Here is a 54,209-nt window from a genome sequence, read left to right on the forward strand (position 1 = left end):
AGGAGGACGTCGATGTCCTGCCACCGCTTCTCGTTGGAGGACCCGGGCGCGTTCGTGTGGGCGAGCTCGTCCACCAGCGCCACCTGCGGCCGCCGGCCGATCACGGCGTCGAGGTCGACCTCCTCCAGCACGATCCCGCCGTGCTGCACCACCCGCGCCGGGACCGCCTCGATCCCCGCCGTCAACGCCGCCGTCGCCGACCGGCCGTGATCCAACACCACCGCCGACACGACGTCCCGGCCCTGCCCCAGGAGGCGGTGGGCCTCCTCGAGCATCGCGTACGTCTTCCCCACCCCGGGCGCGGCACCGAGGAACACCAGCAACCGCCCGCGGCGCGCGGTGCTCACGCCCGTGCTCCGCGGGCGGCCGCCCGGCTCACGCGCGGAGCCCCGCCAGCGCGATGTTCAGCTGCAGCACGTTCACCGTGGGCTGCCCGAGGTAGCCGAGGTCCGGCGCCTGCACCGTGCGCTCGACGAGCGCGCGCACCGTCGCGGCCGACAGGTTCCGCGCCCGCGCGACGCGGTCGACCTGCAGCAGGGCGTACGCCTCGGAGATGTGCGGGTCGAGGCCGGAGCCGGAGGCGGTGACGGCGTCGGCCGGGATGGCACCCGGGCCGTCCGACTCCCGGATCGCGGCCTTGCGCTCGTCGATCGCCTTCAGCAGGTCGGCGCTGTTCGGCCCGAGGTTGCTGCCCGAGGAGGCGCCGCCGTCGTAGCCGTCGCCGGCCGCGGAGGGCCGCGACTGGAACCACTGGGGCAGCGCGTTCCCCTTCGCGTCGGTGAACGACTGCCCGATGAGGGCCGAGCCGACGACCTTTCCGCCCACCGAGACGGTGGAGCCGTGGGCCTGGCCGGGCAGGACGACCTGCCCGATCAGCGTCACGACGAGCGTGTAGACGACCGTCGCGAGCGTGGTCAGGAGGAGCAGCCGCAACGCGACGGTCCAGGTGCGGACCGGCCCACGGGTGAGGACGGAGGACATGCGTTTCCTTTCGAGGAGCGGTGTTCACGGATACGGAGATCCGGCGGCTTCGCCGGTGCGGATCTCCGTATCCGTGAACTCGGGTCAGAAGCCGGGGATCAGGCTGATCAGGAGGTCGATGAGCTTGATCCCGATGAAGGGGGCGATCACGCCGCCGAGGCCGTAGACGAGCAGGTTGCGCGTCAGCAGCGAGGAGGCGGAGGAGGGGCGGTACCGCACGCCGCGGAGGGCGAGCGGGATCAGCGCGACGATCACGAGCGCGTTGAAGATCACCGCCGAGAGGATCGCGGAGCTCGACGAGTGCAGCTGCATGATGTTCAGCGCCTGCAGCCCCGGGAACACGCCCACGAACATCGCGGGGATGATCGCGAAGTACTTCGCGACGTCGTTCGCGATGGAGAACGTGGTGAGGGCGCCGCGGGTGATGAGCAGCTGTTTGCCGATCGTCACGATGTCGATGAGCTTCGTCGGGTCGCTGTCGAGGTCGACCATGTTGCCGGCCTCCTTCGCCGCCGACGTGCCCGTGTTCATCGCGACGCCGACGTCCGCCTGCGCGAGCGCGGGTGCGTCGTTGGTGCCGTCGCCCGTCATCGCGACGAGGTGGCCGCCCTCCTGCTCCCGGCGGATCAGCGCGAGCTTCTCCTCCGGCGTCGCCTCGGCGAGCACGTCGTCGACGCCGGCCTCCCGCGCGATGGCGGCGGCCGTGACGGGGTTGTCGCCCGTCACCATGACGGTCCGGATGCCCATCGCGCGCAGCGCGGCGAACCGCTCCACGAGGCCGGTCTTCACGACGTCCTTGAGGTGGATGACGCCGAGCAGGTGCGCCGTGCCGTCCGCGGTGCGCTCGGCGACCGCGAGGGGCGTGCCGCCCTGCTCGGAGATGCCGACGACCCGCTCCTCGAGCTGCTCCGCGACCGCCGGTGCGACGGGGCCGTGCTCCTGGACCCAGGCGAGGACGCTCGCGGCGGCACCCTTGCGCAGCGCGCTGCCGTCGGCCTCGTCGATGCCGCTCATGCGGGTCTGCGCGGTGAACGGCACGATCGTGCGGCCCGGGCGCTCGGTCGGGACGAAGTCCCGCTCCGCGGCGAGCTCGACCACGCTCGCGCCCTCCGGCGTGGGGTCGGCGATGGAGGACAGCGCGGCCGCCTCCGTGAGCCGCCGCTCCGAGATGCCGGGCAGCGCCAGGAACGCGACCGCCCGGCGGTTGCCGTAGGTGATCGTGCCGGTCTTGTCGAGCAGCAGCGTCGTCACGTCGCCGGCGGCCTCGACCGCGCGGCCGGAGGTGGCGAGCACGTTCCGCTGCACGAGCCGGTCCATGCCGGCGATGCCGATCGCGGAGAGCAGCGCGCCGATCGTCGTGGGGATGAGGCAGACGAGCAGCGCGACGAGGACGGTCACGCCGGGCGTCGCGCCCTGCAACCCGGCGACCGGGCCGAGGGCGAGCACGACCACCACGAAGATGATCGTCAGCACGGACAGCAGGATCGACAGCGCGATCTCGTTCGGCGTCTTCTGCCGCACCGCGCCCTCGACGAGCGCGATCATCCGGTCGACGAACGTCTCGCCCGGCTTCGAGGTGATCTGCACGACGATCCGGTCGGACAGCACGCGGGTGCCGCCGGTGACGGCGCTGCGGTCACCGCCCGCCTCGCGGACGACCGGGGCGGACTCGCCCGTGATCGCGGACTCGTCGACGGAGGCGATGCCCGCGACGATGTCGCCGTCGCCCGGGATCACCTCGCCGGCGACCACCACGACGACGTCGCCCTGCTTCAGCTCGGCGGACGCGACGGACTCCGTCTCGGCCCGCTCGACGGCGGGGTCGCCGGTCCGGTCGTAGCCGCGGACGCGCAGCGCGGACGTCGTGGTCCGCGTCGCGCGGAGGGAGGCGGCCTGCGCGCGGCCGCGGCCCTCGGCGACGGCCTCCGCGAGCGTCGCGAACAGCACGGTCAGCCACAGCCAGACGGTGATGAGCCAGGTGAAGCCGATCGTCGTCCCGTCGCCGCCGAGGAACGGCAGCGCGACGGCGAGCACGGTCGTGAGCGCGGCACCGACCTCGACGATGAACATGACGGGGTTGCGGAACAGGTACCGCGGCGACATCTTGCGGACGGCGTCCGGCAGGTTGCGCACGAGCTGCGACGGGCTGAACGCGCCCGAGGGCGGCCGGACGTCCTGGTGGTCGTCCGCAGCGGCGGTCGCCGGGGCGTCCGCCCGGTCGGCGGTGGATTCGGAGGTGGTGCTCATGCGAGTCCTTCGGCGAGGGGTCCGAGAGCGAGGACCGGGAGGTACGTGAGTGCGGTGACGATGAGCACGGTGCCCACCGTGAGGACGACGAACTGCGGCCGGTGCGTGTCGAGCCCGCCGGCCTCCGCGGTCCCGCGGGTCTCCTGGCTCGCGAACGAGCCGGCGAGCGCGAGGACGAAGACGATCGGCAGGTAGCGGCCGAGCCACATCACGGCGCCGAGCGCGGGGTTCAGCCAGGCGGTGTTCGCGGTGAGGCCGCCGAACGCGGAGCCGTTGTTGTTCGCCGCCGACGTGAAGGCGTACAGGACCTCCGAGAAGCCGTGCGGCCCCGTGTTGAAGATCGACGTCTTCGCGACGTCCGCGGCGACCGCGGGGATCGCGAACGTCAGCCCGAGGCCGGCGAGGATCAGGGTCGGCGTCGTGAGCAGGTAGAGGCTCGCGAACGTGATCTCCCGTGCGGCGATCCGCTTGCCGAGGTAGGTCGGCGTGCGGCCGATCATGAGGCCCGCGAGGAAGACCGCGAGGATCGCGATCACCAGGAAGCCGTACAGCCCGGTCCCGACGCCGCCCGGCGCGATCTCGCCGAGCATCATGTTCAGCATCGCCATCATCCCGCCGAGCGGGGTGAACGAGTCGTGCATCGCGTTCACCGCGCCGGTCGAGGTGATGGTGCTCGTCGAGCCGAACAGGGCCGACCAGAGCACGCCGAAGCGCTGCTCCTTGCCCTCCATCGCCGCTCCGGCGGCCGCGGTGGCCGATCCGGCGCCGGCCGCCTCGAACGCGACGAGCGCGCTTGTGAAGAGGACGTAGAGCACGACCATCGAGGCGAGGACCGCGCGGCCCTGCCGCTTGTCGCCGACCATGATCCCGAACGTGCGCGTCAGCGAGAACGGGATGAGCAGCATCAGGACGATCTCGAACAGGTTCGAGAAGCCGGTCGGGTTCTCGAACGGGTGCGCGGAGTTCGCGTTGAAGAACCCGCCGCCGTTCGTGCCGAGCTCCTTGATCGCCTCCTGCGAGGCCACCGGCCCGCCGGGGATCGTCGCCGTGCCTCCGGTGATCGTGTGCACCGTCCGGAAGCCGTCGAAGTTCTGGATCACGCCGGTCGCGAGCAGCACGATCGCGGCCACGAACGCCATGGGCAGGAGGATCCGGGTCACGGTCCGGATCAGGTCGACCCAGACGTTGCCGAGCCCGGCGGCGCCGGTCCGGGACGCGAGCCCGCGGATCAGCGCGACGGCGACCACGATGCCGATCGCGGCGGAGAGGAAGTTCTGCACCGCGAGCCCGGCGAGCTGCACGGTGTAGCCCATCGTCGTCTCCGGCGAGTACGACTGCCAGTTCGTGTTCGTCACGAAGGAGATCGCGGTGTTGAACGCGATGCCCTCCGGGACGGCGGGCAGCCCGAGCGAGTAGGGCAGGAACTGCTGCAGCCGCTGCAGCCCGTAGAGCAGCAGCACGCCGAGCACGGAGATCGCGAGGATGCCGCGGAGGTAGTTCGGCCACCGCTGCTCGGACCGGGCGTCGATGCCGAGGAGGCGGTGCACGCCCCGCTCGACCAGCCAGTCGCGGTCGGTGGTGTAGGTGCGCGCCATCCAGGTCGACAGCGGCCACCCGAGGGCGACGAGCGCGACCACCAGGGTGAGCACGGTGAGGGCGAAGAGCAGGCCGTTCATCTCAGAAGCGCTCCGGCTTCACGAGGGCGACCAGCAGGTAGGCGATGGCGGCCACGGCGAGGAGGGCGGCGACGAGGTCGAAGACGATCATCGCTTGGCCGCCGCCCGCGCCGTGAGGGCGGTGATGCCGGCGAGCACGAGCACGCCGGCGAGGTACAGGACATCGAGCACGGCGAGGACTCAACCGCTCCCCGCGGGGCCGGGCGGCGGTCTTGACGACATCCATACGGCCCCGGCGCGCATGTTTACGTGGTCTTTACGGGACGGGTGTCACCGGGCTCGCGGACGGCCCGCGCCGGGACTGCGCGCCGCCGCTGCGGCGCGACGAGCACGAGCACCGGGTAGGTGACCACGGCGACCGCGACGTGCATCACGGCGAGCGCGAGGACGCCGAGCGCCGGTTGGCCCTGGCGCAGGATCCACAGGTCGGGCACGAAGCTCGCGACGGTGACGACGATCGTGAGGACGAGGAACGGCAGGCGCGCCCGCGACCAGATCGCCGCGGCGAACGGCCAGCCGAAGCAGGCGAGCACGACCCCGATGACCGTCAGCTTCGCCCAGTCCCCCACGTGCAGGTGGTCGTACCCGGCGAGCGACGGGACCAGCGCGACCGCCGCCGCCGCGACGACGGCGCAGGCGGCGAGCGAACCGAGGACGGCGACCACCAGTGCGACGGCGAACCGCCCGACGGTCGGCACGGTCGCGAGACCGGGCAGGTCGGCGCGCACCGTCCGGGCTGCGCGACGGACGGCGGGAGGCATCGCGGTCGTCATGGCGCGACCGTAGGGGTCGGGGGGGCAAGAGACCTCGAAGAATCCGCTCGACCTCCGGCGCCCCCGATCCGTCAGGGCTCGGCGAACAGCGCCCGGCGCATCGCGCGCCGCATCTCCATCTCGTGCATCACGAGGTCGGCGAGGTCGGCGAGGCAGTCGAGCTGACTCGGGGTGAAGTCGCGGGGCTGCTTGTCGAACGCGCAGAGCGCGCCGAGGAAGTGGCCGTCCCTCGTGGTGAGCGGCGCGCCGGCGTAGGCGCGGACGAGCGGGCCGTCGACGACCAGCGGGTTGCTGCGGGTGCGGTCGTCCTGCAGGGCGTCGGCGATGGTCCACGGACGCCCGGTGCCCGGGCTGGTGGTGGAGCAGAAGGCGACGTCGCGGCCGACCTCCTTCTCGTCCCAGCCGATCGACGACTTGAACCACACCCGGTTCATGTCGATCAGCGTGACGAGCGCGATCGGGACGTTGAGCATGCGGCTCGCCAGGCGCGTGATCGCGTCGAAGGCCTCGTCGGGCTCGGTGTCGAGCACCTCGTAGCGGTGGAGCGCGCCGACCCGGGCGGCCTCGTCGTCCTCGACGAGGGCGGGGGCGAGCCGACGGCTGCGGATGAGCTCGTCGACGAGGAACTGCTGGAACCGCCGCGCGGCCTCGACGAGCGGCAACCGGTCCGCCGGGCGCAGCGCGGTCATGCCGGCGAGGATCTCGGCGACCTGCTCGGGCACGTGGTCAGGGATCACCGGCTGCCGGTCGAGCCGGGCGAAGGCGGACTCGACCACCCCGCCCGGGAACTCGACCCGGCCGGTGATCGCCTCGAGCAGCACCAGGCCCAGGGAGTAGACGTCCGACTCCGGCCCGACGTCGTGCCCCTCGACCTGCTCGGGGCTGAGGTACGCGGCGGTCCCCACGGTGAACTCGCTCATGTCGGGCTGACCGATCATCGTCGCGATGCCGAAGTCGGCGAGCTTGGCGACGATCGGCTTGTGGCTGCGGAGGTTCGACAGCAGCACGTTCGCCGGCTTCACGTCCCGATGCACGAACCCGGACCGGTGCACGTAGTCGAGCGCCTCGGCGAGGTCGAACCCCATCCAGCACGCCTCCGCGACCGAGAGCGGTCCGCTCTTCAGCCGCGTCCGCAGATCGGTGCCGTCGACGAGCTCCATCACCAGGTAGATCCGCACCGTGTCGTCGGGACCGGCCTCGACGCCCGCGTCGAACAGCGACGTGAGCGCGAAGTGGTTCAGCGCGGCGATGACCCGCGCCTCCGACTCCTGCACGTGCAGCTCGGCCCCGCTGAGCACGCGCGCGTTGAAGATCTTGACCGCGACGTCCCGGCGGAGCAGCAGGTCGTGGGCGATGCGGACGCTCGCGGTCCCGCCCGCACCGATCACCTTCCCGAGGCGGTACCGCTCGTCGAGCACCGTGCCCTCGTCCAGCGCCTCGATGCTGCGGGGCACTTCCGCCCGCTGCGGCTCGATCACCTGCGGCGCGACCGGGACCCGGCGCACCTCCGGCGCCCGCGTCTCGGTGATGCGAAGCGGCGCCGCTGCACGACGAGGTCGGGTGAAGAAGGACGCCACAGGCGGGAAGGTAGCGCGGAATCCGAGCGCGCCGGACCGCGCCCGCGCGGAAGCGCGTCGCCGGGGCTCAGCCGGACGTCGACAGCTGCAGCGCCCGGTCGGCCCAGATCGTCGCGCGCGGGTCGGTCGCCGAGCTGACCGAGAGCCGGAACGCGGTCCCGTCGCTGGAGACCTGGTAGGTGACCCGGTCGCTCTCCGGCACGGCACCGAGTGCCGTGCCCTGGAACACCCCGTCGCGCTCGACGAGGGCGCCGTTCGAGACGGCCAACGCGGTGGGGAGCGGCGCCCACGACCCGTGCATCGTCTGCAGCTGCAGCACGGTCGCGGACAGGAAGTCCCGCATCGCGACCTGACGCTCGCCGGCCAGCGTCGTGAACCCGGGCGTCGGGACGAGGGCGTTCGAGTCGGGCTGGAGGGTCGCGCGCTGCACCGTCGAGCTGGTCACCGTCGCGGGCGCCTGCGCCGCCTGCACGGCGACTGCGGCGACGGCGATCGCCGGGGCCAGGACGCCGACGATCGCGAGGAGCAGGCCCCGCCGCGTCTGCCGCCGCCGCAGGGCGGCGACGCCGACGAGCACGGCCACGAGGCCGAGCGCGACGACCAGGAACCAGCGCGTCTCCGGAGCCGCCGGGAGGACCGTGGCGGAGCCGAGCGCTGCGAGACCGAATCCCGCCGCGGCCGGCGCGGTCCGGCTCGGGCGCACTCGCGGCGTGTATCGACGCTGCGACACCGTGCTCAGATCCCACACCGGCGTGGCGCCCGAGAGCGTGGACTGCGGCCGCGGCGTCATCGTCCCCTGCACGAGCACAACTGTGGCCGGTGCCGCGGCGGACGCGCGCCCCCCGGTTCAGGTGGTCGGTGCTCCGTGCAGGGTCCGGCGGATTCCGTGCAGCGGGGCGGTCAGGCCGCCCACGCGACGACGCCGGCGGACGTCAGCACGAGCGCGCTGCCGAGCAGCAGGACGGCGACGGCGCCGGGACGGCGCTGCTCGAACCGGATCATCGCGAGCACCAGCGCCATCAGCCCGACGACCGCGACGACGACGCAGCCGAGCTGCACGACGGTGACGGGAGTGATGTCCATGGCCCGCGAACGGTATCGCCGTGCACCATTCGAGCGGCACCACCCGGAGGGGTGGAAAACCGTCGACGAGCGCTCCACACGGACGTCACCTTCGCGGCCCTCCTGCGCGTCCCGAGCGATCGACCGCCATGCCGACTGCCAGACATGCCGCGACGAGCAGGATCGCCGTCGCCGCACCGACCGCGATCGCCGCGAGGACGTCGGTCAGCCAGTGCGCGTGGAGCTCGGTCCGGCTCCACGCCATCGCGACGATCCACGCGATCGCCGCGCTGCGGACGACGAGGTGCCGGATGAGCAGGACGACGGCGGTGCCGAGCAGGGCGGCGTTCGCGGTGTGACCCGACGGGAACGCGTTGAGCACCCCGAACGCGGCGTCCGGCCGGGCGCGGAGCGCGAGCGCCTTCATGCCCGACACGTCCAGCTCGCCGACGATGCTCGCGGCGGGCACGAAGACGCCCCAGGCCCAGCCTCGGACCGCGCCGATCAGCACACCGACCGCCACGGCGAGCGCACTGGCGGGTAGCCCGGTCCCCACCACGCCCAGGGCGGCCGCCACCGCGTGGGCGGTGGGACCGTCCACGGCGGTCATCAGCGCGTCCCACCACCGGTCGACCGCCCCGGGCTGCGCGTGCGTGACGCGGATGAGGGCCGCGAGGCCCCAGACGCCCGCGAGGGCGACCGCCGCTCCGAGCACGGTCCATCGACCGGGAGCGGCGGACGGGTCCCGGCGCGGTGGGCGGTCCGCTCCCCGGACCGAGCGGGTCGTCAGGATCCGCTGGACTTCGTCTGCGACGTGCTCGTGCCCGAGGACACCCCCTTCGACGCCGACGCGGCCGCAGCGGCCGCGGCCTTCGCCCTCGCCTCGGCCTTCCTGCGCGCCGCCGCGTCACCCGCCCGTTTCGCCGCCGCGGCGGCGAGCGCGGCGCGGCGAGCCGCCTGCGCCGCCTGCTCCTTGCGCTGCGCCGCCTGATGAGCCAGTGCGGTGGCGTGCGCCGCGGCGCGCGCGGCGGACTCCGCCTTCGCCTCGCGGATGCTGCCGAGGGCGCCCAGGCCGAGCACGGCGGTGGCGGCGATCCCGACCGCGCCGATGCTCGCGGTCACGCCGCGGACGAGCCGCAGCCCGGCGAGCCGCGTGCTCATCGCCCCGCCCCCGTGCCGGCGGACGGACGGAGGCTCAGCGCGGCGACCGGGCACAGCGCGACCGCGTCGGCGGCGTCCACCTCGAGCTGCGGAGGGACCGGCAGGTCGGATCCGCTCGATCCGAGGATCGGGTAGCCCCACGGATCGCGGCTCAGGCCGGGGACCAGGTCGATGCAGGCGCCGCGTCCACGGCACCGCGTCCAGTCGATGTGCAGCGTCGTGGCGGTCATCGGTGCGCTCCGCAGTGGCCGGCCCGGTGGGCGCGGACCTCGTCGGCGAAGACGGTCAGGGCGCTCCGGATCAGCCGGGCGGTGCCGTCGGGGTGGTGGCAGGCGCCGCGGCCGTCGACGAGCCGGAGCGTGCGCTCGAGCTGCGCCACGAGCGACGGGTCACGATCGCCGTCCGCGATGCGGGCGAGCAGCTCCCCCGCCACGGGCAGGCCGTTGACGCAGGGGCCGCACTGTCCTGCGGTCTCGCCGGCCAGGTAGGTCGCGATCTCCGCGGAGGCCTGCAGGCCGCAGGTGCCGGGTCCGATCACGAGCAGGATCCCGGCGCCGACGGGGATGGCGCCCTCCGCCGCAGCGGCCGCGAGCGGCCGGTCGAGCGCCTCCGGCCCGACCCACGCGCCGTGGTACCCGCCGACCAGCGCGCCCGAGATGCGACCCGGCTCGGCCGCGGCGAGCACGTCGCGCAGCGAGGCCCCGCTGGGCGCTTCGAGCACGCCCGGGTGCGCGACGTCCCCGGCGATCGTGAGCAGGCGGGTGCCCGGGTCCGCCGGGTGACCGACGGCGCGGAACGCGTCCGCTCCGGACCGGGCGATGACCGCGATGTGCGCGAGCGTCTCGACGTTCTGCACGAGTGTCGGACGACGACGCAGCCCCCTGGTCGTGAGGCGGACGGGGTGATCGACCGGGACGGCGTCGCCGCCGGTGAGCAGGTGCACGACGGCCGAGGCCTCGCCGCCGACGAAGCGGTCCTGCGTCTCCGTCAGGACGATGTGCCGCGCGTCCCGCCGCTCCGCGATCGCGTGCCGGAGCGCCGGCGCGCTGACGGGGCCGACGACGAGGTGCACCTGCTTCGCCTGGACCGCGGTCGCCGTCGCGAGGAGGCCGTCGAGGACGAGGTGCGGACGGGTCTCCAGCAGCAGGCGGTCCTTCGCGCTGAGGGGCTCACCCTCCGAGCCGTTGCCGATCACGACGCCGCCGGGCGACATGGAGGCGAGCTTGCGGCCGGCGGGGAACCCCGCGCCGCCGCGGCCGGTCAGCCCGCTCCGGACGACGTCCTCGATCAGCTGCGGGCGCGCGGGCAGCGGTCCGAAGGCGGCCAGGTGCTCCGTGTAGGAGGGACCGCCCGGGCCGAGCAGCCGGCGGCGCGGGAGCGTCTCGGGTCGAGGGGCGGGGTGGACGGTGGTCATCGCACGGGCTCCGTTCTGCTGCGGCGGTACTCCACGAATCCGTCCGTCGTCCGCCAGACGGCGGCGGCACCGACCGCGAGGGCCGAGACGGCGGCGAGGACCAGGAAGGCGGAGCTGCGGCCGTCGCTCCCGGCGGTGATGCCGTGCAGGAGGGAGATCGGCCACAGCAGGTAGGTCGCCCAGTGGACGACGCGGAAGGCGCGCACCCCGATCCGGCGCCGGAGCAGGGCCGTGACGACGACCGCGACGAGGAGGTCGAGCGCCGCCGTGCCGAGCCCGACGGCCAGCGGATCCTTGGCGGCGGCGAACGGGACGATCACGTCGACCAGCCGCAGCTGCGCGTACGGGTCCAGCAGCAGCGAGCCGATGTGGACGACGAGGAACACGACGGACAGCAGCGCGATGTTGCGATGCGCCAGCTGGACGCCGAACCGGGGAAGGCGCAGCAGCGGTCGGCCGGAGCGGGTCAGCAGCCCGAGCAGCATCGACAGCGTCATCAGCACGAGGAGCACGACGCCGCTCGCGCGGCCGAGTGCCCAGAACGCCTCGCTCATGGGGTCACCTCCAGGTCGTCGGTCGATTCGGCGGGCCAGCCGCCGAGCACGTGCACGGCGCCGCGCGCATCGACGAGCCGCGCGGCCCGACCGGCGCCCGCGAGGTCCAGGAGAGCGTCCTCACCGGCCACGATCGCCGCGGTGCTGCGCGCGTTCGCCTCGAGCGCGGTCGGGGCGACGACGGAGACCGTGCGCCACACCGGCGCGGCGGCGTCGCCCGTCCGCGGGTCGACGATGTGCTGCACCTGCCGGTCGCCGCGCCGCCAGGAGCGGCGCTGGGTGCTGGAGGTCGCCAGCGCGAAGCCGGCGTGGAGCGCGATCCGCGCGGCGGGATCCCCGGGCACGTCCTGCACCCGCACCTGCCAGCCGTCGGCGGGGCCACGACCGGCCGTCGCGATGTCGCCGCCCAGGTTCACGAGCGCGGCCGTGCCGAGCACGACCGCGATCTCCTCCGCGATGAGGTCGGCGGCCGCCGCCTTCGCGGTCGCACCGAGGTCCAGCCGGATGCCGGCCGGGACGGTGAGCACGTCGCCGTCGAGCTCGATCGACCGCCATCCGGCCCGGTGCCGGACGAGCACGCCGACCGGGCGGTCGTCGTCGAGGACGAGCCGGATGTCGCGGTCGTACCCGAGCGCGGCGACGTCCGACCCGACGGTCGGATCGCAGAGCCCCTCCGTGAGCGCCGCGCCGTCGAGCGCGCAGCGGACCAGCCACGCGAGCGTGCCGGAGATCTGCACCGGCGTCCCGGACGGCAGCCGACTCAGCTCGGAGTCGGCTCGGAAGCGGTCGCAGGCGTCGCCGATCTCGCGGAGCCGCTCCTCCGCGAGCGCGATCGCCTGCGGCAGCGCCCGCGGCTCGTCGACGAGCAGGTGCGCGTCGCAGCTCCAGACCGACCACCGGTGCTCCGCCGTCGTCACGAGCCGCTCGATCCGGTCTGCGAGGGCCCGGTTCCCGCCGCCACGCCGGAGGACGCGCTGCCGTCGTCACTGCCCGTCGTCGAGACCGAGTCGTCCCCGGAGGTGGTCGTCTGCGTCTGCTGCTGCGTCTGCGCCGTCTTCGCCGCGACGATGCCCGTGTACGCAGCCGCTCCGAGACCCCCGGCGCCGACCACACCGGCCAGCGCGAGCGCCGTGGTCAGCGTCCGCACCGTCCGTCGGCCCTGCTCCCGTGTCGTCATCTCGACCTCCTGACGACCAGGCTGCGACCTCCACCGCCGCGACTCGCTGTGGCCCGGCGACGCGTCGCCTATGACCCGGCGGCACGGGATATGGGTGTTCACACGATCGATCGAGCGGACTCAGCCGGAGCGGCGGATTGGTGGAATCTTCGAGTCGGAGGCGGATGATCCGCCTCCGGGGAAGGAGCCGGCGTGGCGCGAGTGCTCGTCATCGAGGACGATCCCGTCACTGCGCGCCTCGTCGAGGAGGGGCTTCGCGACGACGGGCACGAGGTGCAGGTCGCCGCCACCGGTTCCGCGGGGATCCTCGCCGCGACGCGCGACCGCTTCGACGTCATCGCGACCGACGTCATGCTGCCCGACGTCGACGGGTTCGAGATCTGCCGCTTCCTCCGGGCGCAGGAGATCCAGACCCCGATCCTCGTCCTGACGGCCCGGGACGCGGTGGACGACCGGGTCCGCGGTCTCGACGCCGGCGCCGACGACTACTTGGTGAAGCCGTTCGCGTTCGCGGAGTTCGCGGCCAGGATCCGGGCGCTCGACCGGCGCCACGGCGCCCGCGCGGCGGACGAGCGCCGCCTCGGTCCGCTCCGCCTCGACACCGCGCGGGGGGAGTTCACCGTGGACGGCGCGCGGCTCCCGCTCAGCCCGCGCGAGACCGCCGTGCTCCGCGCCCTCCTCGAGCACCCCGGCGAACCCGTCGAGCGGGAGGCGCTGCTGCAGGACGTGTGGGGCACCCGGTTCATCGCCCACAACATCGTGGACCAGTACATCGGCTACGTCCGCCGCAAGCTCGAGGCGGCGACGGACCGAGTGGTGGTGGAGAGCGTCCGCGGCGTCGGCTACCGGCTCGTCGAGCGGTCATGAGGCGCCTCGGGGTGCGTGCCCGGCTGGTCCTGCTCGCCGCGATCACCGCGGCGGTCATGCTCCTGATCGCCCTGGTCGTCGCCCGCGCGCAGATCGCGACCGCGCTCGCGGACACGGATCGGCAGCTGGCCGTCGAGGACATCGCGCCCTACGTCGCCGATCTGCAGCGGAGCGGCCGGGAGCACCCGGACCCGCCGTCCTCCGGGGTGCTCATCGCGGTCCGCGCCCCGGACGGCTCCATCGTGACGGATTCGATGCCCGACGACGTCCGGGAGCGGCTCGGCAGCAGCCCGTTCGCGACCGTGCAGACCGAGTCCGCGGAGTTCGTGGTGGCACGGAGGACCGTGCGGACCGCAGCGGGCACGTGGACGATCTGGGCGGCGAGGGACACCACCGCGCACGCCGCGCAGCTCGCGGCCATCGACCTGACGCTCTGGCTCACCGGCGTCGCGCTCGTGCTGGCGTTCGTGGTGACCGCGGCGCTGTTCGTGCGCGCCGCCCTCCGGCCGGTCGACGAGCTGCGCGCGCGGGCCGCCGCCCTCGGACCGGACGAGCTCCTGCCCGACCCCGGCGGCGGCGACGAGCTCGCTCGCCTGGCCGGCACCCTCAACGACCTGGTCACCCGCACGCGCGCGGCGACCGCGCACGAACGGCGGATGATCGCCGACGCCGCGCACGAGCTCCGCACCCCGGTCGCGAACCTCCGCGTCGCCGCGGAGCTCGCGCGGCGGGACCCCGCCCCGGAGCGCCTCGACGAGCTGGTGCTGCTCACCTCCCGCCTGGGCGACCTCGCGGGCAACCTGCTCGAGCTCGCCCGGCTGGACGACGGCGTGCGGCCGGAGCCGAGCGACGCCCGGACGCTCGAGGACGCCCTCCTCCTCGCCGTCGACTCCTGGCGCACCCGGCTGGCCGGGACGGACGTCGAGCTGGACCACGCCGTGACCGTCGACGATCCGTCGCGACGCATCGCCGTCGACGGCGTCTCCATCGGGCGGCTCGCGGACAACCTGATCGCGAACGCCGTCAAGGCGGTCGGGTCGCGGGGGTCGGTCCGCGTGCTGCTCGAGGTGGGCGCGCACGGTCTGCTGCTGGCGGTCGAGGACGACGGCCCCGGGATGCCGCCGGCCCTGCTCGACACGGCGTTCGACCGCTTCGTCCGGGGTTCGGGGTCCGGCGGCGGCGGGCTCGGGCTGGCGCTGGTCCAGGGCATCGCGCAGGCCTGCGGCGGCTCGGCGCGGCTCGTCCCCCTGCCGTCGGGACTCCGCGCCGAGGTCCGCATCCCGGCGGTGTAGCCGCGGTCGGAGGACCGCGGGACGGAGGCGCGTGCCGCTACGGGGCGACCGGCCGGGCGGGGGCCGGTGACGGGATCCGCTCGCGGAGCACCGCGGCCGCAGCGCGTCGGACGATCCCGAGGTCGGTGATCGCCCAGACGAGCAGCGCCGCGCTCGCGACGGTGAGCCAGCTGCCCAGCACGTCGGTCGGGTAGTGGTCGCCGAGGTACACGCGGCTCGCGCCGACGGCCGCGGCGTAGCCGAGCGCGGCCGTCAGGCCCGCGACGCGGAGGCGGCCCGTGCCCCGGAGCACGAGGAGCGCGACCAGGACGACCGCGCAGGCCGTCGTGTCGTGCCCGCTCGGGAAGCTCGCGGCCGAGTCGGGCGGGAGCAGCCACAGGGACGCCGGAGGCCGGGTCCGATCGATGAGCGCCTTCACGGCGATGCCCAGGGTCCAGGAGCCGCCGACCGCGGCGGCGAGTCGAACCGCGTCCCAGCGACGACGGCGGACGACCAGGACGAGGAGCCCCACCGCCAGGATCGCGAGCCCGACGGCTTCGGACGCCGCGGCGGTGAGGCCGAGGGCGACCTCCGTCCCGGCGGGGAACCGGAGCTCCGAGAGCCGACAGTCGACATGGAGGTCGTGCCGCGTGATCATCGCGGACCGCGCGACGATCCCGAGCGCGAGCAGACCCAGCAGGCCGATCACGCCGAGCAGCACCTTCACCCGCGCCGTCATGGCCTCCGACACCCGCTCCGCAGCAGTCACCGGATCACCTTGCGGAGGCCGGACCAAGACCGCTCCAAGAAACGCTCGCCCCGCGGCAGCGCCGCCGGGCCGCAGCATCCGCGAATCGCGACGCGCCTCCGACGTGCGCCGTCCGGGAATTCATCTAGCACTCGTTACAGTCAGCGCGAGCGCCGACGCGTGTCGCCGCTCCGGGCGACGCGCCGCTGACCAGGAGGGGCCGCGATGGACTGGCAGTTCGACGGGGTGCCGCTGCACCCCCTCTTCGTCCACCTGACCTCGGTGGCGGTCCCCGTCGCGGCGCTGACCGCGGTCGTCGTCGCCGTGTGGCCGCGCGCACGACGCTGGCTCGCCGTCGGCGCCCCGATCATCGGCCTGGTCGCACTGGTGTCGGTGCCGCTGGCGACGTCGTCCGGCGAGTGGCTGGAGCACCGGGAGAAGGAGACCGCCCTGCTCCGGCGGCACACCGAGCTCGCCGACGGGCTGCTGCCGTGGTCCATCGCCGTCTTCGCGCTGCTGCTCCTCTGGTGGGCCTGGCACCGCTGGGGCGTCGATCGCGTGAGCAGCGGCGGCGCCGCCCGAGCGGTCGGCGTGATCGGTGCGATCCTCCTGATCGCCGTCGCGATCGGGTCGCTCGTCGAGGTCGTCGTCATCGGTCACGCCGGCGCCGTGTCCGTCTGGAAGCGCTGACCGCTCGCCCCGCCGGGGATGCGACGATCTCTCGAACGAGAAGAGGAACCACGATGACCGACGCCCGTCCCTCGATCCTGTTCGTCTGCGTGCACAACGCCGGCCGCTCCCAGATGGCGGCGGGCTTCGCCCGGGCGCTGGGCGGCGACCGGGTCCAGGTGCTGTCGGCAGGGAGCGAGCCGGCGGACTCGATCAACCCCGTGGCGGTCGAGGCGATGGCCGAGGTCGGGATCGACATCACCGGCACGCGACCCCGAGTCCTCGCCGTCAATGACGTCCGCACCTCCGACGCAGTCGTCACCATGGGCTGCGGCGACGCCTGCCCGGTGTTCCCCGGCAAGCGGTACGAGGACTGGGAGCTCACCGACCCCGCCGGCCTCCCCCTCGAGGCGGTCCGCCCCGTCCGCGACGAGATCCGCGCCCGAGTCGAGCACCTCCTGGCCGACCTCATCGGCTGACCCTGCTGCCGGCCTCGCCGTCGGGCTCCGCACGAGCGGGAGGACGAGGAGGGCCCCCGATCCGCGTCAGTACGCGGACCGAGGCCCTCAGGTCTGCGGAGGATGGGGGATTCGAACCCGAAAATGGCGATCTTAAGAGCGCGCAGGAGATAGCAAAAGATCTGCCTGATCAGCTATTTTAGCCAACCAGGCGCTCACGGTCTTCTCATAGGATCGCGCTGGTTCTCGGACGCTTGTGGGGTTTTTGTGGGGGCTCCTCGATGTCTCGCACCGAAGCCCTTCGACTCGTTTTTTCTAGTCAGCGCAACTTGCGAGCGACCTTGCGAGCCGTTCGGCGCGCTTCGGCCGCGCGGTCCTGCTCCTGCTGGAACAGCACCCCGAACGTGAAGCCTGTGCCCTCGGGAGCGGAGTCAGCGGCGGCGCCGAGCTCCAGGAGGAGCTGCCCGGCGACGACGCTGTCCTGGTGCTCGCCCAGGAGATCCTGCAACTGCTCGTAGCGCTTCGCCTCCTGCTTCGCTTTCGGGCCGACCACCGGTTGCACGGCCTCTGCGGCGTAACGCGCCCGTTTGGCGGACTTCCTCGCGCGGTGCAGCAGGTCGATGTCGTTCGTCTTGTTCGCGGCGCGCAGCCGAGTGCCGACCTTCTTGTCTGCCCGCTTGACCGGCTGAACAACCGCGCGCTCCGGTCGAGCAGCCGCCGCGGTGAACGGCGGCCGGTCGATCCAAGAGGCCAGCTCCTCCATGAGTACCAGGTACCGCGCGCCCAGGAGCTCGGATTGCAGCCGCGCCCAGTGCCGCGCGTGAAGCGCACTTAGATGGTCTTCGATGCGCTCCTGGACGGGACCGATCACGAGCTCGCTCGGCAGCTCTTGAATCAGGCGGTCGAGGCGCTGCTCGAGCACCTGATCGTCTCGCACGTCGCCGAGCAGCTCGGCGTACCAGCGCAACTCGGTGTCGAGAAGGGCCCCGCGGTCCGGGTCGAAGAACGGTGCGAACACGCGCAGTACGCTGCGGAAGCGGCGAGTTGCCACCCGCGTGCTGTGAATGACGGATGCATCCCCGCGCCGCAGCGCCAGATCGCCCAGCAGGAGCGCTCGATGCTGCGCCCCGAGGAACGGCAGCAGGACCGCACCCGCGGTGCGGTGCTTGCCGTGCTTCCCCTTGCCGCCCTTGCGGGTCGGCTTGATGCTGCCGACCGCTCGCTGGAGCTTCGACTTCGAGTCGCTCGTCCGTGCTCCCGCGTCCTCGATCACGCGCGACAGGACGGTCAGTTGTTCGTCCGGAACGCTCGCGCTGCCGAGTTCGACCTCGAGCTCCGTCCACGAGACGACCTTCGACGTGCGCTCGGCGATCGCCTCGACGTGGTCGAGATCCACATCGGCGACGTGGTCACCGGACGGACCGATCACTCTGGTGACCTGGCGCTCCGTACTGAGCGTCGCGATGACGGCGAGGGGCGTCCCGCGCGTGATGCCGAGGAGCAGACGGGTCAGCTCCTCGGGTGGGTCCGTTGCGAGATCGGCGTGGACCTCCTCGCGGAAATCGCCGTGCGGGAGCTTGAGGTGCCAGCCGGTGTCGTCGGAGCCGGTGCGCCGTCGGAGGGTCACGCCGAGCCGACGGAGCGAGTGGTCTGTGGTGTCGAAGTAGTCGCTCCGCAGGTGCTGCACGGATCGGGTGATCGCGCTGCCGGCCGGGAGCGCCGGCGTCAGGTCGGGCATCTTGAAGGTCGGGTCGACGTCGAACTTCCGCTCCCGCTCGACGAACGTCCCCGACATCGATGCCCTCCTCCTCTCGGGCGGGTCGCGCCCGAGAGTCGACGACGGTAGCCGAGCGGGCTCGGAGCCAGCGGCGCAGTCGCGTGGATGAGGCCGGTGCGGCCCGTGCGCGGACTACGCGGAGCGTCGACGCGTGGAGGGTCGGATCTCGATCGGCACGCGGCGCCCGCTCGCCAGAACCCCCTGGAGTACGACCGCGCTCGGGTCGGAAACCGTCCGGGTCTGCCAGCCGGTGCGGATCACCAGATCCGCGAGGTCCGCTCCGTTCGCCCCGCTGTGCAGCGCAGCAGAGATCTCCTGCATGAGCAGTCGTTGCTCGAGCGTGGGCGCGGCGTCCATTCGGCCAGACTCGCCGTTCCCCGCGGGAACGACAACGGCGGCAGACGCCATGACGCCGAAGTTCACGAGGCGTTCTCGCGCCGTTCGGCGGCCCCGTTCAGTGCTAGGAGCCGCCGACAGGACGAGTCTGCAGATCGTGACGTCGTCACCGTTCGACGACGGTGAGGTCGAGCAGGTCCACACGGAACTCGACCTGGTCGTCGGTCTGCGCCAGCAACGTGTGCAGCGGGACCGGGCTGGCGGTCGCGGTGTCCAGCGTGACGAAGATCTCGTCGTCCTGAAGCGGTGTCGCGATGAGCCAGTCCGCGAGCGACTGTCCGGCGCCGCGCTGCCGCAGGTAGTCGACGACGCGACGGAACAGCTTCGGCCAGATCAGCGTGCCGCCCTCATCGACCGCACTGACATCGGCGACGGAGAAGGACGACGTCGAGTCCAGCGACCACACCCCTCGGCGCTCCTCTCGGGCTCCCCGAGCCGCGGCCCGGATCGTGTCCCGCAGCTCGCCCGTCGTCGACGTGTACAGCAGCGGATACGCGACTCCCTCGGACACCTCCCAGTGGTTGACCGACCGTTCGAGCAGCGTCGGCGTCAGGTCCACCTCGGGCCCTTCCCCGAGTCGAGCCTCGTCGGCATCGGCTCCGGCGAACACCACCGACACCGGCCGGCCGTTGACCTCCACCAACCGGGAGAGCACGGTCATGCGCACCATCGTCGGACTGGCCGACGCGACGGTCTCCCCATCCGCGGCGAAGGCGACGTCATCGAACCCGAGTCGTCGCAGCAGCTGATCGCGCGCTGTCGCGCCGAGCGGTTGCGCGGCGCCCTGGTAGTGCAGCTCGGGCGCGTCGATGCCGTCGAAGCGCAGCTGCACGCTGCCGTCGGCCGAGATCCGCACTCGGTCGCCGTTCTCCAGAGCGCGAAGCAGCGACGGATCGTCCGGGACGAACCGGACCGAGTCACCGTCCGGTTGCTTCCCGACCAGGACGGCCTGACCCGTGATCACCCGGTACGTCGCCTCGCCCATGAGCCCCCTGTCGTCACGGCCAGCGTGCGCTCCGATCGTGAACGGCTCGTGAGCGCTCCACGGCGGCGGGAGGTCGCGAAGGGACGTCAGAAGGCTGATGCGCCGAGTCGCTCCTCGGTCGCGCGGACCGCCTCGACAAGGGCCGGGGCACGCTCGGTGTTGCTGCGCGCGTTGGGGCTGTCCGTCCCGTGGCGCTGCAGCATCTCATCGATGCGATCTTCGACGGTCACGCGCCGGCCGTCGGGTCCCGTCGTCTGATCCGCCCACGTCAGCGCATCCGCGACCGGTCCCGACCAGAAGCGGGACTCCGCGAACGGGCGAAGGAGATGCCCGAGCCCTCGACTGTGTGCCACGAACCGCGCGCCCGAGTGCTGTGCGATCAGGCCGGCGACGCCGGGCCAGCCGAGCCGGTGCCGCACGTGCTCGGCGCCGTCCACCGGATGGAAGCCGTGACGATTCAGCTGCGGCGCGTAGCCGACGTCGTGGAGCCACGCTGCTGCGACGAGCGCTTCCGCATCATTCGAGCTGAAGAGGTGCGCGGCTTGACCGGCGCGCGCCGCCACAGCCTGGGTATGGCGCCATCGTTGGCCGCCGTCGCGGAGCCGTGTGAGGAGCTCCCCGGCCAGGAGTCGAGCCGACTCGACTCGCCGAGATGAGAAATCCTCCACCACGCCGAGCCGCTCAGTACGACTGAGCCAGGGACTGGCCGCCTCCGGGAATGCGATGCTCTGAGCGACCGGGAGCAGTTCGACGGGGTCTGCGACTCCGCCGGCGTCACGGACTGCAGACACGAGATCCTCGTGCACGATCGCGGTCCGACCACTGCCCCAGGCTCGCAGCACGACGTCATCGACGACGACCTCGTAGTGCTCCGTGAGGTACTCATCGGCGGCACGGATCAGCTCGCGGTCCTGCTGTTCCGTTGACACGTCAGCAGCGTAATCAGATCCTGGCGGAGATGCCCTTCCGGGTTTGATCGATCGGGGGTCCAGGGGCCGGAGTGGATCTTCGACCCGGCGGCCCCGCCCACCCTCGACACCCGAAAAGAATCAACCGAGTACCGGACCGAGCAGTCCGGCGAATGAAGCGACGGTGTAGCCGAGCACGAGGGCGGCGCCGAGCGTCAGGACCGCGGTAGCGATGAGCCCGACCAGGAGGAGCGCGCGCGAGCTGGGCTCACCGCGATAAAGCCGCCGCACCGTCACGATGAAAACCACGATGTCGACTGCGCCGACCACAGTCGCAGCGAGTGCGACAAGAAGCGGACCGTAGACGTACAACGCGAGCGCGACGCCGTCAGCTGGAAACTGCAGCGCGATGTTCGCGGCAATAGTCGGCTGCTGAGCACAGCCACTCAGGAGCAGCCCCAAGAGAACACCGAGCAGGGCCATCGGTGCCGTTCGCGAATGGTTGCGCCCCCCGACGCCGGCACGGTCGCGTGACGCTGCAAGACCAGATGACACGGACTGGCACGGGTGCCGCTTCATCGTCACGGGTCGTCATCGGGGAAGAGGGCGCGCAGGCTCTCGTCGACTCCCGCGGTGGATCGAATCGCGATCACGCCGTTCGTCAGCTCACCGCATCCGGGGGCATCGGTACTGACGGGCACGAGGACTCGCGGCCCTGCGAAGGTCAAGGAGTACCGCGTTCGCTCGACGTCGTCGCAGCCGACGCCGGCACGGGCAGGCCTCGGATCGACGACGGCGCTGTTGAGGCGTGCCGCGATGGCGGCGGCCTCGACGGCATCGTCGACCGAGATCCGAGAGACGACAGTTCCTTGGTCGTGCCAGGAGTACCGGCAGACCATGACCGAGTCGGGACTGCGCGGCGCGAGCATCGTCGATGCGTCCGGCATGCCGACCGGCACCCCGGTCACGTCACACCCCGGCTCCGGAAGCTCCGCCGGGCGTCGGATGAGCGACGCGCGGAACTCCTCGGTCGTTCCCGTGATCGACGATTCCTTCATCGGGACGACGAGCGCCCGCCTGCCCACCGCCCGGCGCAGCCGCACCGAGGTGACGTGACCGAATCCATCAGCGGTGCAGGCGACCGGCGGCCGGAAGCGGGTGTCCCTCACCCCGATCACCACCGCCTCGTCCGTCTCGAAGACCTGCACCAGGTCCGCCTGCCCGCACGCCGCGTGCGGGGAGTCGGTCCAGCTGATCGAGAGCTGATCGCTGGCCGGGTCCAACCGGGCGATGGACCACCCGAAGTCGCTCGATGGCGCAGACGCCACCTGCTCAACGCGGATCGCCGTCATGCGCTGCGCGGCCGGCAGCTGAATCTGCACGAGTCGGAAGTGCTGTGAGGTGTTAGGAATCGACGACGCTGGGCCCTCTCCTGCGCAGCCCTGGAGGAGCGACGCCGTGGCCAGGACGAGGATGCAGCCCGCAGCAGCGCGCATCCGCTGTCGTCGCACCGGTGTCCTCATCGCCCAGGAGAGCGTCTGCACGGGATGGCGCTGGGCAGGAGCCGTATCAGACCGCAGCGGTGCGGCGCGCACGGCAGTGAGCCCGGCCGATCATGAGGAGTACGACGCCTCCGGTGATCGAGGCACCTCCGAGGACCAGTGCGACGTCCTCGAATGCGGTCGTACCGCCCTCGAAGGGACGCAGGTGGTTCGAGAGCCAGAGGCCCATCCCGGAGGCGGCCATTTGCGCCAGCGCGGCGAGGACGCCGAACTCGACGAGCGCCGTCCCACCGACCACCAGGGCAGCTCGTGGGCGTCGCGCGCGCAGGTGCCGAACAACCGCCATGGCACAGAGGAGCGCCCAGACGGTTGGGCCGGCGAGGACCGGTACGAGGTCGCCCTTCGATACGACCTCTGCCCATACCTGCGGCAAGCCGGTCGAGGGCGCGAGCACGCCGGGCAGGAGCACCAGCACATCGAGCAGCCCGGTGACACTCAGCAACAGGACGCCCACGGCCGCGAGGACGTCGATCCGTCGGCGATCCATGATCGGAAAGTAGGTGGTGGTCGCGCTGTGCGCGAGGGACACGGGGTGAACGACTGCCGAATCCACTGTCCCGAGGCAGCCGTGCCGGACGCGCAAGTCGTCCGGCACGTTCCCGCCCTGTTCACCGCCGCGACATGGAGCGGGCGAACCCTCACCTCGTGGACGAGCACGAGAACGGAATCGCTGCGGACGGTGTCACGCGCCGAGGCGCACTCACCGCGGGCGCGGTGGCGGCTGTCGCAGCAGGAGGCATCACAATCGGCACCGCGGGTTCCGCAGAGGCGGCGACCTCCTCGGCATCCAGGACAACACTGGCCCGAACGCTGCTCCGCGGAACACCGAATGCAGCGGGCTACCGCAAGCACGTCACCGGCCCGGGCGAGCCCTACACGCTCCGCACCGAGCTCGGGGGAACGGCTCGGTCCGGGCGAGCCGCCAGGCGCCGCACGGTCGCCGCGTTCGTGCAGTTCACCGACGTCCACATCCAGGACACCCAGTCGCCGGCTCGGTTCGAGTTCCTCGACCGCGCGTCCGACTCCGCGAGCGAGATCCCGTTCCAGGCCGCGTACCGACCGCACGAGATGCTCTCCACACAGGTCGCCGAAGCCACCGTCCAAGCGGTCCGAGCACTGAAGACCGGACCCGCGACCGGTATGCCGCTGCAGTTCGCTGTCACCACCGGCGACACGACCGACAACTGCCAGCTGAACGAGCTGCGGTGGACGATCGGGGCGCTGGACGGCGGCCGCGTCGTCCCGGACAGCGGGCTCATCGGCACGTTCGAAGGCGTCGCCGACGCCGATCCGGTCCACTACGACACGCACTACTGGCACCCCGGTGGCACGCCCGCCGGGCTCCGGGACGACGAGTTCCGAGCGCAGCACGGCTTCCCGACCGTGCCCGGACTGCTGCAGGCCGCCATCCGGCCGTTCCGGTTCACCGGCCTCGGGATGCCGTGGCTGACCGTCCACGGCAACCACGACGGGCTGCTGACCGGCAACTTCCCGGTGTCCGCCGCGCTGAACGCGGTCGCCGTCGGCCCGCTGAAGCCCGTCGCCCTGCCGGACGGCATGACGCCCGTGCAGTTCGCCGAGGAACTCATCGCCGACCCGGGCCAGGCCGCCGCGGTCATCGGCGCGCTCCCCGCTCGGATCGTGACCCCGGATGCGAGCCGTCGCCTCATCAGCCGTCGAGAGTTCGTCGCCGAGCACTTCCGCACGGCGGGGACACCGTCGGGGCACGGGCTCACGGCGACGAACCGCGACGCCGGCACCGCCTACTACGTGCACGACACGGCGACGCCCGACGGTCGGCGCCTCCGTCTCGTCGTGCTCGACACCGTGAACGAGAACGGCGAGGCGGACGGCTCCCTCGATGCCACTCAGTTCGCCTGGCTCACCGCGACGCTGGCCGCGCACCCGGAGCGGCTCACGGTCGTGGTCAGCCACCACACCGGCGACACCATGGACAACCCGCTGCTGGCCACCGGCGGTGATCCGTCGCCGCGGATCCTCGGACAGCAGGTGATCGACGCGCTCCTCGCGCACCCGCAGGTGATCCTCTGGGTCAACGGGCACACCCACCTCAACGCGGTGACGCCCCGCCCGCGCACCACCGGGACGGGCGGGTTCTGGGAGGTCACGACCGCGTCCCACATCGACTGGCCGGAGCAGGTTCGCACCATCGAGATCGCTGACAACCGCGACGGCACCCTCTCCGTGTTCGGCACGATCATCGACAGCGCGGCCGCTCCTGTGTGGAACGGACGGACCGACTCCCCGCTCGCTCTGGCCGCCCTCTCGCGGGAGCTCGCGGCGAACGATCCGCAGGAAGCCGCACGCCCGACCGCCGGCGTCGACGGGCTCCGCGGCGCGAAGGCCGACCGGAATGTCGAGCTGCTCATCCCGACCCCGGCAGGCGTGCTGCTCTGACGCGGCATCCGACTCCGCAGGGTGACGACCGAGCATCTGTCGGGAGCGATTCGCCCGCCGTTCACCCGGCACTCTCCCCCGGGGCTGTCGATCCGCCGACGCTGGTGCCACGATGCGGTGATGGGTCAGATCACGTTCTGGGGATCGGTCACTCTCGTGGTGGTGCTCGCCGCCTGCGTGATCGGCGTCGTGGTCGCTGTGCGCATCGTTGTCCGGGCGGTGCGCAGCCGGAACGCCCCACCGACCGGGCTGCGACGCGCGGGCGCCCCTGAGGGCACGGACGATCCCCGAGCCGCGTTCGACCGCGCAGCGGGGAAGACGTCCTGGACTCGGATCAGCGGCGGCCTCTGACGCCAGATCCCTCGGAGCACCCCAGGGACTCGAGAACGACGGGGCCGGCTCGCGCCCGACGCGCATCCGCATGACGCGGTCACGGGAGGCGGCTCCGAACGCGGAGGTTCGGCGAGCTTCGACCTCGCCGTCCGTGAAGAACGATCGCCGGTGGCATCTCGGTGAACGTTCGGTGATCCCGGGCAGGAGTCGCGCTGTGCCCTGAACGCGGGTGCAACGCTCGTGCCATGTCGGTCGGGACGCTCGAGCGGAACGCAGCGAGCCCACGATTCGCTCAGGCCGCGTCGCCCCGAGGGTCCCGGCTCGAGATCCAGGCCCTTCGCGCGATCGCTGTGGGCATGGTGGTCATGTACCACCTGCGCCCCACCGCGCTGCCGGGCGGTTACGTCGGCGTCGACGTCTTCTTTGTCATCTCCGGATTCCTCATCTCCCGCCATCTGGTCAAGGAGGCGTCGGCGACCGGGGGGCTCCGCCTCGGTCGCTTTTGGGCAGGACGGGTGCGCCGCATCCTGCCTGCGGCACTCGTCGCGACCGTCGCCGTCGTCGCGTTCTCCACGGCGGTGCTGCCGAGGACCGCGGCGGCCGAGATCGGGATCACCGGCATGTGGGCGGCGCTCAGCGCAGCGAACTGGCGATTCGCCGCGAGCTCGACGGACTACCTCGCCCAGTCCCCTGACGCGTCCCCGTTCGAACACTTCTGGTCACTCGGTGTGGAGGAGCAGTTCTACCTGGTGTGGCCCCTCGCGGTCCTCGGTGCCGCAATGCTGGCCCGACGCCGACTGGCCTCGATCCGCACCGCCGTGCTCGTGCCGTTCGTCCTGGTGCTGATCGCGTCGCTGCTGTTCGGCATCGTGTTCACGTTCAGCGGGTCACCCGCGGCCTACTTCGTCACGCCGACGCGGATGTGGGAGCTCGCCGCAGGCGGCGTGCTCGCGGTCCTGCTCGTCGACCGGCAACCGCCTCCTCTCGCCGCAGCTGCCCTGCAGATCGCCGGGGTCATCGCCATCCTGCTCGCTGGAGCCTTGTTCACGGCGCGGACGCCAATGCCCGGGGTCGCAGCGCTGGTGCCTGTCGCTGGTGCGCTCGCGGTGATCACCGCTGTCGACGCAGTCGGCCTGCGCCGGATCTGGGCCATCCCTCCAGTGCAGTACCTCGGCGCGATCTCCTACTCCCTCTACCTCTGGCACTGGCCGGTCATCGTCTTCACCCGGCTGCTCCTCCGTCACCCGCTCGGGATCGTCTCCGGTGGAGCGGTCATCGCCCTCTCCCTCCTGCTCGCGACGCTCTCCTACCGGCTGGTGGAGCAGCCGCTGCGCCGGGTCCCCATCCGGCGGCCGGGCCGCCTGATCGCAATCGGCATCGCGTGTTCCTTGGTGGTCGCCGCCGTCGCTGCCGTGCCGATCCTGCGGAACTCGATCGCCGACGCTGCAGAAGGAACCGCTCGAACCGCAGTGCTGCGGGAGGCGGGACCCGCCATCGGCTGGCCGCAGCTCACGCCGCAGGCTGATCGCACGTGGGCCCGGAGCGAGCACGTCGTGGTTCCCGGTCCGGACGCACTGGCAGACGACCTGGCCTTCGGCACATGCACGATCGAACCGCTGTCCACGACCTCACCGATCTGCGTCGCCGGCGACACCAGCAGCCGGACGACCATCGCGGTCGTCGGCGACTCGCACGTCCGTCAATGGGCGTCGACGATCTCCCGCCTCGGGAAGGAGCGACACTGGCGCGTCCTCACCATCCTGCACAACTCCTGCCCCTTCAACCTGCTCCCCCGGCCCCTCGAGATCGACCACCAGTCCCGCTGCACCGAGGCGGTCCGATGGACGGTTCCCGTCCTCGAACGGGAGCACGTGTCGCTCGTGGTGACCTCCGCCTACCGCAAGTCCTATCGAGGAAGCGACGCCTCGGAGGCAGCTCAGGGCTATGCGGACATGTGGCGATCGCTGCAGTCGTCCGGCATCCAGGTCGTCGCCCTCGGAGACACCCCGACCCCGATGACCGACCCCATCGACAGGGACTGCATCGTGCAGCGCGATCCCGCCCGATGCGGGCTGAGCCGAGAACGGGCGACGGCGGTCGTCGACCCATTGCGGCTCGCCGCCGCCCGCACACGCGGCGTGACCTTCGTCGACCCCACCGATGCGTTCTGCGGCACGACCTGGTGCCCCGGCGTGATCGGCAACGTCGGCGTCTACGTCGACGACAACCACGCCAGCAACACCTACCTCAGCAGCGCCTACCCCTGGGTCCAGGCGCACCTCGGAACCGCCATCTCCGCCGAACTGCGCTCCTGAAAGCAGGCAACGACGGTGATCCTGGCGTCGTCCGTTGCAACTCGCTCGGCTTCAACGCCCTGCGCTTCAAACCGGATAAAACAGGAGAGACGCCGTCCTCATCAGCCGTCGCGAAGCGGGCTCCCGCTGACCTCGAACCGGAATCCGCCGAAGTGACCGTTCAAGAGGTGCCTCGCTTCAGCGATCGCTGCAGCGACGTGCGGATCGCGCAGCGACGCACTGTGCGCCTCGGCGCTGTCCCAGATCTCGACGACGAAGACGGTATCCGGCTGCTCGGAGTTCGTGCCGACCTCGTACAACTGGCAGCCGAGCGCCCGCAACGTCTCATTGCGTTGAACCAGCCGAGCTACGAGCTCATCGCGCATGCCAGGACGCGTCCCCAAGGTTCCTGCGTTCACAAAGCTCATGTGTCGACGCTAATCACCCGTGGTGGTGGTCGGCGCTCCGCTTGACTGCCCGCGGCAGCGCCCGCAATGAGCGCATCTGGTCGTCATGCAGCCGCGATCAGTGCGACCACACCCGCGCGATCGAACAGGTGCGCCGCCCGAGTCGCACGGACGGCGACGGACTGCGTGTGACGCCAACATCACCATCCGTCATCGACCCTTGTCAGAAGCTCGCCGGCGAGGAGCCGAGCAGCCCGAGCTCGCCCCGACGGCGACGATCCCGGGACGGTCAGGAGCCCTGCCGGGCTCAGTGCCGTGCCCGGAATGGTGACATCGTCGTGCTCGGGAAGGCGCTCGTTCACGCAGCGGATCAGCCACCCAACGTGCTCGACCATCGCCAGCTCCGGATCGCAATCACGTCCGGGGAGTCGCACGGACGACCCAACCCCATCCGAAGAAGTCAGCGAGCAAGTGGCGGCGGGAAAGGTCTCCACGGGCTCCGTGCACCCTAGCCTGTGCCAGATGGCGAGCACAGAGCGATTGCCCTCCAGCGGTCGAGTCGAGGCGTTCAGCGACGGCGTCTTCGCGATCGCGATCACGCTGCTGGTACTCGACCTGCGGGTCCCTGAGCATGAGCCCGGCGAGCTGTTGCCGTCCCTCGGGTCGATCTGGCCGTCCTACCTGGCGTACATCGCCGCATTCCTGTCGATCGGTGTCGTCTGGCTGAACCACCACGCGGTGTTCTCGCGAGTGCAGTCTGTCGATCGTGGAGTATTGGGGACGAATCTGCTCCTGCTGCTACTGACCTCGGTGCTGCCGTTCCCAACCTCCGTGCTTGCAGACGCCATCCGCGCCGGAAGCCTCGTTGATCAGCGCGTGGCGATCGGTCTCTACGGCCTGGTCAGCGCGGCGACCACCGTGCCGTGGCTCCTGCTCTACCACCACCTCCACGCGACGCCCGAACTGGCCCGCGACGGCACCCGACCTGGCTACTTCGGCGCGCAGCGCACCCGCGCTGTCGCCGGTATGGTCGGATTCCTCCTGGCGATCGTCCTCGGCGTGACGCTATCCCCGCTGGTCGGCCTCGCCCTATTCGTCGCGCTGCCGCTGTTCTACGCGATCACCAGCGAGGGCGCCTTGCCCCGCGCGAGCACCCCGGCGAAGTGACCTCGCGACAGGAATTCGTCCTACCGGCGATCGGCCGTTAGACCGCGGTCACGTCGCTCGATAAGTTCGCGCACTGAAAGATGCGAACTTGCGCGGACCGTTTCAAAAACAGGGCAGTGGAACGACTTGTGGTCAGGGCGCCTGAGGGGATGTCGGGTGGATCGGCGATGCTGGCCCGTCAGAAGCTTCCGAATGTGAGGGTGCCGCGGAATGCGTTGGTGGTGCGATCTCCGATCGCTGGGCGCAGGTGAATCGCCTGGATGTGGATGCTGCCCTGATCGATGCAGGTTGTACGGTGCCTACCGCTAAGCGTCGGTGGCTCGTAGACAGTTATCAGGACCTGCATGCGCGTCTCGCGTACCCAGATGTCCTTGGCTTTGCCACACGCGACATCGCCGCTGTCCACCCAGGCTACGAGGATGCGCTTGGCGTTACTGCTGTGCGGGAGCACGCGGAAGCCGACGCCTGGGCGGTCGGATTCAGGAGCGGGTGACGTGAGGACCGGGATGCTCGTGTTCGGGACTGCATGTCTGCCCGCGACCAGCGGGCTCGCCCTCACTGTGACCGTTCCCGGGAGGGGCGCCGGAAGCGAATCGAGGGGATCTGCGGCGGTACAGCCGTTGAGGACGATTGACGCTCCGAGAATCGCGAGAAGGGCGACGCGGCGCACCTCATCACGTCTACCGCGCGTCTGTGAACTCGTGCTTCCCACTGGGCCACGCAGGGTCAACGACTCTCTTGCCCAGAGGGTGGCGACGCGGTCTCCGCAGCAGGCAGTTGAGACGCGCGCCGAGGTCAACCCTCTATTCGAGGACTGTTCAGCGCCGTTGCGAAGAAGATCGCAATCAGTCCGACGGCCATGAGGGCTGCGATCCCGTAGACGAGTAGTTCCATACGGGTGAAGCGACTCTTGCGGGTCATACTCGAGTACCCCTCATGTGTCTCGGGAAGGATCACGGCGCGTAATGCCGTGCGTCGCAGGCAGTCTCCCGGCGCACGCCTCGTTCTTGGTCGTCTCAGGAGTGAACGCGGACGGTCCGCCTGATTGACACCTACTCCGCTGTCTCCTGCACGAAATTGAGAAGCCGTCTAATCCTTTGAACTAGTCGTTCTGCGGCAGTTGCATCCACGTAGCGGTAAATGCGGCTACCAGAGCGAGAAAGGCGAGGGTCGAGATCGCGATGCTTCGGCGGAGGAGGCGCGGTGGGACGACGGCTGCGGTGACGGCGCCGACTAGCGCTACCAGCACGATTGTCGCGAGAAGGCAGAAAACGATCGTGGTCACTGCCAGAGGTCTACCAAGGTGCGGTGTCGCGACGGCCGGCACTGGTGTGAACTTCGAGCGACAACCCGTGCGCGACGGTTCCGTGTCGAGGGATCTGCGACGTCGAGTCAGGGCTAGATCAATGAGCCGTTGCCGAGGCCGTAGGCGCGGGCGATGGCGATGGCGATGGCGAGTGTGTCGGCCAGTCCGATTTCTATCTCGCGGTCGAGGTCGATTGAGTAGGTCTCGACGGAGTCGTCGGGTCCGCGCAAGATGCGTATTGTCGCGCTGCTCCCGTGGCGTTCGACGGCTAGTAGGTGGATGTGCGTCGGCGAGGATCGCGTGACGGGGGCGCTCATCGGGTCACCGCCTCGAGGATCTGGGTCGCAGTGCCGGCCCACTGGCTCAGCGCTGCGATCAGGACGGCGACCGCCTCGTCGGCGTCGGCGGTCTCCGTCGCCCAAGCGATGACCCCGTCGGGACGGACCAGCAGACCGGTCAACACCCGGTAGGACTCGGGGCACCCGGCGACGGCCGTGTCCTCGACGATGGTCTCCACCCGCCCCGACCAGCGGGCGCTCGTGTGGGCGAGGGGGCCGCCGAGGCGGTCGAGCAGCACGAAGCGTCCAGTGTGGAAGTGGTCCGCCAGCCGGCTCCCGTCCGAGAGAGGTGCGTCGCCGATCACGCTGCCAACGAGCGCGTGAGGGGGCTTTTCGTCCTCGCCGCTGTCGAGTTCGTACCGCTGGGCGATGCCGGAGGTGGTCAGGACCATGTACGTGGTGGTGGCGGTGTTGGACAGCAGGTCCTGCTGCACGACGCGACGCAGCTGGGCAGTCTTGTCGTCGCCGCGCATGAGGGCGACCTGGGCGCGGGTCCAGTCGAGCACCTGGGCGGCGATCGGGTGCCGTTCGGTCGTGTAGGTGTCCAGCAGCCCCTCAGGCGCCCAGCCGTTCACGGTGGCGGCCAGCTTCCAGCCGAGGTTCATCGCGTCGCCAGCACCAAGGTTGAGTCCCTGCCCGCTGAACGGGGAGTGGACGTGCGCGGCATCGCCGGCCAGCAGTACGCGGCCGGCGCGGTAGGTCACGGCTTGGCGCGCGTTGTCGCTCCACCGGGTAGCCCGACCCTTGATCGACTTCACGGTGACCGGCTGGCCCGTCACGAGGCGGATGCTCGCCTGCAGCTCCTCGACCGACACGGGCTGGTCGCGGATGGCGCGGTCAGGGGCTCCGGTGAATTGGACGGTGAGGATCCGGCCCGGGATCGGGCCCAGGCTGTAGACGCCGGTGGGGGTGTGGTTCCAGCCCGGCCGCAGTCGCTCGAGGCCGTCCATTTCTGCGATGGCCTGGTAGCCGGTGGTCTCCGGGTCCGTGCCGACGAAGTCGATGCCGGCGAGGTGGCGCATCAGGCTGCGGCCGCCGTCGGCACCGACGACCCAGCCCACCCGGAACGGTCCGCGGCTGGTCGACAGCGCTATGCCGACCTCGACGCCCTGGTCGTCGCGGAGCGGGTCGATGCCGGTCACCTCCACGCCGCGGATCACCTCGACACCGAGCGCTTCGGCGTGCGCGCCGAGGAGCGCCTCGGTCTCGCTCTGGCGCACCATCACCGAGCTGCCCGCACCGGGGTGTGCGGCGATGCGCGGGTCGGTCTGGTCGAGCAGGTCGGGGCGGAAGAAGAGTCCGGCGAAATGCCCGGTGCTGGGGAACGACGCCCGACCGCCCGCGGCTAGCCGGCCGCTCATCGGCGTCGGTGTGCCGTGTGCTGCGGCGAATGCCTTGAGTTCCTCGCCGAACCGCTGCTGCGCGGCCTGCGCGGCAGGGCGGAGCCCGCGCCGATCCAGGATCTCCGCCGTCGCGACGTTGATCGAGCCGGCCTTGATCGTGGTGTCCGGCGCCTCGTAGCGGTCGAGCACGACGACGTCCACGCCGGCGATGGCGAGCTCGGCTGCGACCAGCAGCCCGGTCGGACCGGCACCGACGACGCCGACCTGATGTTCGAGACCGGACCGGGTCTCAATCAGAGCAGTGGAGGAGTGGGACATGACGACGTCTCCCTAGAACTTATCGGCGATCAGGGTCGGGAAGAACACTATCGATCAGTGTTAAATTTTGCTGTGTGACGAAGATCAACCGTCAACTCGTGATCGCCGAGGCTCTCCAGCTCTTGGACGAGGTCGGCCTCGACGGCGTGAGTACCAGGCGGCTAGCGCAGCGACTCGGGGTCGAGCAGCCCGCCCTTTACTGGCACTTCAAGGGCAAGGAAGCGCTTCTCAGAGCAATGGCCGAAGAAGCGATGACGCCGCAGACCACCGCTCCGCTACCTGCGCCGGGCGACGACTGGCGGGAGTGGTTCCTCGAGAACTACCGGCGGTTCCGGCGCACCCTTCTGCTGCACCGCGACGGCGCCAGGCTGCACGCCGGAACCTTCCCCAGCGGTGGCGGCCTCGACATGCTGCTCGCCAAGATCGCCTTCCTCGCCGACAACGGCATCCCAAGGATTGCGGCCCAGTCCGCGATGATGGCCGCCAGCCAGCTCACCATCGGCAACGCTCTCGAAGCCCAAGCCGCCCATGACAAAGCGCCGCCGCCCGGCCTCGAGGACGTGGATCACGCCCAAGGCTTCGAGGCCGGCCTGCAGCTCCTCGCCAGCGGCCTCGCGCAGCAACGGCACGAATCCGCGCGCACGGCATGACAAGGCTTATCCCCTCTGGTCGGCCTCGCCCTGTTCGCCGCTCCGCCGCGATCACCAGCGAGGGCGCCCTGCCCCGCACGCGCACTCCGGAGGAGTGACCTCACGACAGGAGGTATCCCTCCCGCCGAAGGCCCCTCGTCCGCGGTCAAGTCGCTGGATAAGCACCCGCGCGCCGCAAGATGCGAACGTGCGCGGAGCGTTTCAAGAGCTGGCAAACAGAAGGGCTCGAGACGTTTCGAGGATGGCTCATCGAGGGGTGCGATTCATTGCCAGTTTCTAGACGGGCGGCGCGGCAGGGGGCAAGGGACGACTTGAGCCCCTCGCTGGCCCCGTCGGTGCGTTCGTCGTTCGGGGTGACGGGGTGGGCGACGGGTTTCACCCGTCTTGCCCTGTCCTGGCCTGCCACCTCCGCTGGCGCGGCTCCCGAACCACCCACACACAGCAGAAAAGGCGTTGCTGTGCGTGGGTGGTTCGGGAGTGCAGGTGGCAGGCCAGGACAGGACAAGACAAGACAAGAGGCAGAGAAGTGAGAGGTGAGAAGAAGGAGGAAGTGAGCGAAAGAGAAGTGGAACGGGTGTGTCGATGTGTCATATGAACTGACGAGAGGTGGCGGGGAAGGGGTCGAAGTGGTGCTGTCGGTGGACGGTGTTCTCGTTCGGTCATCGAGCGGGGAGCGGTCGGAGAGGCAGAGGTGAGGCCGATGGTGCAGGCGGTGAATCGCGATGAGCGGACCGTGTGGGTGATGCCGCGGGACGAGTCGATGTTCACGTGGTTCTCGATCGTGCGGATCGCGGACGTGCAGTCGGTCCGCTGGGTGCTCGGCGCCCTGAATCGATCCGGCCAGCCGGTCTCCGTGCGACGAGCGCAAGCGTGGTGCGCCCGTATGCAGTCCGCGGGGCTCGTCGATCGTGCGCAGCTCGGCGGTCGAGGCGGCTCGCTGGTCTGGGCGACCTATGCGAGTACCGGGCTCGGGAAGCCGAATCTGTACCGGCAGACGACTCGTCACGAGGTGGCGGTCGCTGCGGCCTCGGCCCGGTACGCCACGGCCGGCTACGCGTGGCAGCGTGACGAGAAGCCGGCAACTGTCGGGGGCCATCAGGCCGACGGGATCGCACTCGCCCCACGTTGGGTCGAATTGGTCGAGGTCGAGCTGACGGCGAAGCGCATGCCGCGGTACGCGTCGATCTTCTCCGCCTATCGGCGGCGACTCGATTACGGCGACGGTACTGCGATCACTTATCTCTGCACGGACGCGGCCGCAAGGGCTGTGCGACAAGCGCTTGGCGAGCTTCCCGCCGGCCGCGCGATCGCTCCTCGCGTCGAGGTCCACCCCGTCTACGACGAGCGCGGCTACTGGGATGAGGAGTTGCTGCCGTCGTGGCTTCCCTCCGCCGCCGACCGGGCGCGGTTCTAGGAGCAGCCGTGGGCAGCATCGAGGCGTACGAGACGGCATCAGGTAGGCGATACCGCGTGCGGTACCGCGACCCGGCGCACCAATCGCGGGAGAAGGCGGGCTTCCGCCGGAAGGTCGACGCGGAGGAGTACCTCGCGAGCGTGACGGTGTCGTCGGCGCGCGGTGAGTACATCGATCCCAGGGCTGCCAAGGTCACCATCGCGGAGCTGGGGCCCGAGTGGCTGGCGAATCGCACACACCTCAAGGCGTCGTCGTGGAAGTCGCTGGAGGTCGCGTGGCGCGTGCACGTGGAGCCCGCGTGGGGATCACGGGCGATCGGGGACATCCGCTACTCGGAGGTGCAGGCATGGATCCGGCGGCTGGCGCCGCCCGGACAGGCATCCCGCGCAGCGACGAAGGTCAAGCGCGCCCACGGCGTCCTCGCCGGGATCCTCGACAGCGCCGTGCGCGATCGACGCATCGCGAGCAACCCCGCCCGGGGCGTGATGCTCCCCCGCAAGTCACCGAAGGCCCGCGCGTATCTCTCGGTCGAGCAGGTCGAGCTCCTCGTCGAGCTGCTGCCCGAGCATGCGGCGCTCGTGTACACGCTCGCGTACACGGGCATGCGCTGGGGCGAGGTCACCGGTCTCCGCGTGCGGAACCTCGACCTGCAGCGACGTCGAGCTCGGGTCGAGGAGAACGCGGTGAAGGTGTCGAACGAGATCGTTGTCGGGACGCCGAAGACGCACGAAGCGCGGACGGTCCCGCTCCCCCGTTTCCTGCTTCAGGGCCTCGCGCAGGAGATCGCCGGCAAGGGGCGGGACCAACTCGTGTTCGGTGACGGTGACATCCACCTGCAGCGTCCCCACGCCCGCAACGGCTGGTTCATGCGCGCGGTCGCGGCAGCGAGAGCACTGGACCCGACCTTCCCGCGCGTCACGATCCACGACCTGCGGCACACCGCTGCAAGCCTCGCCGTCAGCGCCGGCGCGAACGTGAAGGCGGTCCAGCGGATGCTCGGGCACGCGTCGGCGGCCATGACGCTGGACACCTACGCCGACCTGTTCGACGACGATCTCGACGCCGTGTCGGACCGCCTGGACGAGGTCCGAACGCTCCGCGTCAGCACGAGCCCCCACAGAAGTGTGGGGTTTTTGTGGGGGCTGGAGAAGGACAAGGGCCCCCGATCCGCGTCTTTACGCGGATCGAGGGCCCTCGGCAGTGCGGAGGATGGGGGATTCGAACTCCCCAGGGTCAATACGCAGCGCCATGCCTCTACGTACCGAGAAGCCGCATTTTGGCGGGCTTCCGGACTTGCCAGGCGATCGCAACGACAGCGAGGTGCACTCAAATACCTCGCCGGTAGCACACGGTTCAGCACACGGAAGGGGCATTCGGGATGGAACGCGCACTGACGGCCGTCGAACGGGCAGCGAGGATCGAGACACCGCGAGAGCAGGTCTGCGAGGGTCGGAACCATGACGAGGGCCTGCATGGCCACTCGGGGCCGGCTCGCTTCCTCGTGCGGATCGCCTGCCCGATGTGCGGGTACGGGCACGACCTCCGGCTGTGCGTCGGGCGAGTGCTGTACGGCCTCAACAGCGGTCGCCGGATGTTCTGCGATGGATGCGAGCACGAGGACGTGGTCGCCGCCTTCTGGACGATCGAGGACCTGCCCGCTGAAGAGCCGATGCACATGCCTTCGATCAGCCGCTGGCGGCGGCGCAGCTCGCACGAGATTGAGCAGTCTGTGCAGCAGTGGCTCGCCACGTGGGAACTGCGAATGATGGCGCAGAACTGCACGAAGGACACGATCACCGAGCGACTGACCACGGCTCGAGCGTTTCTCCGTACGGCGGTCTTTGAGGGCGAACCGCTTGATCTGAGCGAAATCCGCACGCACGAGCTCCTCCGCTTCATCTCGCGGACCGACCTGAAGCCATCGACCAGAGCGACCTACCGCTCGACGTTGACTGCGTTTTTCCGGTTCCTCGTCGGGGAGGGAGCGATCGAGCACGACCCGACAGCACGGCTGCCCCGCGTTCGCTTCCGCCCGGCCGAACCCGATCCGGTGCGCACGATTGACATGCAGCGACTCCTGGACTCCGGTATCCGAGGCCAGACGATCACGAAGGTGTTGCTGTACGCGTACGAAGGGCTCCGAGCATCGGAGATCGCGGCGATCAAGGGCGAGGACATCGACTGGGAGCGCGGCCGCATTTGGGTCGCCCACGCAAAGGGAGGACGTCCCGTCTGGCGCCCCCTCCACCCGCTGGTACTCGAGCACATTCAGGCACAGGACTACCCGCGCGTCGGGTACTGGTTCCCCTCGTACCGCATTCCTGGCCCTGTTACCGGAAGCAGCGTCTCCGACACCATCTCGAAAGCGATGAAGCGAGCCGGCATTCCGCATCGCCCGCACGACCTCCGGAAGTGGCACGGCACGACACTGCTCGCACTCGGGGCTGACTCCATCGACGTGCAGCATTCGCTCCGACATGTCGACGGGCAGTCGATGAAGGCCTACGTACTACCGAACGAGGAGCGGATTACCGCAGCGAAGCAGCGCCTTCCCCGGGTCGAGATTCCGACTCGGCCGAGACGCCCGCACGGTCCAGCGGAGAAGTGACCTTTGCGGCCGCACCGGTCGCAGTCAGCCGGCTTCTTTCTGCCGAGCAAGCCAGTCAACCGCGCCCGCTCTGCTCGCCCTGCACTTCCGCATCATCACGCGCATTCCGGCCTTCCGATCGCCCACTCTGCTCGCCCTAGATCTCCGCGCCGTGCCTCACCCATCTCGTCAGCAATCACCTCTCCTCCCCTGAACCCCTCACCCCGTCTTGCCCTGTCCTGGCCTGCCTCATGTACCCCCGAACCACCCACACTCAGTTCGTTCTTCAGAGCTGTGTGTGGGTGGTTCGGGGGCCGCGTCAGCGGATGAGGCAGGCCAGGACAGGGCAAGACGGCCGAAACCCCTCGTTAGACCCCTCGCGGTCGACGAGGTACCTAGCGAGGGGTCTGACGACGCGGGATCAGGCCGCGACGCCGAGCAGCTCGAGCACTCGAGAGCGGTCGTCGTGCGCGACGACAATCGTGATCTCGGTCGAGTCACCCTTCGCTCGCACTCTGACCTCCGCCTCGAGCAGCGCGGCGAGCAGCTGCGCGACGTCGGGCAGGAGCGGCGCGGCCGCGGGGGCTGCTGAGCGCCGGGCCGCCAGCTCCGCGTTCCGGGTGCTCAGGCCGGCGAGGATCTCGTCCGCGAGAGCATCCTGTGCCTCCGGTTGGCTGTTGAGCCGGAGGAGCGCACGCCCGTGGGCGGCCGTAATGCGGCCGGCCGCGATGTGGTCCTTGAGATGATCGGGCAAGGCGAGCAGCCGGACCGTGTGCGAGAGGGCGGACCGGGAGACGCCGAGCCCGTCGGCGAGGGCCTCCTTGGTGACCTCGAGCATTCCGAGCGCGTCGACGTAGGCGCGGGCCTGCGCGATGGGGTTGAGGTCCTGCCGGTGGAGGTTCTCTAGGAGCCCGTCGATGACGGCCTGCTGCTCGTCGATGTCGCGGACGAGCACCGGGACCGTTGCTAGGCCGACTGCTTGAGCGGCCGCAAGACGTCGACCGCCCGAGACGAGGAGAAGGCCGGTCGTGGTACGGCGGGCGACGAGCGGCGCGACGACCCCATTCGTAGCGACGGAGGCGATCAGATCGTCGCCGGCCTCACGAAGCGGGCACTCGGTTTGGATCGTGGCTGGGGCGACTTCGAGCAGCCGGACCGATGGGGCTGCTTGGCTCCCGCCGAGGAACATGTCCAGCCCCTGCTCGACGGTCTCGACGCCGCGGATACCTGCGGCGACGGACGCGCAGTCGGCGCACAGCGCGGAGAGGTCGGCGGGGACGCCGTCCCATTCGCTGATCCGTCGCGAGCGAATCGGGTGCGCGCCGCAGACGGGGTTGAGGAAGCCGCTGTCGCGCTGGGAGACGACGTGCATGAGGGCATCCGATCGGAGCGCTGCTCGGGCGAGCAGGAACCGCACCGTGGAGGTCGGGGCGCTCACGCGGCGACCGCCAGAGTGCGCTGCAGCTCGGCGGCGACGTGAGCGGCCCAGGCGGGCTCGGACTCGGCGTCAGGGCGCCACATGCCGCGCCCGCATGAGCACAAAATGTGCGTGGTGCCGTCGGGGCAGAAGTGGCCCTCGATGACGTCGTGCTCGATGCGGGCGAGGTCGCCGCGGCGGATGAGGCGGGTCTGGATGTCGATCGCGTCCGCGTAGGTTGCGACTGCGGTGGTGGTCATAGCAAAAACGCTACAGCCCTGTAGCATTTACGCTACGCCCCTGTATTAGGGTGCTACACCCTCGTATCGTGAGGCCATGGCCGACCTCGACGCGCTGCTCAAGGAGCTCGCCGAGGTGACCGACGTCATCGCCTCTCTCGATCAGGACCGCGATCGCGCGCACGCGCGACGCGAGGGATTGATCCGCAAGGCCAGCAGAGCCGGTGCCACCTACGTCAAGATCCGCGAGATCACGGGGATGAGCCCCACCACGATCAGCAAGGCGATCAACGGCCGCTCGTGACCTCCTCCGACCTGATCGACGACGCCTACCCGATCTGTAAGACCTGCCTACGTCCTCTCGAGCTCGAGGGGGAGCTTGACTCGCTTGCATGGATCTGCGAGTGCGGCGTCACACCTGTCCCGTAGTGCACACCAGCCTCACACCCCGTCAACTGGGGTCCGCTCGGCAGGACGGAACCATGAACGTCAGGTCCGAAGCGCTTGCTTAACCGCGCAAGGACCATACGATGACCGCATGCGACGCTGGACGGCGAGGTACACGTTCGCGTGGACACCCATCGTCACATTTGGCCTCAAACGTCTCAAGTTCCTCGAGTGGATCGACCAGAATCTCGAGCCGACGGCCTTCAGCGAAGGCCCAGATCACGTCGGTGTGGCTCCCAAGCGCAGCGATGTGCGCTTGACGGTGCGGCACAACCGAATGACCGTTGACGATGGCGCCGCAACGGACTCCGGAGTCTCCGCGCTTCTACCGCTCGTCGGAGCGGTCTTTGAAAGCTTCCAGCCGAAGAGCGTGGTCCTGTCCAGCGCCTCCGCAGCCTGGACCGCAGAGTGGCCTGACCCCGACTACGACGCAGCGCGACGTCGGTTCGCGATCTACCAAACCGGCGGCCCGATCACTGCCGCCCTACGTCCGAGTGACTCGTCAACGCTGATCGACCTCAGCGGACCGGATCACGAGGGACAAGCCGAGTTCGGCATCGTTAGCCGTGAGGAACTCAAGGAACGCCTGACCAATCCGGACGTTGGGCGGATGGTCGGTCGGCCAGAGACTAAGCTTCGGCACGTCAAGGACGAGGAGTTTCCAGCGGTCTCGCTGTTCGTCGACCTCAGCCTCAGGACTACCCATCCTGAGTTGCTGGAGGACCAAGCAGACGTTGAGACCGAGTTGAGCGACGTGAACTCGCTCGGTGAGCAGTTCGTAACGGTGATGGCAGAGCAGATCCAGAGCCGACAGGAGGAAGCACATGACGTTCGCTGACGTGCTCGAGCGCCCGAGCGTTCGCTACGACGCAAGCGCGGCCGAGGAGTGGTTCGAGGTCGAGGCGCCGGCGCAGGTGACTCCTCAGGTGCAGTTTGCGGCAGCCTTCGCGGGCATGATCGCTGCGATCGACGCCGGTGAGCGTCCGTCGGTCGAGGTCGACTGGGACGCAATCGACGCGCGAGCTGACGATAGGGACGAAGCTTTCGAAGCCAACGTGGCAGAACGCTGGGACGAGTAGACCTTTAAAGGTCAGCAGGCGCTAGCCTGCCCCTCGATGTCCGCGATCATCCAGCTCGGCCAGGTTTGGCATGCCTGGGTTCCCTACAGAGAGAAGCCCAAGCCTGGCGAGGCGGCTGGGAAGTTCCGACCGGTGGTCATCCTTGGATGGGCCCTGGAGCCGGGCCAGAGTCAGGACGTCATCGTGGTGCCCTCCACGACCTTCGATAAGACGCCCTCGAAGGCCAAGACGAACGACCTTCGCTTGCGCGATTTCGGGACAGCTGGGCTCGACAAGGACTCATTCATCCGGTGCGGGAGGCTCACCTCACTCGACCCGAGGTCATTGGATCGCGACAAGGGACCGCTGGGTACGCTCACTGATCGCGACCTGAAGATGATCGTGAACGAGGTTTCGCCAATGTTCGCCGTCTCGGGGTTCAAAGTCATCCCGTAGCGACCTCCGCGCCCGCTCGTCAGCGATTACGTGTAGCTCGCCCGGGCTCGTGTCCATGCGTGGGCGAAGCGACCTGGATCGAGTGGGGCGGGGTCCGCATCGACCTCGCGCACGTCTACCCGTCGACGCGGGACCCGATGATCCGAGAGGCCCGGTACTGGATGGCGCAGGGGCAGCGGCCGCCGATCCTCACCGTCACGGACGACGGTGTGGACGTGTCAGAGCAGCCCGAACGGTGGCCGGCACGGGTGCGGAACTACCGCGGGCTCGGCCGCTACGAGTGGGTTGGTGCCTCAACGGAGGTTTCTACGTCGTAGAACGACTGAGCGTCTGACTGGACTCGATGTGTCGAGCGAGCCCCAAGCCGGTCGTCCACCCGATCCAGATGTTGACGGTCGGCTCGTAGCCTTCTTCCGGCAGAACGGTGGGATTGGCGGCCTCCCACCTTGAGCGGAGCCTCTTGAACTCGAATAACTCGATGCTCATCGAGCCGCCTTCGGCGACGGGTCCACGTGGAGCGGATCGCTGGCGGAAGTCGGCACCGGTGACGATGACTTGCGGACTCCGAGCTGAGTCCTTGCCGATGTTCGTGAGTGTCAAGGTGCCACTCGCGCCGTCCCATGCGACAGACCAGGCGACGTACCAGTCCTCCTGCTGAGCATCGAGCGCACGCTTCGCAAGACGGCGACTGCGCTCAGCCCAGAAGATGCCGCCGGCACCGATAACCGCAGCGATCCCTGCCGACGCCCAGGAGGACGCGTCGCTCACGACTCCTGATTCTGCCGCGCCATGTCAGCAGCGCAAAGACTGCCCGTCGGTTCTGCGGCACGGCGCCCGCTGGGCGCGCGGTGCCCTTTCCGCACCACTCGGCCCCGGTCACTCGAGGGGTGGCGAGATCGCTCCTATGAGCGCGCCGGCCGCCTCGACTGCAGGGCTCAGCACGAGTCGGAAGAACTCGACCGCTAGTCCCAACTGCATCCCGGGATCCATGCCGCGGTAGATCCCGGACTTCCCGTCCTCACCTCTCCAGACAGCCACATGCTCGCCGTGCAGCTCGATCGGTTCACGACGCCGATGAACGAAGCCGTCTCGGTACTGCTTGACATAGTCAAAGAGCGGATGATTCAACAAACCCCGGAGTCGGTCCCACTCCGCCTGCCCACGCCAGCGCCGGAGCTTCTTCAGCGAGTCACGGCGAAAGACCGGCAACCGGTTCGCGTCCAACGTCGAACCGTCGCGGAGCGCGAGCATCGTCGCGACGCGATCCAGCGACGAGAGGCCTCGGAGCAACGCGGAGTCGATCAGTTGGCCAGCCCACCATCCGCCGAGCAGCCGGGTAGCCGGGATGCGGGTTTCGGGGCTCTCGAGCAACACGTGCGGAGGCGTGTACGTAGAGACGTTGCTCGACAGGAACGCCATTGCCTTCGGCGAGATGCCAAGGTGCGCGGCGGTCCGCGAGGTCTCGTTCAGCAGGGCAAGCTCGCGACCGAGAGCCTCGATGTACAGCGCGGCGGTGGCGACTTCGAACCGGTACTCGTCGACGAGGCGGACGAGGTCGTTTAGTGCGTCGTCGTAGAGGTCGCCCTCAACGGGAGCGGCCATGCTCCTATCGATGCCGAGCATGAATCCCTCGAGGCTCGGCGGGGCAAGCTCCTCCTCGAATATCCGGGTCGACACTTCGATCGCCTCACGGGGCGGATCCCACGCCACAGTCTGATCCTGCCGAAGGGGTACGACAGTGGGCGCGACGCCGGCGACGTCAGAACGGCATCTCGTCCTCGTCCTCGACTGCGCCCGTGTTCAAGGCGAAGGCCGGCTCGAGCGCCCGGTCGTGAAGCAGCGCCTTCCGCCTCCGGAGGAGGTCACCGAGCGGCCGACCGTCGACCGGCGTCGCGCGCTGCTGCGGGGTCAGGCGCTGCCACAGCGCTGAGAGTTGCTCGAGGTCGTCGTACTGGTCGAGGCCGGCCGCGATCCCGTCCGCGTCGAACGGCTCCCGCTCCGCCTCCGGCGACACGTGCTCGCGCGGGGTGGACTCTCCGTCGGCGAGGCCGAGCTTCCGCCAGAACCAGTCGAGCGAGAAGTCCTCCGGCACCGCGGTCCGCTCCGTGATCTGCAGCCGCAGCGACCGCACCCCGGACACCCACACCTCCCCCAGCGTTGGCATCTCCACCAGCGCCCCGACGTCGAACGGTAGCGACTTGTGCGCCTGCACCTTCGCGATCCGCTCCTTCGTCGGCTGCCCCCGCTCATCCATCACCGCGACCTGATCGAGCCGCGCCGTGAGCACGACCGGGCCCGGGAAGGACCGGATCGCGTCCATCACGTGAGCCCACTGCGCCGCAGCCGCGTTCCACAGGTCCGCAGTGACCTGCGCATCCTTGTGCGGTCCACCGCCCTTCCGCTCGTTCGCGACGTTCTGCGCGTTCTCCTTCAACAGATCCCAGAGCCGCGTCATCGAGTCCACGACGAGCAGCGGCACCCCGCGCGCCGGCGCCGGCTGCGCCGCAGCAGCACGCAACGCCGAGAGGATCGCCCGGTAGGAGCCGTCGTGCTCGACGATGTCGAAGTCGCCGAGCTGCCCGTACTCGTCAGGCTGGTCCTCCCCGATCGTGACCCAGTAGGTCCGACCGATCAGCGACGAACCGGTCGCCTTCGCCGCGTTGAAGGTCTTCCCCGTCTTCTCGCCCCCGGCGAGCAGCACGATCGGCCACGACGGCTTCCCCGTCGGCTTCCGCGTCTGCAGGGTCACGGTCATCGGTTCCCCCCTCGCAGCAGCGCGCGCCGGTCCTCCGCGAGCTCCGCCCGAGCTTGCGACGTCGCAGCATCCCGACGGCGGAGCGCCGCCTTCAGCTCGACCCGCGCGAGCAGCGCCCGGTACCGAGCGCCGAGTTCTCGAGCGGAGAGCCCGACGAGCCGGCGATCGAGCGCGGCCGGCCCGGTCCGGTATGCGCCGAGGTCGTCGTCGACGCGCGCCTCGACCTCGTCGGCGCTCACGGCTGCGGGTCCCAGGTCTCGTCGGGCGTCGACGCGGCGTCCGCTACCGGTGACGACTCCCCCGCGTCGATCGCCTCGATCTCCGCCGCGATCGCGAGCAGTTGCCGCGACAGCGGAGCGAGATCCCGCGCCGGCACCTCGTCATCGAGACGCGTCGCAATAGTGTCTCGAAGGGCCACTAGAAGCTTCCGACGGTTGCCGGATCTGCCGGCCGTGAGGATCGGTCGGCGGCGGCGAGTGGCGCGCTGCGCCGGGGATCCCGCCCCTGAGGTGACGGCACGGAGCGTCACGAGCTCGCCCTCCCTCGTGGGAAATCACTCGTGTGTAGAAGGGCGCTATGCCTGGGGGCGCGCCTGGCGGTGGGGGGAGGGGATGCACCCGCCCTCGAGCTCGAGCTCGAGCTCGACGTGGGTACGCCTTCGACGAGAGCGCCAGCGGTGCCGACAGAGCACGACGACCGGGTCGTCGTGCTCTGTCCCGCGGTTCCGGTGGCCATGGCTGTGCCCTCGTCAGATCCCGCGAGCGGAGTAGGCGTAGGTGCGACCCATGAGGTAGTTCGCCTGGCTCGTGCTCTGCTGGATCTGGCTGAGCAGGGAGATCTTCCCACCCGCGCCGGGATGCGCGTCCTCGTAGGCCTTGACGACGTTGGCGTAGCCCTTGCTTGCCGCGACTCGGACGATCGCCTGCGCGAGGTGCGTGTCGCCTGCTCGCTCGGCTCGCTCGAGTAGAGCGGCCGCGTCGTCTGCGCTCTCGAGTCGGTCGGCTCGGTCGTCGGCGTCCCGGCGGCTGATGATCTCGTTCGGATCGGTCTTGGTTGTGTAGCCGAAGAGGCTCCGCTCGAGGGAGGTGATCTTGTCCTGGATGCGCTTCACCTCGGCTGCCTTGAGCTGGTCGAGTCTCGCCTGCGCGTTGTCGCGGAGCGTGCTGAACTTCTCGCGGCGTCCCTCGTCGCTGAGGGTTGGGTCGCTGTCGATCTGACGGCGAGCCGCCGCGAGGCTCGACTGGACGGTGCCGGCTTCGGCGCGGAGCGGTTCGAGGGTCTGGTCGAACTGTTCGAATTCACTGGTCACGGGGTCTCCCGAGGTAGGCGGCGAGGTCAGCCGGGTGGATGTAGAGCCGCCTTCCGATCCGTTCGGCTGGGAGGCGGTTGCGTCGGATGGCGGCGCAGATGCTGTCTTCTGCGATTCGTGCGCGGGCGGCTGCCTCTCGCGGGGTCAGCCAGTTCAAGGGTGCTGAGCGGTCGGTGCTTGTCGTGTGGGTTGTCGTGTCGTCGCGGTAGGCCATCGCGACGCTGCGGAGCTCGAGGAGCTTGCCGTCGATGACGGGGTCGTCTCCGCGTGTGCGGCCGCGGAGCTCGGTGAGGTTCGTGTTGCGCTCGAGCCAGAGGCAGAGTCGCGGCGGCAGGACGACGCCGTGAATGCCGTTGCTGGCGGTCATCGGGCGTACCGCTCTGCGAGGCGCTCGAGGCGTGCTCGCTCGCGGATGCCGGCCTCGACGATGTCATCGGCGATGCCGAGCTGGATGGCGATGATCTCGGCGCTCACTTCCTGGTCGACGAGCTCCGCGATCTTGACGACGAGCGAGCGGGGCGGTGTCGTCCACTCGGGATCGCTGAGCAGGACGGCGTTCGCCGCGACGAGGTCGCTCACGAGAGCGGGGACAGTGACGCCGGCTTGTCGCGCTCGGGCCACGAGGCGTCGCTTCACGTCGCCGCTGACCTCGATGGTGATCTGGCTCATGAGGTGTGCGTGTCGCGCGACACGGAGTCGGTGGTCATTGCTGCTGCTCCTTCGTGGCGGTGTCGTGGTCGATGGCGACGAGTTCGTGGGCGCCTTCGCAGGCGGGGCCGCAGCCGAAGACGTTGAGTTCGGCGAGCAGGGTGTGGGCCCAGCGGAGGCGTTCGACGAGGACGATGCGGGCGTCGGGGCAGGTGATGAGGATCGCGATGGGTCCTCTGCCGGAGACGGATGTGCTGGGCCACGCGCAGCGTGCGAAGTAGTGCGAGCTGCGGTGTCGTCGGGTGCAGCGGCAGCTGGCGATGGTCCTCATGCGGGGACCTCGCCTGGGCGAGGAGTTGTTGTCTTCGCCCGTTCTGACTTCGACCTCGCCTCGCCCCCTAAGGGGCGAGTAGGCGAGGTCAGATCGAGTTCGTCAGGCGAGGTCAGGGCGAGGTCGGGCGAGGTCGGCTTGAGGGAGTGGATTCGGGCTCCGCGGGCGCCGGCGACGATCACGGTGTGGCCGGCTCGGTGTGCTGCGTCGAGTGCTGCTCGGATCGCGGTCGTGCCGATGCCGGAGCCTCGGAGTTCCTGCTCGATCGCGTTTTGGGTCTTGCCTTCGGAGGTGGAGAGCACGGCGAGCACCTCGGGGACGTGGTCCTGGACTCGGGCTTGGAGGCGTGTCATCCCGCCGAGCCGGAGTCGGCGCGTGGGTGCGTCGAACTCGAGGACGGTCTGGGCGATGTCGACGTCGCGGCCGAAGGCGGAGAAGTAGCGGCGGCTGCGAACGTCTCGCGTGTCCTCGCGGGCAATCTGCATGGTGACGTCGGGCCAGTCGAGGATCCGGGAGTCGCCGCGAGATCGCTCGCCCCCGTGGCCCATGTGGTGGACGACGACGGTCTCGCTGATGCCGGCCTCGAGCTTTAGGGCGTCGAACGCGGTGAGGAACCGGCCGGCGTCCTTGTCCTCGGAGAGGCCGAGGCCGTCGAGCGCCGGTCGGAGGCAGTCGAGGATCAGGGTGCGGGTCCCGCGGAGGAGGTCGGCCCACTGCGCGCGGGTGCCCGGGTCGAGGATGTCGAAGGTCGAGATCTGGCCCCGCAGCGGAAGCACTCGGACGAGTTCGGGCCGTTGGATCCCCTGCTCGCGGAGCCACCGGCGCAGGGTGCGGGCGTCGAGCTCGTCGTCGAGGAGCGTAACGGTGCCGGGTGTGGCGTCGTAGGCGTCGAGGAACGGGGTTCCGTCGGCGAGTGCTCGCATGAGGTTGCCGACGGTGGTCGACTTCCCGGCCTTGTACTGGGCGACGAGCATCGCGTTGCCGCCGGTCGGGAGGAGCTCGTCGATCGCCCATGTGGGGTCGATGTCGATCTCGGCGAGGAAGTCGGGGAGCCCGAGGGGGCGGGGCACGGCCTGGCGGCCGGCCTTCTGCGCTGCGAGTCGCTCTCGAGCGGCCGTCTCGACTTGGAGGTCGGCCATGCGCTGCGCGACGAGGTACTCGTGGCGCTCGTCCGCGGATGGGTCGATGAGCGGGGCAGGTTCGTCCCAGAGGTCGGTCAAGGTCACGCGACCCCCTGTCCGAAGGTGGTGTTCCGTTGGTGCTGCTCGAGCGCACGGCGCAGAGCGGTGCGGTCGCCGCGCTCTCGGGAGAGCTCGACGAATGAGCGGGTCCTGAGGAGCGGGGCGACGGGGAAGGGTTCCGGCACGGCGAGCAGAGCGTCGAGCCGGCGCGCTTCGGCCTCGGCGGCCTCGAGCGGGCCCTGCAGGCTGAGCCGGCCGAGGAGCCAGACGTCGAACCAGGGCCGCGGGAGCTGCCAGCCGGTGATCTGCCCGAGGAGGAGCATCTCGGCCGGTGCGCACGAGACGGCGTCGCCGAGCGGCGACTCAGGCTGCTGCTCTGGCGTGGCCACCGCGCACCTCCCGGCTCGAGTGGTGCCGGAGGCCGGGGCGCTCGACGTCTTCGAGGGCGACCGTGACGCGGTCGGAGCGCGCTTGTACGCTGATCACTGTTCGCTCCTTGGTGGGGGTTGACGACTGCCGGCGCGAGTTGACGGACTCGGCGCCGGCTTCTTCTTTGAACCGCAATCCCTGCTCGGCGCTTCTAGGTCCGGAGGACCAGGTCCGGCGCAGCGACCGTTCCAGTGGTCAGCAGGGCGAGCAGCGGCTCGCGCGGGATGACTACGCGGCGACCGATGTGGATTGCGGGGATCGTTCCTGCACGGATGCCTGCGGTGATCGTTCTCGGGTCGCACGAGAAGAGTTCCGCGGCGTCTGCTCGCGTGATGGTCGCCGCCTTCGAATGGCGCAATTGCTCAAGATCCACGGCCCGCTCCGTTTCTTGTAGACGCCTCTAGAGGCGCTACATGGAACGTAGATGTACCCCCTTGCGGGTGTCAAGTATCGGGCGCTACGTTTCTTATATGGCACCCGAGCGGCAGCGCGGGAACGAGATCGGGCCCACGGGACTCACGGTCGCGTTCAACCTCCGTCGACTCCGAACGAGCGCCGGCCTCGACCTGCGCCTCATGTCGAAGCGCCTCAGCGATCTCGGACGGCCGATCTCGCCGGCTGCGCTCAGCCGGATCGAGAACCTCGAGCGACGCGTCGACTCCGACGATCTCGTCGTGATGGCACTCGCGCTCGAGGTGAACCCGAATGCGCTCCTCCTGCCCCCGACGGGGCACCCAGCGAAGGTCATCGAGCTGGGCCCGACTGTGCGAGTCAATGCCGACGAGGCATGGCGATGGGCAAGGGGCGAGCACACGATCGGAACCGATGCTGCTGGGCGCACCGCAATGGAAGAGGCCCTCGAGGTAGCGCCGGGGACGCCGGCGGCCGAGCGGTGGGCGATCATCCGCGAGCTGCTCGAAGCCGAGCACATGAAATTCCGAGCTCGCGTCACGCCGGGAACTCCGAGCGATGCCGGCCCGTCGGTGTCCGATGACCCTGGCGGAGACCGTGGCTAGGTCTCGGCGCCGCGGCCGCGGGGCGCTCTATCGCTACAAGACCGCCGCCGGCGAGCGGTGGCGCTGGCAGCTCTACGTTCCGGTCGACGCGGACGAACCGGACGGCGAGCAGCGTCGGGTCGGCGGTGGCGGCTTCCGCACCATGGACGACGCCGACGACGCCCTCCGCGAGGCCGTGCGGAAACTCCGCGCCCAGGAAGTCTTCGCGACCAAGGGCGCCCCGGCAGTCGCTGCGTTCGCCGAGCAGTGGCTCGCCGGGCTCGAGCTCGCCCCGTCGACGTTGCAGGGGTACCGCAAGATCGTCCGGAATCACATCGCGCCGCACGTCGGTCGGGTGCAGGTCGACAAGCTCACCGCGACGCGGATCGCTCGGCTCTACCGGGAGCTGCGAGAGGACGGCCGCCGCGACAGCGTGGGCCACGGTCAGCCACTGTCGGCGAACTCGGTGCAGAAGATCCACGTCGTGCTCGGCGCGATCCTGCAGGCGGCGGTCGACGACGGTCTGATCACGACGAATCCGGCTCGGCGTACTCGGACCGTGAAGGCTCCGACGGGCAAGACGATCCGGGCGGCTCGGCCGGAGATCACGGCGTGGAGTGCGCGCGAATTGACGGCGTTCCTCGTCTGGGATCGCGACGTCTACGACGACGACCTGTTCGCGCTGTGGCGGACGATCGCCTACACGGGGATGCGGCGCTCAGAAGCGCTTGCTTTGCGCTGGTCGGACGTGGACTTCGACGGAGGCCGGCTCAGCATCCGCCGCGCAGCGGACGTCACGACGCGGAACGCGGTCAAGACGACGAAGTCCGGGCGGAGCCGGGCGATTGACCTCGATGAGCCGACGGTCGCGCTGCTGCGGAGCTGGCGAGCGCTGCGCGGCACGATCGCGCTGTCGCTCGCTCGCCCGGACGCGTACGTCTTCGGGAACCTCTCGGGTGAGGTTCGCTCCCCCAACGAGGTCGGGCGACGTTGGACTCGTCGGGTTGCGGCCGCACAGACGGCAGTGCCGGAGCTCTCGCGGATCACTCTCAAGGGCCTGAGGCACACGCACGCGACATTGCTGCTCGAGGCCGGCGTGCACCCCAAGGTCGTGCAAGAACGCCTCGGTCACGCCTCGGTGATGATCACGATGGACATCTACTCGCACGTCACGCCGACCGTGCAGAAGGCGGCCGTCGACCGCTTCTCAGCCCTGCTGGGAGGCGCGTAGCACATGCATCAGCACATGGCCGGAACGACGAAGCCCCTGACCTGGACGAAAGTCCTGGTCAGGGGGGCAACGCTTACTGCGGAGGATGGGGGATTCGAACCCCCGAGGCTGTTACACCAACACGCTTTCCAAGCGTGCGCCATAGGCCACTAGGCGAATCCTCCTGGGCGCGGCGAGCCGCGCGGCCGTCGAGCATCCTACCGGGCCGAACGGGTGCTCGCGCAGTCCGGTACGATCGACGCCGGCTCCCCGCGTGGCGCCATCCAGGCCAACTCCCCCAGGGCGGAAACGCAGCAAGGGCAACCGGGCTCTGGCGGGTGCGCGGGGGGTCCTTCTCGTCTTCGGCGTCGGTTCCGGCAGCATCCGTCGGATCCGGCAGCGGGATCGGGGCAGCAGGTCTGCCGGAAGCGCCGAGGTCTGCCGGAAGCGACGACGACGTGCGGCGGGCCGGACCCCGCCGTCTGGGGACTGCGCGCCCCGCCCGACGCCGCCTAGCGTCGAGCGCATGACGACGATCGCGGCCGCGCGCACCCTGCGTCCGCTGCGCCACCTCGGGTGGCGGACCACCGCGGCGGGCAACATCGCACTCGTCGTCCCCGGCGCCGCCGTGGCCGTCGTGATCGCGGCGCAGGACGGCCGACCCGTCGTGGCCGGCATCGTCGGCGTCGTCGCGCTCGCGGTCGCGGCCGTCGTGATCGTGCCGGCGATGCGCATCCGCACGCTGCTCGCGCCGGACGGCATCACGACGTACTGGACGAGCCGCATCGGCTCGTTCCACCTGCCGCGCACCGATGTCGCCCGCTCGGTGATCCGCACGATCTACAACGGGGACGGCGTCAGCACGAATCGGCACCTGTTCCTGCTCGACCGCGAGGGCCGCGCGGTGTACCGGATGTCGGACCGCTGGTGGACCGACGAGCAGCTCCTCGTCGTCGCGCACCACATGGGCGCGACCCTCGAGTCGCAGAACCAGCCCGTGCACCTCGCGGAGGTGCGGAGGACCGCCCGGTCCCAGCTCACCTGGGCGGAGCGCCACCGGATCTCCGCGGTCACGATCCTCGTCGTGGGCGCCTTCGGGCTCTGCCTCGCGTTCGCCGCGCTCGCGGTGGCGGCCCTGTAGCGGCGGACCCGGTCAGCGGTCGGACGCGCCCCACGGCTGGCCGTACCCGCCCTCGGCGACCGGCTTCGCCATGAGCTCGAGGAACGGCACCGCGTCGAACGCCTCCGGCCCGCGCACCCCGACGCCCTCCCAGTCCCCGCGCGCGAGCAGCTCGAGCGCGATGACCGGGTTCAGCGCGGTCTGCCAGACCACGCACTGGCTGTCGAAGTCCCGCATCGTGACCTCGTTGTCGGCCACGTGGTACAGGTACACGGCCTTCGGCCGCCCGTCCTTGCCGGTGCCGGTCACGAAGGTCCCGGCGCAGGTCTTGCCGGTCATGCGGGGACCGAGGCCGGCCGGGTCCGGCAGTGCCGCGGCCACGACGTCGCGCGGCGCGACCTCCACCGGCCCCGCGGCGCTCCGCACGCGGATCGGCACCGTGGACGCGAGGCCGAGGTCGCGGATGGTCTTCAGGATGCCGATGAAGTCGGCGCCGAGCCCGTACTTGAAGGTCACGCGCTTCGCGTCGATCCAGCGCGGCATGAGGAGCACCTCCTCGTGCTCGACGTTCACGCACTCGACGGGGCCGATGCCGTCCGGGAACTCGAACACCTCCGGCTCGCTGAACGGGGCGGTGGTCGTCCACCCGGTCCCCCGCTCGAAGATCACCGGCGGGTTCAGGCACTCCTCGAGCGTCGTCCAGATGCTGAAGGAGGGGGCGAAGATCTCGTTGCCGTCGTCGTCCCGAACGACGAGGTTCGCGCCGTCGCGCACGCCCAGCTCGTCGATCGAGTCGAAGAGGTGGTCCGCCGCGTAGCGGGCGAAGACGTCGCTCAGCCCGGGCTCGACGCCCATGCCGACGAGCGCGAGCCGCCCCGCCGACTCCCAGTCCCCCGCCTGCGCGAACTGGTCGTCGCCGAGCTTCACGCCGGTCGTCGTGTACGGGTCGGTCGGGTGCGGTTCGGAAAGACTCATCGCCATGTCGAGGTAGTCCGCACCCGCCGCGAGCGCGCCCGCGAAGACCGACGGGACGAACTTCGGCTCCACCGCGTTCATGACGTGGGTGATGCCGTTCGCCCGGGCGACCGCGGCGACGGCGTCCGGGTCGGAGGCGTCGATGCGGCTCGTCGCGAAGCGGGCCCCGACCTCCGCGCCGTGGCGCTCGGTGATCCAGGCGACCGTGCGCTCCGCTCGTGAGACGTCGTAGTCGCTGACGACCACGGCCTCGTAGAACGAACGGGTGGCGGCGATCTTCGCGATCGCGTCGCCCACTCCCCCGGCCCCGACGATGAGGATGCGCATGGCCGAACGCTAGCGCGTCGTCCGGCCCCGCTCACCGCTCGGACGGCGGACCCGGATGACCTTCGCCCCTGCTCGCCGCGGACCGACCGCCGGACGGTGCTCGTCACGGAGCCGGGGCCCGCCTCGCGCAGGTCCGGGAGCGCGCGGCCGTGCGAGCGCCGTGCGGGGAGGAGCCCATGACGAGCTCGTCGGTCGCCGACGCGCAGCGCGAGCTCGTCCGCCGCACGGGGGCGCCCGCGGCGAAGCTGGCGCCGCCGGTGCTGCCGATGTCGACGATCGACCGCCCGCGGCTGTCGCGAGCGCTGACACGCGCGGTGCGACGCGCGCCGCTCACCGTCGTCCGCGGCCCCGCCGGAGCGGGCAAGACCGTGCTCGCGGCCCGTTGGGCGGCGGAGGCGTCCGCCCGGACGCCCGTCGCGTGGCTCGGCCTGGACCCGTACGACGACGACCCCGTCGAGTTCTGGGCGGAGGCGCTCCAGGCCCTCCACGCCGCAGGCGTGCTCGCGGACCAGCCGCTGCCGCTCCCGCTGGACGGCCTGCCGCGCGGCCTCGTCCCGGAGCTCGCCGGTCAGCTCGCCGCGCGCGAGCGCCCGGCCGTGCTCGTCCTCGACGGCGCCGACGTGCTCTCGGATCCAGCCGTGGTCGGCGGCCTGGACCTGCTCGTCCGCACCGCCGGGCGCGGGCTGCGGCTCGTGCTCTGCAGCAGGGCCGAGCCGCAGCTGCCCCTGCACCGCTACCGCCTCGCCGGCACGGTCGAGGTCATCGACCAGGACCGGCTCCGGTGCACCTCCGACGAGACCCGGACGCTCCTCGGGGCGCTCGGGCTCCCGGCGGGCCGGGACACCGCAGAGGCGCTCTGCGCGGAGACGCGGGGCTGGGTCACCGGCATCCGGCTGGCCGCCGGGCCGCTCTCCCGCGCACCGACGGCGGCCGACCCCGCCGTCTCGCTCGCGAGGGAGGGCGGGGCGATCGCCGAGTACCTCTCGGCGGAGGTGATCGATCCGCTTCCGGGACCCGTCCGGCAGCTCCTCCTGCGCGCCGCCGTGCCGGACGAACCGTGGCCCGATCTCCTCGCCGACCTGTCGGCGACGCCCCGGCCCGGCGGCGTGCTCCGTTCGCTCGTCCGAGCCGCCGCGTTCGTGGAGGAGACGCCCGGAACGGCCGGCGGCTACCGTCTGCATCCCCTGCTGCGGGAGACGCTCCTCGGCCGGCTGGCTGCGGAGCAGCCGGACGAGGTCCCCGGCCTGCACCGCCGCTGCGCCGTCTGGTGCGCCGAGCACGGCCGGCTGCCGGAGGCGGTCGAGCACGCCCTCGCGGCGGAGGACCGGGACCTCGTCGCGCGCCTGCTCCTGGACGGACTCGCCGCGCCGCGCTGGCTCGCGCACGGCACCGACGACCTGTGGGACCGCACGGCCGGGTTGCTCGCGGACCGCGAGGGGCCCGACGGCGCGGTGCTGCGCGCGGCCGCCGCGGTCGCCGACGGCCGGGACCCCGATCCGGACGACCTCGCGGCGGCCGCGAGCGGGGGATCGGACGGGGACCGCCCTCGGCTGCGCGCGTCCGCCGCGCTCACCTGCCTGACGGAAGCGACGCGGCGCGGCGCCGGCGGCTCGGTGGACGCCGCTGCGGTCGAGCCGCTGATCCGCGCCCTGCCGTCGGACGAGCAGCGCGACGCGGCTGCGGTCCTGCGGGTGGATGCGGCGGTCGCCGCACTCCGCTCCGGCGAATCGGCCGACCGGCTCCGCGCAGGCCTGCGGACGGCCGCGACGGCGGCCAGGGTCGCCGGGGCGAGCGCGGCGCAGAGCCTGGCGACGGCGGACCTCGCGGTGCTCGAGGCGCTCGACGGCGACCTCGCCCGGGCGCTCCGCAGCGCCGCCGAGTCGGACGCGCTCGCGGACGCCGGCGGCGGCCCCCTGCGCTCCGCCGCGGCGACGGCGGCGGGTTCGGCCCTCCAGCAGCGCTTCCTCCTCGCCGCAGCCGCCGAGTGGAGCGCGCGCGCCGGCCGCCGGCCGGGGGCCGCCACCGACGCGACCGCGCCGGCCCTCGCGGTGCTCGTCAGCAGGACGCACCGGCTGCACCGCGACTACGACGACGCGTCGGGTCCGCTGCGGCCGTGGCTGCGCGAGCCGGGCACGCCGGCCTGGGCGCGCGAGCACGTGGTCGGCGAGGCGGTCCGGCTCGCGATCGCGCGCCGCGAGTACGCGGAAGCGACGGCGCTGCTGGACGAGCTCGGGGACGGGGGCCGCCGGGCTCGCCTCGCGGCGCGCATCGCGCTGAGCAGCGGTGCCGCCGCGACCCCGCTCTCGGAGGAGCCCGACGCCGGCGCCGGGCCGACCGCGCAGGTGGAGGCGCTGCTGCTCCGGGCGACGTGGCTCCTGGCGACCGGCCGCGAGCGCGCCGCGGTCGAGTCGCTGCTCGCGGCGCTCGACCGCGCCCGGGACGAGGTCCTCCGGCTGCCGTTCTTCGACGCGCCG

Annotated in this window: 62 protein-coding genes, 1 tRNA gene, 1 other RNA gene and 1 pseudogene (1 of these 65 running past the window's edge); 22 read left to right on the forward strand and 43 right to left on the reverse strand. The window is 70.7% G+C overall.

The annotated features are described in order from the left end of the window. The 16 genes and pseudogenes from CLV52_RS00005 to CLV52_RS00080 all read right to left on the reverse strand — a co-directional run. Positions 1 to 347: pseudogene (locus CLV52_RS00005) on the reverse strand (histidine kinase); the annotation flags it as partial. Between the two features lie 28 nt (positions 348 to 375). Beyond that, on the reverse strand, positions 376 to 981 hold the full coding sequence (kdpC, locus tag CLV52_RS00010) for a K(+)-transporting ATPase subunit C (protein ID WP_133763689.1): 606 nt from the start codon (positions 979 to 981) through the stop codon (positions 376 to 378). 84 nt (positions 982 to 1,065) lie between these two features. Continuing rightward, positions 1,066 to 3,228: a potassium-transporting ATPase subunit KdpB gene (gene kdpB, locus CLV52_RS00015; RefSeq protein ID WP_133763691.1), complete on the reverse strand. Its 2,163-nt coding sequence runs from the start codon at positions 3,226 to 3,228 to the stop codon at positions 1,066 to 1,068. Next, a complete protein-coding gene (kdpA, locus tag CLV52_RS00020; RefSeq protein WP_133763693.1) occupies positions 3,225 to 4,904 on the reverse strand; it encodes a potassium-transporting ATPase subunit KdpA in 1,680 nt (559 codons plus the stop codon). Before kdpA ends, kdpB begins: the two co-directional genes overlap by 4 nt. A 1-nt stretch (position 4,905) precedes the next feature. After that, the gene (locus CLV52_RS00025) at positions 4,906 to 4,995 is read right to left on the reverse strand and encodes a potassium-transporting ATPase subunit F (RefSeq protein ID WP_133763695.1); all 90 of its coding nucleotides are present in this window, start codon (positions 4,993 to 4,995) and stop codon (positions 4,906 to 4,908) included. Positions 4,996 to 5,149: 154 nt separating this feature from the next. Further along, positions 5,150 to 5,677, reverse strand: a complete 528-nt coding sequence (locus CLV52_RS00030) for a hypothetical protein (RefSeq protein ID WP_133763697.1) — start codon at positions 5,675 to 5,677, stop codon at positions 5,150 to 5,152. 71 nt (positions 5,678 to 5,748) lie between these two features. After that, a complete protein-coding gene (locus CLV52_RS00035; protein WP_133763699.1) occupies positions 5,749 to 7,254 on the reverse strand; it encodes a protein kinase domain-containing protein in 1,506 nt (501 codons plus the stop codon). A gap of 67 nt (positions 7,255 to 7,321) precedes the next feature. After that, entirely contained in the window at positions 7,322 to 8,056 is a 735-nt protein-coding gene (locus CLV52_RS00040; RefSeq protein ID WP_133763701.1) for a hypothetical protein, read from the reverse strand. A 98-nt stretch (positions 8,057 to 8,154) separates the two neighbouring features. Further along, positions 8,155 to 8,337, reverse strand: coding sequence for a hypothetical protein (locus CLV52_RS00045; RefSeq protein ID WP_133763703.1), 183 nt, complete (start codon positions 8,335 to 8,337; stop codon positions 8,155 to 8,157). A gap of 85 nt (positions 8,338 to 8,422) precedes the next feature. Continuing rightward, positions 8,423 to 9,031, reverse strand: coding sequence for a phosphatase PAP2 family protein (locus tag CLV52_RS00050; protein ID WP_133763705.1), 609 nt, complete (start codon positions 9,029 to 9,031; stop codon positions 8,423 to 8,425). A gap of 71 nt (positions 9,032 to 9,102) precedes the next feature. After that, positions 9,103 to 9,477: a hypothetical protein gene (locus CLV52_RS00055; protein WP_133763706.1), complete on the reverse strand. Its 375-nt coding sequence runs from the start codon at positions 9,475 to 9,477 to the stop codon at positions 9,103 to 9,105. Continuing rightward, positions 9,474 to 9,707, reverse strand: coding sequence for a ferredoxin (locus CLV52_RS00060; RefSeq protein WP_133763708.1), 234 nt, complete (start codon positions 9,705 to 9,707; stop codon positions 9,474 to 9,476). The genes CLV52_RS00055 and CLV52_RS00060 overlap by 4 nt, the downstream gene beginning before the upstream one ends. Continuing rightward, positions 9,704 to 10,891 (reverse strand): NADH-ubiquinone oxidoreductase-F iron-sulfur binding region domain-containing protein, encoded by a 1,188-nt coding sequence (locus tag CLV52_RS00065; RefSeq protein ID WP_133763711.1) that lies wholly within the window; start codon positions 10,889 to 10,891, stop codon positions 9,704 to 9,706. The genes CLV52_RS00060 and CLV52_RS00065 overlap by 4 nt, the downstream gene beginning before the upstream one ends. Continuing rightward, positions 10,888 to 11,445 carry a ferric reductase-like transmembrane domain-containing protein gene (locus tag CLV52_RS00070; protein ID WP_133763713.1) on the reverse strand — a complete coding sequence of 186 codons (558 nt, stop codon included), beginning with the start codon at positions 11,443 to 11,445 and terminating at the stop codon, positions 10,888 to 10,890. The genes CLV52_RS00065 and CLV52_RS00070 overlap by 4 nt, the downstream gene beginning before the upstream one ends. Next, positions 11,442 to 12,362, reverse strand: coding sequence for an FAD:protein FMN transferase (locus CLV52_RS00075; protein WP_162850645.1), 921 nt, complete (start codon positions 12,360 to 12,362; stop codon positions 11,442 to 11,444). Before CLV52_RS00075 ends, CLV52_RS00070 begins: the two co-directional genes overlap by 4 nt. Continuing rightward, a complete protein-coding gene (locus tag CLV52_RS00080) occupies positions 12,359 to 12,622 on the reverse strand; it encodes a hypothetical protein (protein ID WP_133763716.1) in 264 nt (87 codons plus the stop codon). The genes CLV52_RS00075 and CLV52_RS00080 overlap by 4 nt, the downstream gene beginning before the upstream one ends. Before the next feature lie 192 nt (positions 12,623 to 12,814). Between CLV52_RS00080 and CLV52_RS00085 the strand changes: the two genes are divergently transcribed. Next, positions 12,815 to 13,489 carry a response regulator transcription factor gene (locus tag CLV52_RS00085; protein ID WP_133763718.1) on the forward strand — a complete coding sequence of 225 codons (675 nt, stop codon included), beginning with the start codon at positions 12,815 to 12,817 and terminating at the stop codon, positions 13,487 to 13,489. Positions 13,490 to 13,500: 11 nt separating this feature from the next. Beyond that, the gene (locus CLV52_RS00090) at positions 13,501 to 14,781 is read left to right on the forward strand and encodes a sensor histidine kinase (RefSeq protein WP_162850646.1); all 1,281 of its coding nucleotides are present in this window, start codon (positions 13,501 to 13,503) and stop codon (positions 14,779 to 14,781) included. 37 nt (positions 14,782 to 14,818) lie between these two features. Here CLV52_RS00090 and CLV52_RS00095 read toward each other — a convergent pair whose 3' ends face one another. Next, positions 14,819 to 15,529 carry a phosphatase PAP2 family protein gene (locus tag CLV52_RS00095; RefSeq protein ID WP_162850647.1) on the reverse strand — a complete coding sequence of 237 codons (711 nt, stop codon included), beginning with the start codon at positions 15,527 to 15,529 and terminating at the stop codon, positions 14,819 to 14,821. 204 nt (positions 15,530 to 15,733) lie between these two features. Between CLV52_RS00095 and CLV52_RS00100 the strand changes: the two genes are divergently transcribed. Further along, positions 15,734 to 16,198: a DUF2231 domain-containing protein gene (locus tag CLV52_RS00100; RefSeq protein ID WP_133763724.1), complete on the forward strand. Its 465-nt coding sequence runs from the start codon at positions 15,734 to 15,736 to the stop codon at positions 16,196 to 16,198. A 53-nt stretch (positions 16,199 to 16,251) separates the two neighbouring features. Next, entirely contained in the window at positions 16,252 to 16,656 is a 405-nt protein-coding gene (locus tag CLV52_RS00105) for an arsenate reductase ArsC (protein WP_133763727.1), read from the forward strand. Between the two features lie 298 nt (positions 16,657 to 16,954). Here the strand turns inward: CLV52_RS00105 and CLV52_RS00110 are convergent, their stop codons facing one another. The 7 genes from CLV52_RS00110 to CLV52_RS00140 form a co-directional block, all read right to left on the reverse strand. Then, complete coding sequence (locus CLV52_RS00110) at positions 16,955 to 18,430, reverse strand: CYTH and CHAD domain-containing protein (protein ID WP_133763729.1); 1,476 nt, start codon at positions 18,428 to 18,430, stop codon at positions 16,955 to 16,957. A gap of 114 nt (positions 18,431 to 18,544) precedes the next feature. After that, on the reverse strand, positions 18,545 to 18,769 hold the full coding sequence (locus CLV52_RS00115) for a hypothetical protein (protein WP_133763731.1): 225 nt from the start codon (positions 18,767 to 18,769) through the stop codon (positions 18,545 to 18,547). Positions 18,770 to 18,914: 145 nt separating this feature from the next. Then, entirely contained in the window at positions 18,915 to 19,793 is an 879-nt protein-coding gene (locus CLV52_RS00120; RefSeq protein WP_133763733.1) for a thermonuclease family protein, read from the reverse strand. An 86-nt stretch (positions 19,794 to 19,879) separates the two neighbouring features. After that, a complete protein-coding gene (locus tag CLV52_RS00125) occupies positions 19,880 to 20,722 on the reverse strand; it encodes an HDIG domain-containing metalloprotein (protein WP_211342574.1) in 843 nt (280 codons plus the stop codon). 120 nt (positions 20,723 to 20,842) lie between these two features. After that, positions 20,843 to 21,184, reverse strand: coding sequence for a hypothetical protein (locus CLV52_RS00130; protein ID WP_133763735.1), 342 nt, complete (start codon positions 21,182 to 21,184; stop codon positions 20,843 to 20,845). A gap of 98 nt (positions 21,185 to 21,282) precedes the next feature. Beyond that, positions 21,283 to 22,083, reverse strand: coding sequence for a hypothetical protein (locus tag CLV52_RS00135; protein ID WP_133763736.1), 801 nt, complete (start codon positions 22,081 to 22,083; stop codon positions 21,283 to 21,285). Positions 22,084 to 22,270: 187 nt separating this feature from the next. Next, positions 22,271 to 22,792, reverse strand: a complete 522-nt coding sequence (locus tag CLV52_RS00140) for a hypothetical protein (protein ID WP_133763738.1) — start codon at positions 22,790 to 22,792, stop codon at positions 22,271 to 22,273. Positions 22,793 to 22,884: 92 nt separating this feature from the next. Here CLV52_RS00140 and CLV52_RS00145 point away from each other — a divergent pair, with 92 nt between their 5' ends. The 3 genes from CLV52_RS00145 (at position 22,885) to CLV52_RS00155 (ending at position 27,329) form a co-directional block, all read left to right on the forward strand. Next, positions 22,885 to 24,681 carry a TIGR03767 family metallophosphoesterase gene (locus CLV52_RS00145; protein ID WP_133763740.1) on the forward strand — a complete coding sequence of 599 codons (1,797 nt, stop codon included), beginning with the start codon at positions 22,885 to 22,887 and terminating at the stop codon, positions 24,679 to 24,681. A 120-nt stretch (positions 24,682 to 24,801) separates the two neighbouring features. Further along, positions 24,802 to 25,032, forward strand: coding sequence for a hypothetical protein (locus tag CLV52_RS00150; protein WP_133763742.1), 231 nt, complete (start codon positions 24,802 to 24,804; stop codon positions 25,030 to 25,032). 227 nt (positions 25,033 to 25,259) lie between these two features. Next, a complete protein-coding gene (locus CLV52_RS00155) occupies positions 25,260 to 27,329 on the forward strand; it encodes an acyltransferase family protein (RefSeq protein WP_133763744.1) in 2,070 nt (689 codons plus the stop codon). 101 nt (positions 27,330 to 27,430) lie between these two features. Here the strand turns inward: CLV52_RS00155 and CLV52_RS00160 are convergent, their stop codons facing one another. After that, positions 27,431 to 27,736 (reverse strand): putative quinol monooxygenase, encoded by a 306-nt coding sequence (locus CLV52_RS00160; protein WP_133763746.1) that lies wholly within the window; start codon positions 27,734 to 27,736, stop codon positions 27,431 to 27,433. A 501-nt stretch (positions 27,737 to 28,237) separates the two neighbouring features. Here CLV52_RS00160 and CLV52_RS00165 point away from each other — a divergent pair. Next, positions 28,238 to 28,882 (forward strand): TMEM175 family protein, encoded by a 645-nt coding sequence (locus CLV52_RS00165; RefSeq protein ID WP_162850650.1) that lies wholly within the window; start codon positions 28,238 to 28,240, stop codon positions 28,880 to 28,882. A gap of 1,398 nt (positions 28,883 to 30,280) precedes the next feature. Here the strand turns inward: CLV52_RS00165 and CLV52_RS00170 are convergent. Together CLV52_RS00170 and CLV52_RS00175 are read right to left on the reverse strand one after the other, a co-directional pair. Continuing rightward, a complete protein-coding gene (locus CLV52_RS00170) occupies positions 30,281 to 30,505 on the reverse strand; it encodes a hypothetical protein (protein WP_133763750.1) in 225 nt (74 codons plus the stop codon). Further along, positions 30,502 to 32,187, reverse strand: coding sequence for an FAD-dependent oxidoreductase (locus CLV52_RS00175; protein ID WP_133763752.1), 1,686 nt, complete (start codon positions 32,185 to 32,187; stop codon positions 30,502 to 30,504). The genes CLV52_RS00170 and CLV52_RS00175 overlap by 4 nt, the downstream gene beginning before the upstream one ends. A 74-nt stretch (positions 32,188 to 32,261) precedes the next feature. Here CLV52_RS00175 and CLV52_RS00180 point away from each other — a divergent pair, with 74 nt between their 5' ends. From CLV52_RS00180 to CLV52_RS00195, 4 genes are all read left to right on the forward strand, one after another. Beyond that, entirely contained in the window at positions 32,262 to 32,837 is a 576-nt protein-coding gene (locus CLV52_RS00180) for a TetR family transcriptional regulator (protein ID WP_133763754.1), read from the forward strand. Positions 32,838 to 33,537: 700 nt separating this feature from the next. Continuing rightward, the gene (locus tag CLV52_RS00185; protein ID WP_133763756.1) at positions 33,538 to 34,251 is read left to right on the forward strand and encodes a hypothetical protein; all 714 of its coding nucleotides are present in this window, start codon (positions 33,538 to 33,540) and stop codon (positions 34,249 to 34,251) included. Between the two features lie 8 nt (positions 34,252 to 34,259). Next, positions 34,260 to 35,645: a tyrosine-type recombinase/integrase gene (locus tag CLV52_RS00190; protein ID WP_133763758.1), complete on the forward strand. Its 1,386-nt coding sequence runs from the start codon at positions 34,260 to 34,262 to the stop codon at positions 35,643 to 35,645. Next, positions 35,630 to 36,859, forward strand: a complete 1,230-nt coding sequence (locus CLV52_RS00195; protein WP_133763760.1) for a tyrosine-type recombinase/integrase — start codon at positions 35,630 to 35,632, stop codon at positions 36,857 to 36,859. The genes CLV52_RS00190 and CLV52_RS00195 overlap by 16 nt, the downstream gene beginning before the upstream one ends. Positions 36,860 to 37,259: 400 nt before the next feature. On the opposite strand, the gene CLV52_RS00200 is transcribed toward CLV52_RS00195, so the two are convergent. After that, positions 37,260 to 38,276 (reverse strand): ParB/RepB/Spo0J family partition protein, encoded by a 1,017-nt coding sequence (locus CLV52_RS00200; RefSeq protein ID WP_133763762.1) that lies wholly within the window; start codon positions 38,274 to 38,276, stop codon positions 37,260 to 37,262. Then, complete coding sequence (locus CLV52_RS00205; RefSeq protein ID WP_133763764.1) at positions 38,273 to 38,515, reverse strand: hypothetical protein; 243 nt, start codon at positions 38,513 to 38,515, stop codon at positions 38,273 to 38,275. Before CLV52_RS00205 ends, CLV52_RS00200 begins: the two co-directional genes overlap by 4 nt. A 76-nt stretch (positions 38,516 to 38,591) precedes the next feature. On the opposite strand from CLV52_RS00205, the gene CLV52_RS00210 reads away from it, so the two are divergent. From CLV52_RS00210 to CLV52_RS00230, 5 genes are all read left to right on the forward strand, one after another. After that, complete coding sequence (locus CLV52_RS00210) at positions 38,592 to 38,798, forward strand: hypothetical protein (RefSeq protein WP_133763766.1); 207 nt, start codon at positions 38,592 to 38,594, stop codon at positions 38,796 to 38,798. Between the two features lie 234 nt (positions 38,799 to 39,032). Next, positions 39,033 to 39,779 carry a hypothetical protein gene (locus CLV52_RS00215; RefSeq protein WP_133763768.1) on the forward strand — a complete coding sequence of 249 codons (747 nt, stop codon included), beginning with the start codon at positions 39,033 to 39,035 and terminating at the stop codon, positions 39,777 to 39,779. Next, the gene (locus CLV52_RS00220; RefSeq protein WP_133763770.1) at positions 39,766 to 40,020 is read left to right on the forward strand and encodes a hypothetical protein; all 255 of its coding nucleotides are present in this window, start codon (positions 39,766 to 39,768) and stop codon (positions 40,018 to 40,020) included. The genes CLV52_RS00215 and CLV52_RS00220 overlap by 14 nt, the downstream gene beginning before the upstream one ends. A 36-nt stretch (positions 40,021 to 40,056) precedes the next feature. Further along, positions 40,057 to 40,455 (forward strand): type II toxin-antitoxin system PemK/MazF family toxin, encoded by a 399-nt coding sequence (locus CLV52_RS00225; protein WP_133763773.1) that lies wholly within the window; start codon positions 40,057 to 40,059, stop codon positions 40,453 to 40,455. A gap of 59 nt (positions 40,456 to 40,514) precedes the next feature. Further along, complete coding sequence (locus CLV52_RS00230) at positions 40,515 to 40,772, forward strand: hypothetical protein (protein WP_133763775.1); 258 nt, start codon at positions 40,515 to 40,517, stop codon at positions 40,770 to 40,772. On the opposite strand, the gene CLV52_RS00235 is transcribed toward CLV52_RS00230, so the two are convergent. The 12 genes from CLV52_RS00235 to CLV52_RS00290 all read right to left on the reverse strand — a co-directional run bounded on the left by CLV52_RS00235 (position 40,762) and on the right by CLV52_RS00290 (position 47,481). After that, a complete protein-coding gene (locus CLV52_RS00235) occupies positions 40,762 to 41,223 on the reverse strand; it encodes a hypothetical protein (protein WP_133763777.1) in 462 nt (153 codons plus the stop codon). The genes CLV52_RS00230 and CLV52_RS00235 overlap by 11 nt on opposite strands. A gap of 108 nt (positions 41,224 to 41,331) precedes the next feature. Next, positions 41,332 to 42,165, reverse strand: a complete 834-nt coding sequence (locus CLV52_RS00240; RefSeq protein ID WP_133763779.1) for a hypothetical protein — start codon at positions 42,163 to 42,165, stop codon at positions 41,332 to 41,334. A 49-nt stretch (positions 42,166 to 42,214) separates the two neighbouring features. Next, positions 42,215 to 43,210, reverse strand: coding sequence for an AAA family ATPase (locus CLV52_RS00245; protein ID WP_133763781.1), 996 nt, complete (start codon positions 43,208 to 43,210; stop codon positions 42,215 to 42,217). Beyond that, positions 43,207 to 43,449, reverse strand: a complete 243-nt coding sequence (locus CLV52_RS00250) for a hypothetical protein (RefSeq protein WP_133763783.1) — start codon at positions 43,447 to 43,449, stop codon at positions 43,207 to 43,209. The genes CLV52_RS00245 and CLV52_RS00250 overlap by 4 nt, the downstream gene beginning before the upstream one ends. Further along, a complete protein-coding gene (locus tag CLV52_RS18625) occupies positions 43,446 to 43,586 on the reverse strand; it encodes a hypothetical protein (protein WP_211342576.1) in 141 nt (46 codons plus the stop codon). The genes CLV52_RS00250 and CLV52_RS18625 overlap by 4 nt, the downstream gene beginning before the upstream one ends. A gap of 372 nt (positions 43,587 to 43,958) precedes the next feature. Continuing rightward, entirely contained in the window at positions 43,959 to 44,519 is a 561-nt protein-coding gene (locus tag CLV52_RS00260) for a hypothetical protein (protein WP_133763785.1), read from the reverse strand. Then, positions 44,509 to 44,886: a helix-turn-helix domain-containing protein gene (locus tag CLV52_RS00265; protein WP_133763787.1), complete on the reverse strand. Its 378-nt coding sequence runs from the start codon at positions 44,884 to 44,886 to the stop codon at positions 44,509 to 44,511. The genes CLV52_RS00260 and CLV52_RS00265 overlap by 11 nt, the downstream gene beginning before the upstream one ends. Next, positions 44,883 to 45,188 (reverse strand): hypothetical protein, encoded by a 306-nt coding sequence (locus tag CLV52_RS00270; RefSeq protein WP_133763789.1) that lies wholly within the window; start codon positions 45,186 to 45,188, stop codon positions 44,883 to 44,885. Before CLV52_RS00270 ends, CLV52_RS00265 begins: the two co-directional genes overlap by 4 nt. 34 nt (positions 45,189 to 45,222) lie before the next feature. Continuing rightward, positions 45,223 to 45,498, reverse strand: a complete 276-nt coding sequence (locus CLV52_RS00275; protein WP_133763791.1) for a hypothetical protein — start codon at positions 45,496 to 45,498, stop codon at positions 45,223 to 45,225. Then, entirely contained in the window at positions 45,495 to 46,724 is a 1,230-nt protein-coding gene (locus CLV52_RS00280; protein ID WP_133763793.1) for an AAA family ATPase, read from the reverse strand. Before CLV52_RS00280 ends, CLV52_RS00275 begins: the two co-directional genes overlap by 4 nt. Further along, positions 46,721 to 47,068: a hypothetical protein gene (locus CLV52_RS00285; RefSeq protein WP_133763795.1), complete on the reverse strand. Its 348-nt coding sequence runs from the start codon at positions 47,066 to 47,068 to the stop codon at positions 46,721 to 46,723. The genes CLV52_RS00280 and CLV52_RS00285 overlap by 4 nt, the downstream gene beginning before the upstream one ends. A 191-nt stretch (positions 47,069 to 47,259) precedes the next feature. After that, a complete protein-coding gene (locus tag CLV52_RS00290; protein ID WP_133763797.1) occupies positions 47,260 to 47,481 on the reverse strand; it encodes a helix-turn-helix domain-containing protein in 222 nt (73 codons plus the stop codon). A 97-nt stretch (positions 47,482 to 47,578) separates the two neighbouring features. Here CLV52_RS00290 and CLV52_RS18630 point away from each other — a divergent pair, with 97 nt between their 5' ends. Both CLV52_RS18630 and CLV52_RS00300 read left to right on the forward strand, forming a co-directional pair. Next, a complete protein-coding gene (locus CLV52_RS18630; protein ID WP_211342577.1) occupies positions 47,579 to 48,124 on the forward strand; it encodes a helix-turn-helix domain-containing protein in 546 nt (181 codons plus the stop codon). Beyond that, positions 48,117 to 49,334, forward strand: a complete 1,218-nt coding sequence (locus CLV52_RS00300; protein WP_162850651.1) for a tyrosine-type recombinase/integrase — start codon at positions 48,117 to 48,119, stop codon at positions 49,332 to 49,334. Before CLV52_RS18630 ends, CLV52_RS00300 begins: the two co-directional genes overlap by 8 nt. A 79-nt stretch (positions 49,335 to 49,413) precedes the next feature. Here CLV52_RS00300 and CLV52_RS00305 read toward each other — a convergent pair. Continuing rightward, a tRNA-Ser gene (locus CLV52_RS00305) sits at positions 49,414 to 49,498 on the reverse strand. 76 nt (positions 49,499 to 49,574) lie between these two features. Between CLV52_RS00305 and ffs the strand changes: the two genes are divergently transcribed. Continuing rightward, an RNA gene (ffs, locus tag CLV52_RS00310) (signal recognition particle sRNA small type) lies at positions 49,575 to 49,671 on the forward strand. 168 nt (positions 49,672 to 49,839) lie between these two features. Continuing rightward, complete coding sequence (locus tag CLV52_RS00315; RefSeq protein WP_133763801.1) at positions 49,840 to 50,454, forward strand: hypothetical protein; 615 nt, start codon at positions 49,840 to 49,842, stop codon at positions 50,452 to 50,454. A gap of 12 nt (positions 50,455 to 50,466) precedes the next feature. On the opposite strand, the gene CLV52_RS00320 is transcribed toward CLV52_RS00315, so the two are convergent. Then, positions 50,467 to 51,735 carry a saccharopine dehydrogenase family protein gene (locus tag CLV52_RS00320; RefSeq protein ID WP_133763803.1) on the reverse strand — a complete coding sequence of 423 codons (1,269 nt, stop codon included), beginning with the start codon at positions 51,733 to 51,735 and terminating at the stop codon, positions 50,467 to 50,469. A 176-nt stretch (positions 51,736 to 51,911) separates the two neighbouring features. Between CLV52_RS00320 and CLV52_RS00325 the strand changes: the two genes are divergently transcribed. Then, positions 51,912 to 54,209, forward strand: the 5' portion of a protein-coding gene (locus CLV52_RS00325) for a winged helix-turn-helix domain-containing protein (RefSeq protein WP_133763805.1). The gene runs 336 nt beyond the window's last position; 2,298 of the gene's 2,634 nt are visible here — the first part of the coding sequence; it begins with the start codon at positions 51,912 to 51,914; its stop codon lies off the right edge, out of view.

Source organism: Amnibacterium kyonggiense (assembly GCF_004364555.1).
GTDB classification, from domain to species: Bacteria; Actinomycetota; Actinomycetes; order Actinomycetales; family Microbacteriaceae; genus Amnibacterium; species Amnibacterium kyonggiense.

Bases quoted from the DNA above. Each gene is read 5' to 3' on its own strand.
- kdpC (WP_133763689.1), bottom strand. From the start codon at position 981: ATGTCCTCCGTCCTCACCCGTGGGCCGGTCCGCACCTGGACCGTCGCG.
- kdpB (WP_133763691.1), bottom strand. From the start codon at position 3,228: ATGAGCACCACCTCCGAATCCACCGCCGACCGGGCGGACGCCCCGGCG.
- kdpA (WP_133763693.1), bottom strand. From the start codon at position 4,904: ATGAACGGCCTGCTCTTCGCCCTCACCGTGCTCACCCTGGTGGTCGCG.
- CLV52_RS00025 (WP_133763695.1), bottom strand. From the start codon at position 4,995: ATGATCGTCTTCGACCTCGTCGCCGCCCTCCTCGCCGTGGCCGCCATC.
- CLV52_RS00030 (WP_133763697.1), bottom strand. From the start codon at position 5,677: ATGACGACCGCGATGCCTCCCGCCGTCCGTCGCGCAGCCCGGACGGTG.
- CLV52_RS00045 (WP_133763703.1), bottom strand. From the start codon at position 8,337: ATGGACATCACTCCCGTCACCGTCGTGCAGCTCGGCTGCGTCGTCGTC.
- CLV52_RS00055 (WP_133763706.1), bottom strand. From the start codon at position 9,477: ATGAGCACGCGGCTCGCCGGGCTGCGGCTCGTCCGCGGCGTGACCGCG.
- CLV52_RS00060 (WP_133763708.1), bottom strand. From the start codon at position 9,707: ATGACCGCCACGACGCTGCACATCGACTGGACGCGGTGCCGTGGACGC.
- CLV52_RS00065 (WP_133763711.1), bottom strand. From the start codon at position 10,891: ATGACCACCGTCCACCCCGCCCCTCGACCCGAGACGCTCCCGCGCCGC.
- CLV52_RS00070 (WP_133763713.1), bottom strand. From the start codon at position 11,445: ATGAGCGAGGCGTTCTGGGCACTCGGCCGCGCGAGCGGCGTCGTGCTC.
- CLV52_RS00080 (WP_133763716.1), bottom strand. From the start codon at position 12,622: ATGACGACACGGGAGCAGGGCCGACGGACGGTGCGGACGCTGACCACG.
- CLV52_RS00100 (WP_133763724.1), top strand. From the start codon at position 15,734: ATGGACTGGCAGTTCGACGGGGTGCCGCTGCACCCCCTCTTCGTCCAC.
- CLV52_RS00105 (WP_133763727.1), top strand. From the start codon at position 16,252: ATGACCGACGCCCGTCCCTCGATCCTGTTCGTCTGCGTGCACAACGCC.
- CLV52_RS00110 (WP_133763729.1), bottom strand. From the start codon at position 18,430: ATGTCGGGGACGTTCGTCGAGCGGGAGCGGAAGTTCGACGTCGACCCG.
- CLV52_RS00115 (WP_133763731.1), bottom strand. From the start codon at position 18,769: ATGGACGCCGCGCCCACGCTCGAGCAACGACTGCTCATGCAGGAGATC.
- CLV52_RS00120 (WP_133763733.1), bottom strand. From the start codon at position 19,793: ATGGGCGAGGCGACGTACCGGGTGATCACGGGTCAGGCCGTCCTGGTC.
- CLV52_RS00130 (WP_133763735.1), bottom strand. From the start codon at position 21,184: ATGGCCCTGCTCGGTGTTCTCTTGGGGCTGCTCCTGAGTGGCTGTGCT.
- CLV52_RS00145 (WP_133763740.1), top strand. From the start codon at position 22,885: ATGGAGCGGGCGAACCCTCACCTCGTGGACGAGCACGAGAACGGAATC.
- CLV52_RS00150 (WP_133763742.1), top strand. From the start codon at position 24,802: ATGGGTCAGATCACGTTCTGGGGATCGGTCACTCTCGTGGTGGTGCTC.
- CLV52_RS00155 (WP_133763744.1), top strand. From the start codon at position 25,260: ATGTCGGTCGGGACGCTCGAGCGGAACGCAGCGAGCCCACGATTCGCT.
- CLV52_RS00160 (WP_133763746.1), bottom strand. From the start codon at position 27,736: ATGAGCTTTGTGAACGCAGGAACCTTGGGGACGCGTCCTGGCATGCGC.
- CLV52_RS00165 (WP_162850650.1), top strand. From the start codon at position 28,238: ATGGCGAGCACAGAGCGATTGCCCTCCAGCGGTCGAGTCGAGGCGTTC.
- CLV52_RS00170 (WP_133763750.1), bottom strand. From the start codon at position 30,505: ATGAGCGCCCCCGTCACGCGATCCTCGCCGACGCACATCCACCTACTA.
- CLV52_RS00175 (WP_133763752.1), bottom strand. From the start codon at position 32,187: ATGTCCCACTCCTCCACTGCTCTGATTGAGACCCGGTCCGGTCTCGAA.
- CLV52_RS00185 (WP_133763756.1), top strand. From the start codon at position 33,538: ATGGTGCAGGCGGTGAATCGCGATGAGCGGACCGTGTGGGTGATGCCG.
- CLV52_RS00195 (WP_133763760.1), top strand. From the start codon at position 35,630: ATGGAACGCGCACTGACGGCCGTCGAACGGGCAGCGAGGATCGAGACA.
- CLV52_RS00205 (WP_133763764.1), bottom strand. From the start codon at position 38,515: ATGACCACCACCGCAGTCGCAACCTACGCGGACGCGATCGACATCCAG.
- CLV52_RS00210 (WP_133763766.1), top strand. From the start codon at position 38,592: ATGGCCGACCTCGACGCGCTGCTCAAGGAGCTCGCCGAGGTGACCGAC.
- CLV52_RS00215 (WP_133763768.1), top strand. From the start codon at position 39,033: ATGCGACGCTGGACGGCGAGGTACACGTTCGCGTGGACACCCATCGTC.
- CLV52_RS00220 (WP_133763770.1), top strand. From the start codon at position 39,766: ATGACGTTCGCTGACGTGCTCGAGCGCCCGAGCGTTCGCTACGACGCA.
- CLV52_RS00225 (WP_133763773.1), top strand. From the start codon at position 40,057: ATGTCCGCGATCATCCAGCTCGGCCAGGTTTGGCATGCCTGGGTTCCC.
- CLV52_RS00245 (WP_133763781.1), bottom strand. From the start codon at position 43,210: ATGACCGTGACCCTGCAGACGCGGAAGCCGACGGGGAAGCCGTCGTGG.
- CLV52_RS00265 (WP_133763787.1), bottom strand. From the start codon at position 44,886: ATGACCGCCAGCAACGGCATTCACGGCGTCGTCCTGCCGCCGCGACTC.
- CLV52_RS00270 (WP_133763789.1), bottom strand. From the start codon at position 45,188: ATGAGCCAGATCACCATCGAGGTCAGCGGCGACGTGAAGCGACGCCTC.
- CLV52_RS00275 (WP_133763791.1), bottom strand. From the start codon at position 45,498: ATGAGGACCATCGCCAGCTGCCGCTGCACCCGACGACACCGCAGCTCG.
- CLV52_RS18630 (WP_211342577.1), top strand. From the start codon at position 47,579: ATGGCACCCGAGCGGCAGCGCGGGAACGAGATCGGGCCCACGGGACTC.
- CLV52_RS00315 (WP_133763801.1), top strand. From the start codon at position 49,840: ATGACGACGATCGCGGCCGCGCGCACCCTGCGTCCGCTGCGCCACCTC.
- CLV52_RS00320 (WP_133763803.1), bottom strand. From the start codon at position 51,735: ATGCGCATCCTCATCGTCGGGGCCGGGGGAGTGGGCGACGCGATCGCG.